Source organism: Klebsiella sp. CN_Kp088 (assembly GCF_040064335.1).
Taxonomy (GTDB): Bacteria; Pseudomonadota; Gammaproteobacteria; order Enterobacterales; family Enterobacteriaceae; genus Klebsiella; species Klebsiella aerogenes.
The window spans coordinates 56951-114621 of the sequence record NZ_JBEAIQ010000030.1; the positions used below are offsets into that span (position 1 = coordinate 56951).

The 57671-nt window shown below is 55.6% G+C and carries 53 protein-coding genes (2 of these 53 running past the window's edge); 24 read left to right on the forward strand and 29 right to left on the reverse strand.

Annotation, left to right across the window (positions count from 1 at the left end; genetic code table 11):
- Positions 1-2452, reverse strand: the 5' portion of a protein-coding gene (gene uvrA, locus ABLV08_RS19400; protein ID WP_213193508.1) for an excinuclease ABC subunit UvrA. The gene continues 374 nt to the left of window position 1, outside the view; the window shows 2452 of its 2826 coding nt (coding positions 1-2452); its start codon is at positions 2450-2452; the stop codon falls past the left edge of the window.
- 254 nt (positions 2453-2706) lie between these two features.
- Between uvrA and ssb1 the strand changes: the two genes are divergently transcribed.
- On the forward strand, positions 2707-3231 hold the full coding sequence (ssb1, locus tag ABLV08_RS19405; protein WP_015368746.1) for a single-stranded DNA-binding protein SSB1: 525 nt from the start codon (positions 2707-2709) through the stop codon (positions 3229-3231).
- A gap of 79 nt (positions 3232-3310) precedes the next feature.
- Here the strand turns inward: ssb1 and ABLV08_RS19410 are convergent, their stop codons facing one another.
- A complete protein-coding gene (locus tag ABLV08_RS19410; protein ID WP_348856198.1) occupies positions 3311-4891 on the reverse strand; it encodes a lytic transglycosylase F in 1581 nt (526 codons plus the stop codon).
- Positions 4892-5341: 450 nt separating this feature from the next.
- Between ABLV08_RS19410 and iraM the strand changes: the two genes are divergently transcribed.
- Positions 5342-5701 (forward strand): anti-adapter protein IraM, encoded by a 360-nt coding sequence (gene iraM, locus ABLV08_RS19415; RefSeq protein WP_015704054.1) that lies wholly within the window; start codon positions 5342-5344, stop codon positions 5699-5701.
- Between the two features lie 67 nt (positions 5702-5768).
- Here iraM and ABLV08_RS19420 read toward each other — a convergent pair whose 3' ends face one another.
- The gene (locus ABLV08_RS19420) at positions 5769-6050 is read right to left on the reverse strand and encodes a YjcB family protein (protein WP_015704055.1); all 282 of its coding nucleotides are present in this window, start codon (positions 6048-6050) and stop codon (positions 5769-5771) included.
- A 551-nt stretch (positions 6051-6601) separates the two neighbouring features.
- Between ABLV08_RS19420 and ABLV08_RS19425 the strand changes: the two genes are divergently transcribed.
- Positions 6602-8206, forward strand: coding sequence for an EAL domain-containing protein (locus ABLV08_RS19425; RefSeq protein ID WP_213198581.1), 1605 nt, complete (start codon positions 6602-6604; stop codon positions 8204-8206).
- Here ABLV08_RS19425 and soxS read toward each other — a convergent pair.
- The gene (gene soxS / locus ABLV08_RS19430) at positions 8191-8520 is read right to left on the reverse strand and encodes a superoxide response transcriptional regulator SoxS (RefSeq protein ID WP_015368734.1); all 330 of its coding nucleotides are present in this window, start codon (positions 8518-8520) and stop codon (positions 8191-8193) included. The two genes, ABLV08_RS19425 and soxS, sit on opposite strands and share 16 nt — an antisense overlap.
- Positions 8521-8605: 85 nt before the next feature.
- On the opposite strand from soxS, the gene soxR reads away from it, so the two are divergent.
- From soxR to ABLV08_RS19450, 4 genes are all read left to right on the forward strand, one after another.
- Complete coding sequence (soxR, locus tag ABLV08_RS19435; RefSeq protein WP_015368733.1) at positions 8606-9064, forward strand: redox-sensitive transcriptional activator SoxR; 459 nt, start codon at positions 8606-8608, stop codon at positions 9062-9064.
- A 274-nt stretch (positions 9065-9338) separates the two neighbouring features.
- Positions 9339-10007 (forward strand): glutathione S-transferase, encoded by a 669-nt coding sequence (locus ABLV08_RS19440; RefSeq protein WP_045367765.1) that lies wholly within the window; start codon positions 9339-9341, stop codon positions 10005-10007.
- Positions 10008-10379: 372 nt separating this feature from the next.
- Positions 10380-11729 carry an NCS2 family permease gene (locus tag ABLV08_RS19445; RefSeq protein ID WP_015704058.1) on the forward strand — a complete coding sequence of 450 codons (1350 nt, stop codon included), beginning with the start codon at positions 10380-10382 and terminating at the stop codon, positions 11727-11729.
- A gap of 147 nt (positions 11730-11876) precedes the next feature.
- Positions 11877-13523 carry a Na+/H+ antiporter gene (locus ABLV08_RS19450; protein WP_015368729.1) on the forward strand — a complete coding sequence of 549 codons (1647 nt, stop codon included), beginning with the start codon at positions 11877-11879 and terminating at the stop codon, positions 13521-13523.
- A 129-nt stretch (positions 13524-13652) separates the two neighbouring features.
- Here the strand turns inward: ABLV08_RS19450 and ABLV08_RS19455 are convergent, their stop codons facing one another.
- A complete protein-coding gene (locus tag ABLV08_RS19455) occupies positions 13653-14534 on the reverse strand; it encodes a LysR family transcriptional regulator (protein WP_348856172.1) in 882 nt (293 codons plus the stop codon).
- A 103-nt stretch (positions 14535-14637) separates the two neighbouring features.
- Here ABLV08_RS19455 and ABLV08_RS19460 point away from each other — a divergent pair, with 103 nt between their 5' ends.
- From ABLV08_RS19460 to ABLV08_RS19490, 7 genes are all read left to right on the forward strand, one after another.
- The gene (locus tag ABLV08_RS19460; RefSeq protein ID WP_015368727.1) at positions 14638-15048 is read left to right on the forward strand and encodes a CidA/LrgA family protein; all 411 of its coding nucleotides are present in this window, start codon (positions 14638-14640) and stop codon (positions 15046-15048) included.
- Entirely contained in the window at positions 15041-15730 is a 690-nt protein-coding gene (locus tag ABLV08_RS19465; RefSeq protein ID WP_015704061.1) for an LrgB family protein, read from the forward strand. Before ABLV08_RS19460 ends, ABLV08_RS19465 begins: the two co-directional genes overlap by 8 nt.
- A 438-nt stretch (positions 15731-16168) precedes the next feature.
- Positions 16169-16729, forward strand: a complete 561-nt coding sequence (locus ABLV08_RS19470; RefSeq protein ID WP_162182317.1) for a fimbrial protein — start codon at positions 16169-16171, stop codon at positions 16727-16729.
- 57 nt (positions 16730-16786) lie between these two features.
- Positions 16787-17476, forward strand: coding sequence for a fimbrial assembly chaperone (locus ABLV08_RS19475; protein ID WP_348856173.1), 690 nt, complete (start codon positions 16787-16789; stop codon positions 17474-17476).
- Positions 17430-20015, forward strand: coding sequence for a fimbria/pilus outer membrane usher protein (locus ABLV08_RS19480; RefSeq protein ID WP_348856175.1), 2586 nt, complete (start codon positions 17430-17432; stop codon positions 20013-20015). The genes ABLV08_RS19475 and ABLV08_RS19480 overlap by 47 nt, the downstream gene beginning before the upstream one ends.
- A 34-nt stretch (positions 20016-20049) precedes the next feature.
- Positions 20050-20619, forward strand: coding sequence for a fimbrial protein (locus ABLV08_RS19485; protein ID WP_015704065.1), 570 nt, complete (start codon positions 20050-20052; stop codon positions 20617-20619).
- Between the two features lie 21 nt (positions 20620-20640).
- Positions 20641-21732, forward strand: a complete 1092-nt coding sequence (locus ABLV08_RS19490) for a type 1 fimbrial protein (protein WP_045389477.1) — start codon at positions 20641-20643, stop codon at positions 21730-21732.
- 41 nt (positions 21733-21773) lie between these two features.
- On the opposite strand, the gene actP is transcribed toward ABLV08_RS19490, so the two are convergent.
- From actP to acs, 3 genes are all read right to left on the reverse strand, one after another.
- Complete coding sequence (gene actP / locus ABLV08_RS19495; protein ID WP_348856177.1) at positions 21774-23423, reverse strand: cation/acetate symporter ActP; 1650 nt, start codon at positions 23421-23423, stop codon at positions 21774-21776.
- Positions 23420-23734 (reverse strand): DUF485 domain-containing protein, encoded by a 315-nt coding sequence (locus tag ABLV08_RS19500; RefSeq protein WP_015704068.1) that lies wholly within the window; start codon positions 23732-23734, stop codon positions 23420-23422. The genes actP and ABLV08_RS19500 overlap by 4 nt, the downstream gene beginning before the upstream one ends.
- A 188-nt stretch (positions 23735-23922) precedes the next feature.
- A complete protein-coding gene (acs, locus tag ABLV08_RS19505) occupies positions 23923-25881 on the reverse strand; it encodes an acetate--CoA ligase (protein WP_032709622.1) in 1959 nt (652 codons plus the stop codon).
- 414 nt (positions 25882-26295) lie between these two features.
- Between acs and gltP the strand changes: the two genes are divergently transcribed.
- Complete coding sequence (gltP, locus tag ABLV08_RS19510; RefSeq protein ID WP_015368716.1) at positions 26296-27606, forward strand: glutamate/aspartate:proton symporter GltP; 1311 nt, start codon at positions 26296-26298, stop codon at positions 27604-27606.
- Between the two features lie 35 nt (positions 27607-27641).
- Here gltP and ABLV08_RS19515 read toward each other — a convergent pair whose 3' ends face one another.
- Positions 27642-28325 carry a tetratricopeptide repeat protein gene (locus ABLV08_RS19515; protein ID WP_026612428.1) on the reverse strand — a complete coding sequence of 228 codons (684 nt, stop codon included), beginning with the start codon at positions 28323-28325 and terminating at the stop codon, positions 27642-27644.
- A 199-nt stretch (positions 28326-28524) separates the two neighbouring features.
- Entirely contained in the window at positions 28525-30672 is a 2148-nt protein-coding gene (fdhF, locus tag ABLV08_RS19520) for a formate dehydrogenase subunit alpha (protein ID WP_348856178.1), read from the reverse strand.
- Between the two features lie 272 nt (positions 30673-30944).
- Here fdhF and ABLV08_RS19525 point away from each other — a divergent pair, with 272 nt between their 5' ends.
- Entirely contained in the window at positions 30945-31679 is a 735-nt protein-coding gene (locus ABLV08_RS19525; RefSeq protein ID WP_015704071.1) for a response regulator transcription factor, read from the forward strand.
- A 32-nt stretch (positions 31680-31711) separates the two neighbouring features.
- Here the strand turns inward: ABLV08_RS19525 and ABLV08_RS19530 are convergent, their stop codons facing one another.
- The 3 genes from ABLV08_RS19530 to ABLV08_RS19540 are packed head-to-tail and all read right to left on the reverse strand — an operon-like array spanning position 31712 to position 35199.
- Positions 31712-32653, reverse strand: a complete 942-nt coding sequence (locus ABLV08_RS19530; protein WP_015368709.1) for an ABC transporter substrate-binding protein — start codon at positions 32651-32653, stop codon at positions 31712-31714.
- Positions 32654-32683: 30 nt separating this feature from the next.
- Positions 32684-33682: a putative carbohydrate ABC transporter permease gene (locus ABLV08_RS19535; RefSeq protein ID WP_015368708.1), complete on the reverse strand. Its 999-nt coding sequence runs from the start codon at positions 33680-33682 to the stop codon at positions 32684-32686.
- The gene (locus ABLV08_RS19540; RefSeq protein ID WP_032713455.1) at positions 33679-35199 is read right to left on the reverse strand and encodes a sugar ABC transporter ATP-binding protein; all 1521 of its coding nucleotides are present in this window, start codon (positions 35197-35199) and stop codon (positions 33679-33681) included. Before ABLV08_RS19540 ends, ABLV08_RS19535 begins: the two co-directional genes overlap by 4 nt.
- Before the next feature lie 189 nt (positions 35200-35388).
- On the opposite strand from ABLV08_RS19540, the gene ABLV08_RS19545 reads away from it, so the two are divergent.
- Together ABLV08_RS19545 and yjdP are read left to right on the forward strand one after the other, a co-directional pair.
- Positions 35389-37674 carry an ATP-binding protein gene (locus tag ABLV08_RS19545; protein WP_348856180.1) on the forward strand — a complete coding sequence of 762 codons (2286 nt, stop codon included), beginning with the start codon at positions 35389-35391 and terminating at the stop codon, positions 37672-37674.
- A 70-nt stretch (positions 37675-37744) separates the two neighbouring features.
- Positions 37745-38098 carry a DDRRRQL repeat protein YjdP gene (gene yjdP / locus ABLV08_RS19550; RefSeq protein ID WP_047740157.1) on the forward strand — a complete coding sequence of 118 codons (354 nt, stop codon included), beginning with the start codon at positions 37745-37747 and terminating at the stop codon, positions 38096-38098.
- A gap of 22 nt (positions 38099-38120) precedes the next feature.
- Here yjdP and phnP read toward each other — a convergent pair whose 3' ends face one another.
- The 12 genes from phnP to ABLV08_RS19610 form a co-directional block, all read right to left on the reverse strand.
- Positions 38121-38879 carry a phosphonate metabolism protein PhnP gene (gene phnP, locus ABLV08_RS19555; RefSeq protein ID WP_348856181.1) on the reverse strand — a complete coding sequence of 253 codons (759 nt, stop codon included), beginning with the start codon at positions 38877-38879 and terminating at the stop codon, positions 38121-38123.
- A 15-nt stretch (positions 38880-38894) separates the two neighbouring features.
- Entirely contained in the window at positions 38895-39458 is a 564-nt protein-coding gene (gene phnN / locus ABLV08_RS19560) for a ribose 1,5-bisphosphokinase (protein WP_015368703.1), read from the reverse strand.
- Positions 39458-40594 carry an alpha-D-ribose 1-methylphosphonate 5-triphosphate diphosphatase gene (gene phnM, locus ABLV08_RS19565; protein ID WP_045362689.1) on the reverse strand — a complete coding sequence of 379 codons (1137 nt, stop codon included), beginning with the start codon at positions 40592-40594 and terminating at the stop codon, positions 39458-39460. Before phnM ends, phnN begins: the two co-directional genes overlap by 1 nt.
- Positions 40591-41271, reverse strand: coding sequence for a phosphonate C-P lyase system protein PhnL (phnL, locus tag ABLV08_RS19570; RefSeq protein WP_045362692.1), 681 nt, complete (start codon positions 41269-41271; stop codon positions 40591-40593). Before phnL ends, phnM begins: the two co-directional genes overlap by 4 nt.
- Before the next feature lie 107 nt (positions 41272-41378).
- Positions 41379-42137 carry a phosphonate C-P lyase system protein PhnK gene (gene phnK, locus ABLV08_RS19575; protein ID WP_015368700.1) on the reverse strand — a complete coding sequence of 253 codons (759 nt, stop codon included), beginning with the start codon at positions 42135-42137 and terminating at the stop codon, positions 41379-41381.
- The gene (locus ABLV08_RS19580) at positions 42134-42982 is read right to left on the reverse strand and encodes an alpha-D-ribose 1-methylphosphonate 5-phosphate C-P-lyase PhnJ (RefSeq protein ID WP_015368699.1); all 849 of its coding nucleotides are present in this window, start codon (positions 42980-42982) and stop codon (positions 42134-42136) included. The genes phnK and ABLV08_RS19580 overlap by 4 nt, the downstream gene beginning before the upstream one ends.
- Positions 42975-44039: a carbon-phosphorus lyase complex subunit PhnI gene (locus ABLV08_RS19585; protein ID WP_348856183.1), complete on the reverse strand. Its 1065-nt coding sequence runs from the start codon at positions 44037-44039 to the stop codon at positions 42975-42977. The genes ABLV08_RS19580 and ABLV08_RS19585 overlap by 8 nt, the downstream gene beginning before the upstream one ends.
- Positions 44040-44624, reverse strand: coding sequence for a phosphonate C-P lyase system protein PhnH (phnH, locus tag ABLV08_RS19590; RefSeq protein ID WP_348856184.1), 585 nt, complete (start codon positions 44622-44624; stop codon positions 44040-44042). It abuts the gene before it with no gap.
- The gene (gene phnG / locus ABLV08_RS19595) at positions 44621-45073 is read right to left on the reverse strand and encodes a phosphonate C-P lyase system protein PhnG (protein ID WP_015368696.1); all 453 of its coding nucleotides are present in this window, start codon (positions 45071-45073) and stop codon (positions 44621-44623) included. Before phnG ends, phnH begins: the two co-directional genes overlap by 4 nt.
- On the reverse strand, positions 45074-45799 hold the full coding sequence (phnF, locus tag ABLV08_RS19600) for a phosphonate metabolism transcriptional regulator PhnF (RefSeq protein WP_348856185.1): 726 nt from the start codon (positions 45797-45799) through the stop codon (positions 45074-45076).
- Positions 45800-45955: 156 nt separating this feature from the next.
- Positions 45956-46390 carry a VOC family metalloprotein YjdN gene (yjdN, locus tag ABLV08_RS19605; protein WP_015704080.1) on the reverse strand — a complete coding sequence of 145 codons (435 nt, stop codon included), beginning with the start codon at positions 46388-46390 and terminating at the stop codon, positions 45956-45958.
- Positions 46391-46674: 284 nt separating this feature from the next.
- Positions 46675-47010, reverse strand: a complete 336-nt coding sequence (locus ABLV08_RS19610) for a zinc ribbon domain-containing protein YjdM (protein WP_015368693.1) — start codon at positions 47008-47010, stop codon at positions 46675-46677.
- Positions 47011-47544: 534 nt separating this feature from the next.
- On the opposite strand from ABLV08_RS19610, the gene proP reads away from it, so the two are divergent.
- Entirely contained in the window at positions 47545-49047 is a 1503-nt protein-coding gene (gene proP / locus ABLV08_RS19615) for a glycine betaine/L-proline transporter ProP (RefSeq protein ID WP_015368691.1), read from the forward strand.
- Positions 49048-49097: 50 nt separating this feature from the next.
- Here the strand turns inward: proP and melR are convergent, their stop codons facing one another.
- Positions 49098-50036, reverse strand: a complete 939-nt coding sequence (melR, locus tag ABLV08_RS19620; RefSeq protein WP_032715623.1) for a transcriptional regulator MelR — start codon at positions 50034-50036, stop codon at positions 49098-49100.
- 239 nt (positions 50037-50275) lie between these two features.
- On the opposite strand from melR, the gene ABLV08_RS19625 reads away from it, so the two are divergent.
- The 4 genes from ABLV08_RS19625 to ABLV08_RS19640 all read left to right on the forward strand — a co-directional run bounded on the left by ABLV08_RS19625 (position 50276) and on the right by ABLV08_RS19640 (position 54748).
- Entirely contained in the window at positions 50276-51628 is a 1353-nt protein-coding gene (locus tag ABLV08_RS19625; protein WP_032709635.1) for an alpha-glucosidase/alpha-galactosidase, read from the forward strand.
- 92 nt (positions 51629-51720) lie between these two features.
- Positions 51721-53136, forward strand: coding sequence for a melibiose:sodium transporter MelB (gene melB, locus ABLV08_RS19630; RefSeq protein WP_020079846.1), 1416 nt, complete (start codon positions 51721-51723; stop codon positions 53134-53136).
- Positions 53137-53410: 274 nt separating this feature from the next.
- A complete protein-coding gene (locus tag ABLV08_RS19635; RefSeq protein ID WP_015368687.1) occupies positions 53411-54367 on the forward strand; it encodes a plasmid stability protein StbA in 957 nt (318 codons plus the stop codon).
- 9 nt (positions 54368-54376) lie between these two features.
- Positions 54377-54748 (forward strand): plasmid partitioning/stability family protein, encoded by a 372-nt coding sequence (locus ABLV08_RS19640; RefSeq protein WP_032713469.1) that lies wholly within the window; start codon positions 54377-54379, stop codon positions 54746-54748.
- Between the two features lie 192 nt (positions 54749-54940).
- Here the strand turns inward: ABLV08_RS19640 and cbpM are convergent, their stop codons facing one another.
- The 3 genes from cbpM to ABLV08_RS19655 all read right to left on the reverse strand — a co-directional run bounded on the left by cbpM (position 54941) and on the right by ABLV08_RS19655 (position 56988).
- On the reverse strand, positions 54941-55246 hold the full coding sequence (gene cbpM / locus ABLV08_RS19645; protein WP_015368685.1) for a chaperone modulator CbpM: 306 nt from the start codon (positions 55244-55246) through the stop codon (positions 54941-54943).
- A complete protein-coding gene (gene cbpA, locus ABLV08_RS19650) occupies positions 55246-56163 on the reverse strand; it encodes a curved DNA-binding protein (RefSeq protein WP_348856187.1) in 918 nt (305 codons plus the stop codon). Before cbpA ends, cbpM begins: the two co-directional genes overlap by 1 nt.
- 141 nt (positions 56164-56304) lie before the next feature.
- Positions 56305-56988 (reverse strand): TerC family protein, encoded by a 684-nt coding sequence (locus ABLV08_RS19655; RefSeq protein ID WP_020079844.1) that lies wholly within the window; start codon positions 56986-56988, stop codon positions 56305-56307.
- Between the two features lie 218 nt (positions 56989-57206).
- Here ABLV08_RS19655 and ABLV08_RS19660 point away from each other — a divergent pair, with 218 nt between their 5' ends.
- Positions 57207-57671, forward strand: the 5' portion of a protein-coding gene (locus ABLV08_RS19660; RefSeq protein WP_015704089.1) for a DsbA family protein. It continues 327 nt past the right edge of the window; 465 of the gene's 792 nt are visible here — the first part of the coding sequence; the start codon lies at positions 57207-57209; the stop codon falls past the right edge of the window.

Here is a 57671-nt window from a genome sequence, read left to right on the forward strand (position 1 = left end):
GACCAACATCCATCAGGGTTTGCAGCTTACGCGCCAGCGCCGGCACGGCATCAAAGAATTCGCGCGCTTCTTCGATGGTCATATCCAGCACTTCGTGGATAGTTTTGCCTTTGTACTTAATTTCCAGCGTTTCGCGGTTATAGCGTTTGCCTTTGCACTGGTCACACGGCACGTAGATATCCGGCAGGAAGTGCATCTCAACCTTGATCACTCCGTCGCCCTGGCAGGCTTCGCAGCGGCCGCCGCGGACGTTAAAACTGAAGCGGCCCGGCGTATAGCCGCGTGAACGTGATTCCGGAACACCGGCGAACAGTTCGCGCACCGGCGTAAACACGCCGGTATAGGTTGCCGGGTTTGAACGTGGCGTACGGCCAATCGGGCTCTGGTCGATATCGATGACTTTATCGAAGTGCTCCAGCCCCTGAACATCGCGATACGGCGCAGGCTCGGCAATCGTCGCGCCGTTCAACTGGCGCTGGGCGATGGGGAACAGGGTATCGTTAATCAGCGTTGATTTACCGGAACCGGAAACGCCGGTAATGCAGGTAAACAGGCCGACAGGCAACGTCAGCGTCACATCCTTGAGGTTATTGCCCCGTGCGCCGGTCAGTTTCAGCACTTTTTCCGGATCGGCGGCGACGCGCTGTTTCGGCACTTCGATTTTGCGTTTACCGCTCATGTACTGCCCGGTGAGCGATTCTGGTACCGCCATAATGGCGTCCAGCGGCCCTTCGGCCACCACCTGGCCGCCGTGAACCCCAGCGCCGGGACCGATGTCGATGACGTGGTCGGCGGCGCGAATGGCGTCTTCGTCATGTTCAACGACAATGACCGTGTTGCCCAGATTACGCAGGTGGATAAGCGTACCGAGCAGGCGTTCGTTATCACGCTGGTGCAGGCCGATGGAGGGCTCATCCAGCACGTACATCACGCCAACCAGCCCCGCGCCAATCTGGCTCGCCAGACGAATACGCTGCGCTTCACCGCCGGAGAGCGTCTCCGCCGAACGAGAGAGCGTCAGGTAGTTCAGACCGACGTTGACGAGGAATTTCAGACGATCGCCAATCTCTTTCAGCACTTTCTCAGCGATTTGCGCCCGCTGCCCGGACAGCTTCAGGTTGTTGAAGAAGTCCATCGCGTGGCCGATGCTCATATCGGAAATGGTCGGCAGCGGCGTGTTCTCCACAAACACGTGACGCGCTTCGCGGCGCAGACGCGTACCCTCGCAGCTGGCGCACGGACGGTTGCTGATGAATTTCGCCAGCTCTTCGCGCACCGCGCTGGATTCCGTCTCTTTGTAACGGCGCTCCATGTTGTGCAGCACGCCTTCGAACGGGTGACGGCGTACTGACGTGTCGCCGCGGTCGTTCATGTATTTGAATTCAATATTCTCTTTACCTGAACCGTACAGCACGACTTTCTGCACATTAGCGCTGAGAGTGCCCCAGGGCGCTTCGACATCAAACTTATAGTGATCCGCCAGCGACTTCAGCATCTGGAAGTAGTAGAAGTTGCGGCGATCCCAGCCGCGGATGGCGCCGCCAGCCAGCGAGAGCTCCGGGTTCTGAACTACGCGGTCGGGATCGAAATACTGTTGAACGCCAAGGCCGTCGCAGGTTGGACAGGCCCCTGCCGGGTTGTTGAAGGAGAACAGACGCGGCTCCAGTTCGCGCATGCTATAGCCGCAAATCGGGCAAGCGAAGTTCGCCGAGAACAGCAGTTCTTCCGCTTTACTGTCATCCATGTTGGAAACAATGGCGGTGCCGCCTGAGAGCTCCAGCGCGGTTTCGAAAGACTCCGCCAGACGCTGCGCCAGATCGTCACGTACTTTGAAGCGATCGATAACCACTTCGATCGTGTGTTTCTTTTGCAGCTCTAACTTCGGCGGATCCGAAAGATCGCAGACTTCGCCATCGATCCGCGCGCGAATGTAGCCCTGGCTGGCAAGGTTTTCCAGCGTTTTGGTGTGCTCGCCCTTACGCTCTTTAATAATGGGCGCCAGCAGCATCAGGCGCTGACCTTCCGGCTGTGAGAGCACGTTATCGACCATCTGGCTGACGGTTTGCGCGGCCAGCGGGACGTCGTGGTCCGGGCAACGCGGTTCGCCGACGCGGGCGTACAGCAGTCGCAGATAGTCGTGGATTTCAGTAATGGTGCCTACCGTCGAACGCGGGTTGTGGGAGGTCGATTTCTGTTCGATAGAAATCGCCGGCGACAGCCCTTCGATATGATCGACGTCCGGTTTCTCCATCAGCGACAGGAACTGTCGCGCATAGGCGGAGAGCGATTCGACGTAGCGACGCTGGCCTTCGGCGTACAGGGTGTCGAAAGCGAGTGAGGATTTGCCAGACCCAGAAAGCCCGGTGACGACAATGAGTTTGTCGCGCGGGATGACGAGGTTGATGTTTTTGAGATTATGGGTGCGGGCGCCCCGAACTTCGATCTTATCCATTCACCTTTCCCGGTAGGTAGATACACGGATTGCCTGGTTTGTTTGAAGGACAAACGGCAGAAACGGCTAATTATGACACAACTTAACCTGTCTGGATATACAGTATTGGAATGGCGCTGCAGTAAGAGGGTGAAAAATTGCATAGCGGCGGGATGTTTTCTGGAATTGGCTTCGCAGCTATCAAATTGCCCCTTTGTGGTGTTAGAATTCCCGGTTTACACTTATACAAAACGTATTATTCAGGAGATTCGATCATGGCCAGCAGAGGCGTAAACAAGGTGATTCTCGTCGGTAATCTGGGGCAGGACCCGGAAGTACGCTACATGCCAAGTGGCGGCGCTGTCGCCAACTTCACGCTGGCAACTTCCGAATCCTGGCGCGATAAGCAAACCGGCGAAATGAAAGAGCAGACTGAATGGCACCGCGTTGTGCTGTTCGGCAAACTGGCGGAAGTCGCTGGCGAATACCTGCGTAAAGGTTCTCAGGTTTATATCGAAGGCCAGCTGCGCACCCGTAAATGGACCGATCAGTCCGGTCAGGACAAGTACACCACTGAAATCGTGGTAAACGTCGGCGGCACCATGCAGATGCTGGGCGGCCGTCAGGGCGGCGGCGCACCGGCAGGCGGCGGCCAGCAGCAGGGCGGTTGGGGTCAGCCTCAGCAGCCGCAGGGCGGCAACCAGTTCAGCGGCGGCGCGCAGTCTCGTCCGCAGCAGCAGGCCCCGGCAGCGCCATCTAACGAACCGCCGATGGACTTCGACGACGATATCCCGTTCTAAGGTTTTCCTTATTACCTACTGCCTATGCAGTAAACCAACAAAAAGCCCCGAGTGTTCGGGGCTTTTTCGTTTCAGGCTCTCAGGTTGCCGGGGCTGAAGCTTCAGGAGCGGTTGACGGAACTGTGTCGGGCTGCGGCTTACCCGTTCCAGGCTCGGGTAGCGGCGCGGCAGTCGCTTTTTGTTTACGGGCGATATCATCCATAATCAGCCGATACGCAATGTAGTATTTATAGATGTTGCTGACATAGGTCACCGTCTCAGCGCCGATCTTCTCTGCTGCGAGATTCTCGACGTTGCCAAACCAGATATTTGGGTCAAAGCCGCGTTTTTGGGTTTCCGTACGTAGACGCGCGATGCGTGCCGGGCCGGCATTGTAAGAAGCAAACGAAAACAGCGCCTTATCAAGCGGCGTCATCGGTTGGTCGCCATAGTAATGATCGATCATCCAGCGCATATACTTAACGCCGGCATGAATGTTGGGGTCGATTTTTTTGATATCGCCAACCTTCAATTCCTTGCCGGTCGCGGGCATGACCTGCATTACGCCGATTGCGCCGACGTGGCTGCGTACCGATTGATTGAGCCGCGATTCCTGATATCCCTGGGCGGCCATCAGCAGCCAGTCGACATCATAGCGTTCGCCATATTTTCTAAAAATTTCCACCATCTGCAAAAACTTAGCGCGTTCTCTGTTGGCTGTGGCGTTTTTAACGTAGGTCGCGCTTTTCAGGTAGCGCAGCAGAATGGTGTTGCCCAACGTACTTCCCTGACGATTGTGCTTCACGAAGTTATTCAGTTCCGCGAGAAGCTGTGGGTTATCTTTGCGCACAGCCCAGGCGATGCTGCCGCCATCCCGCAGCACAATGTTTTCATGCACCTGAATTTTTGGAAACACCTGTTTCCAGAAAAGCGCCTTATGGCGATCCACTACGATCAGGGGAATCAGGCCGGCATTGAGCATTTCGAGAAGATCCTCATCTTCGAGCGCCTCTGGCGCTTCCTGCAGAATAACCGGCGGCAGCGACGCTTTAGCGAAGCGGGCGTTAAGCTCCTGTAAACTTTCGTAATAGCTGGAGGAGCGGCGGACAAACACGGTTTTACCGGAAAGCTGCTCCAGGTTTTTCACGTCGGGCGATGATGGCCCCGATACCAACAGTTCTTTGACATCGCTATAGAGCGGGGTGGTAAAGGCGACCTGCTCCTGACGCGACGAGGTAATCGTGAGATTGGCGGCGGCGATATCCCCCTTGCCTTCATTTAGCGCTTTGAACAGGTTATCCCGCGTGACCGGGATGAAAACGATCCGCACTTTGAGGTGTTTCTGCTTCAGCTTCTTCTCTTTTGCGAGCTGATTATTGAGATCTTTTTCTAAAGCGATGAAAAGATCGTGGGCAGCGCCGCGTTGGGTACCTTTGTCGATAAAAAAGAATGTCTTGCTGTAAGTCGTTAGCACTCGGATCGCCCGTCGGTTGATCATGTCGGGAAGATCGCCTTTTTGCGGCTGCATGATGTGATCCATATTGATAGCCAGTTCAGCTTTATCATTTTGCAACGGCGGCGGTTTTTCCGTCGAAGATACCGGGGCTGAGACGGCAAACAGTAAGGCGAGAAGGCAGGCGGAAAGCGTCGCCAGGCGACGCTGAAAACCGAAGATGTTCATGATGCGACACTCTGCAGGGAGATGATTATATTTTAGACAATGCATACGCTCTCCCGCGTCTTTTTCTGCCTACTTCCATTGCGTCGGTACGGCGGAAGAGGTATTACCGTTTCCGCTATAATACAAAAGAAGGAGGTACGGCCCTCCCTGTAGAATATTTTTTATTTGTGATCGCTAATCACTTATTTAACCTGATGGACTATCAAAATGATATTTTTGTCTGTTATTTAAAATCTATTGTAAGGTTATTTATAGACTCTGCATGGTTATGTTTTTTTAGTATTAATACATAATTCGTAGAAAGCCCGGATTAGCTTACTTCATGAGTGGTATGACCGATGTGTACCAGCCTCGTTCTATATCACACTATTAATAAGCTACCTTGCAGATAACGACCAGGAGTGCTATCACTAAATTCCCCGTCACAGATTTTACTTACAAGGATGGAAGATGAAATGGACTATTCTTAACACCCTTATCTGCCCGCATACCGGCGTTGCGTTCTCGTCAATATCGGGGCTGCGGTTTCTGAAGTTTATTATCTGGTATGAAGCCGATCTTTTATTGCTTCCCGGTGAAACAATGAAACTTTTTTCCTCTAAAGTTTTAATTAATGATCAATATCATTCATTAAAAATTTATAACATTACGCGTTATGACGATAAACAGTGGGAAACGTTAAGAGAGCGGCCAATCTGCCCGTACAATTTTGAAGCCGCGGAACCAGAATCTTGTCTTTATCAATCATATTGTGCAGTTAAGCGCTGCCCAAACGAGCGTCTACGGCCGCAGTTATGCGAACAATATTAGCCGGGGGCACGGGGAAGGCCCTCACTGTTGCTGAAAATAAAAAAGCTTCCCGTAGGAAGCTTTTTTATCAGGTCATCATCATTGGCCATTCTGGTGGCGTCTGACTCATGACTTCAACCATGACGTCTTTAATGTTGCCCCAGATTTTGGCGACATCCACCATGGTGATGCCTAACAAGCCGGTAGCAAACCAACAGGCGGCAGCGAGGCCCAGACAGCTACAAATAATCGCTAAACCGGCATAGTCGCTTTTACGTAATTGAATATTCAGCGAGCTGGCCAGGAACATCAATACTGCGCTCACCAGGGGCCAGCGCAAAAGAACGACACTGGTAGTAATGGAAGCCATTAACTTATCCTATCTCTCAATGAAAGTCGGGGGCCTTAGACAACCTGGCGCGATTATCAATTAATGAGACGCTCTGGCTATCTGGGGGCACTTCAGGGAGTGATGAAACGAAAGTTTTGTTTCATCAACTTGTGTGAACTATATCACATTTGCTGATTTATTCGCCAGACAAAAAATGACCTTTTTTGACATTTTAAAACCATAAGATAACTGTGGTTAATGCCGAGGGGATGTACGCCAGCTTGTCTGGCGTCTGTTTTTCGACGCTGCTAAGGGCTGGGCGTAGACTGCCGATAATTGTTCTACGGGTTTTGTTACTTATTACGAGTAATTGTACGGAGAAACCGAATTAGTAAGTGGCTAGTGTCTTAATTATTACGAGAATGTTTCTCGATCCATCTATAAGTAAGTATGATTCATCATTATTAGGTGTGAGGTTTTTACATAAACGTGTTCGTTGCTGAAATTCGCTGTTTTTTATAACAGTCGGTAATGCCTGGTTTTTGCCCTTATACCGTGATTGAGGCGTATCGCATGGATAAAAAGCGGAAATGAGTCGTAGCGCGCCGCATAAGGCGTTCAAAATATTCTTCACCATACTGGTGGTTGTGCTGCCGGTGGTGTTGGCGTTGTGGTTCGCGCAAATTAGAGCCCGGGAAGAAATCTCCGATAGATTGCAGTCGTTTTCGCAGCTGGCGTTGCAAAAAACGGAAATGGTCATTCATGAATCCGAGCAGGCGCGCGAAAAGGCCATGCAGTTTACAGGGGAATTGTGTTCCCCGCAGCATCAGCATTACATGTTGAATATTGTCCGCGGATTGCTGTATGTCGATGACTTGATTTACGCGAACGGTAACAAATTCATCTGTTCTACTGCAGTTCATCCCGAAGAGGGGTGGAGAATAGCCGCGGCGAATTACACCCGCCAGCCCGACGTCTCTATTTACTACTACCGCGATACGCCGTTTTATCCGGGCTATGATATGAATTATATGCAGCGCGGCCATTATGCCGTGGTGGTTAATCCTCTCTCTTATAGCTCGGTTATTTCCAGTGATAGAGACTTAGCCTACGGCGTCTTCGATACCAAAACGAACATGTTTTTCTCGGTGAGTAAAAACGTTGATGCCAGGGAACTACACCGCCTTATCCGCCACGAAGACGCTTTTTTTAATCAGGATGGCCGGGTTTATACCGTCGCTCATTCCTCGATTCGGCCGATTGCGGTCATCATGTCCACCTCGCGCGCCAGCTATTATACCAGCCTGTACGATCAGGTCACCTTGACCCTGCCGTTAGGGATCATCTGCAGCATATTGATTCTGATGGTATGGTCGCGCAGCCGTCAGCAGTATCATTCACCGCGTAATAAGCTCTTGCGGGCGTTAAGCCACCGCCAGCTATGTCTGCATTATCAACCCATTATCGACATTAAGAATAATCGCTGCGTCGGCGCCGAGGCGCTGCTACGCTGGCCGGGATTTGATGGTCCGGTCATGAGTCCGGCGGAGTTTATTCCATTGGCGGAAAACTCAGGCATGATTGCTCAGGTCACAGATTACGTAGTTGACGAGTTGTTCAACGATCTTGGCGAATATTTGTCCCGACACCCGCAGCTCTATATCGCGATTAATCTTTCGGCCTCGGATTTCCACTCCGCGAGGTTGATTGCACAGATCACTGAGAAAGCGCGCAGCTATGCAGTTTGCGTGAAGCAAATCAAAATTGAAGTCACCGAAAGGGGGTTTATCGATGTGCCGAAAACCACGCCGGTGATCCAGGCTTTCCGCGAAGCGGGCTATGAGATAGCTATTGATGATTTCGGTACCGGTTATTCCAACCTGCACAATCTCTATTCGCTCAACGTCGATATTCTGAAGATTGATAAATCTTTTATCGATACGCTGACGACTAATAGCACCAGCCACCTGATTGCCGAGCATATCATCGACATGGCGCGTAGCCTGCGTTTAAAAACCATCGCTGAAGGGGTAGAAACGCTGGATCAGGTGGATTGGTTGCTTAAGCGCGGCGTGCAGTTTTGTCAGGGTTGGCATTTTGCCAGGGCAATGCCGCCACAGGAGTTTATCCAGTGGCTGGCGAAATCCCCGATCTTACTGCGTCCGCCGCACGACGGTCGTCAGGCGGAAATCTGATGACGGTAGTCGCTGGGAGTGCGATCGAACTCCCGGCGGAACACCCGTGAGAACGTCTGTTGCGAGACGTATCCCAAATCCATCGCAATATCAAAAATAGGGCGTTGCGTGGTCCTTAGCGCCTCAGCGGCGAGCAGTAGCCGGCGCTGGCGAATGTAATCACCCAGCGTTTGGTGGGTGACGGTACGGAACATCCGCTGTAGATACCATTTCGAGTATCCCGATTTTTTAGCGACTACATCAATGTTAAGTGGTTGATCGATATGTTCATCAATCCATTCAATAAGCGTTTGGATAATATCCTGATGGGACATAAAGCGGCCTCTCTCAATTCTCGATTCGTCGTTTTGTCTGCTGGCGAGTATAATTCCTCAAGTTAACTTGAGGTAAAGCGCTTTTATGGAAAAGAAACCAACCCGTATCAAAATGCTGCTCTCCCCTGGGGAAGTGGCGAAACGAACCGGCGTCGCCGTCTCGGCGCTGCACTTTTATGAAAGCAAAGGGCTTATCCGCAGCCAGCGCAACGCGGGCAATCAGCGGCGATATCGCCGCGATGTGCTGCGTGCGGTCGCTATCATCAAGATTGCGCAACGTATTGGTATTCCGCTGGCGACCATCGGCGAGGCATTCGGCGTCCTGCCGGAAGGGCATAATCTGAGCGCCAAAGAGTGGAAACAGCTGTCGTCGCAATGGCGGGAGGAGCTGGATCGGCGTATTCACACCCTGACCGCGTTGCGCGACCAGCTCGACGGCTGCATCGGTTGCGGCTGTTTATCGCGCCGCGATTGTCCGTTACGCAACCCTGGAGATAAGTTGGGTGAAGAGGGGACCGGCGCACGCCTGCTGGAAGAGGATTAATGGTGATACCTGCAAAAAACTAAAGCGCCACAACAGGGCGCTTTAGTTGTTTTCCGGTCTTTGTCTTTCGCATTATCCCGCTGGCTCACGGGAGGGTTTCCCCCGACGTCGACTCCCCTCAGGTATTGCGCAATGTGTTGAAGGAGGTTCCGGATTGCGTCGACAATGTAATTGTGGCACAGCCTGCTGATTTTGCCTGTTGACGTTGCCGAAATTTTTCCGTCATTGGCCGCCTGTTTCTATAGTTAATTTGAACGAACAACAGGAGAGCGCCATGTTGACGGTCCATCACCTCAACCAATCCCGCTCGCAGCGCGTGCTGTGGGCGTTGGAAGAACTGCAATTGTCCTATCAGGTAGTCTGCTACCAGCGTGAAAAAAACATGCAGGCGCCAGCGGAACTGAAAAAAATTCACCCGTTGGGTAAATCGCCGGTGCTTGAGGATCAGGGCGTGGTGCTGGCGGAGTCCGGCGCGATTCTGGAATATCTGCAGGAGACCTACGATAGCGCTCAGCAGCTCAGACCGCTGGGGCGGGAAGAGAAACTGCAATATCGCTTCTGGCTCCATTATGCCGAGGGATCGTTAATGCCTTTGTTGTTGATGAAGCTTATCTTCGCCAGCCTCGGCAAGCCGCCGGTGCCGCTTGGCATGCGCACGTTGGGCGGGGCGTTGGGCAAAGGGGTGCAAAAAGCGTGGCTGGACAGACAGCTGGCGACCCACGCGGCGTATATAGAACAGCATCTTGCCCGTCAGCCGTGGTTTGCCGGCAGTGCGTTGAGTATGGCGGATATCCAGATGAGCTTCCCGGTGATGGCGTTACTGGCGCGTGGCGGTGTTGGAGACTTGCCGCATACCCGGCGCTGGCAGCAGCAGGTTGAGTCACGTCCGGCATGGATTAGCGCTATTGAGCGCGGCGGGCCGTTTACCCTACCTGGCGGTTAATGCGCCTGAAAGCGGATTAAAACATATAAAAATGTTAATGCTTTGCGCATTGACGATAACGTTTGCGCATCGTTTGACTATTTCCTGAGCTTTGGCGGCGAAATTTGGCAAAATACGACAAACTTCAGTTGAAAAGGGCCAGCTAAAGACAGGATAATCGTTTGCCTTTTTACTTTGCTCGTTTTTTCCCCTGCCGACAGGGGGAGCAAAGACATTCCATATACCGCATTGTATGCGCGGAGTTAAACGTTTGCTTTTTCTCAGCCTCCCTCCTGGCGCCGGGAAACAGCACAAGGAGATGGCGTTTAACTGGCAGTGGACGGTCCATCACGCATGCAAGCGAACGATCAAAATTTTCAGGGGAAGTTTTCTATGTCTACGCCTTCAGCGCGTACCGGCGGTTCTTTAGACGCCTGGTTTAAAATTTCAGCTCGCGGCAGTTCCGTACGTCAGGAAATTGTTGCCGGGTTAACGACCTTCCTGGCGATGGTGTACTCGGTCATTGTGGTGCCGGGAATGCTGGGGAAAGCGGGTTTTCCGCCGGCAGCGGTGTTCGTATCGACCTGCCTGGTAGCGGGCGTCGGTTCATTAGTCATGGGCCTGTGGGCCAACCTGCCGCTGGCTATCGGTTGCGCGATTTCGCTGACCGCATTTACCGCTTTTAGCCTGGTGCTGGGGCAGCACATCAGCATTCCAGTAGCATTAGGCGCCGTTTTCCTGATGGGGGTGTTGTTCACCATTATCTCCGCTACCGGTATTCGTAGCTGGATCCTGCGCAACCTGCCGCAGGGTGTGGCGCACGGCACCGGCATCGGTATCGGCCTGTTCCTGCTGCTGATTGCCGCCAACGGCGTCGGCCTGGTGATTAAAAACCCGCTGGACGGCCTGCCGGTTGCGCTGGGCAACTTCGACAGTTTCCCGGTGATGATGTCGCTGATTGGCCTGGCGGTCATTATCGGTCTGGAAAAACTGAAAGTGCCGGGCGGCATTCTGCTGACCATCATTGGTATTTCCATTATCGGCCTGATTTTCGATCCGAACGTCCACTTCTCCGGGATTTTCGCCATGCCGTCGCTGAGCGATGACAAAGGCAATTCGCTTATTGGCAGCCTTGATATCATCGGCGCGCTGAACCCGGTGGTGTTACCAAGCGTACTGGCGCTGGTCATGACTGCAGTATTCGATGCCACCGGCACCATTCGCGCGGTTGCCGGCCAGGCTAATCTGCTGGATAAAGACGGGCAGATCATCAACGGCGGTAAAGCGCTGACTACCGACTCCCTGAGCAGCGTGTTCTCCGGCGTGGTGGGCGCGGCTCCTGCGGCGGTGTATATCGAATCGGCGGCCGGTACGGCGGCGGGCGGTAAAACTGGCCTGACGGCCGTCACCGTTGGCGTGCTGTTCCTGCTGATCCTGTTCCTTTCTCCGCTCTCCTATCTGGTGCCGGCCTACGCGACCGCGCCAGCGCTGATGTACGTTGGCCTGCTGATGCTGAGCAACGTGGCGAAAATCGACTTCAATGACTTCGTTGATGCGATGGCGGGGCTGATTACCGCGGTGTTCATCGTGCTGACCTGCAACATCGTGACCGGCATCATGATCGGTTTCGCATCGTTGGTGATTGGCCGCGTGGTATCCGGCGAGTGGCGTAAACTCAATGCGGGCACCGTGATCATCGCGGCGGCGCTGGTTATCTTCTATGCCGGCGGCTGGGCGATTTAACTTTTCCTGCTAACGACGGGCGGCTTTGGCCGCCCGTTTAATTTTTAAGCCACATCCTGTTTCCTTTTGCGTTAATCTGAGTAGCGTATCATTTCGAGACATGACGCCTCAGATGTAAAAAAAGAAAACGCAGCAAACAGGGAACACATGGAAATATTCTTCACCATACTCATTATGACCCTTGTGGTCTCACTCTCCGGGGTGGTTACACGCGTACTGCCCTTTCAGGTTCCACTACCGTTAATGCAAATCGCCATCGGCGCGCTGTTAGCCTGGCCGACCTTTGGTTTGCACGTCGAGTTCGACCCTGAACTCTTCCTCGTTCTGTTTATTCCGCCGCTGCTATTTGCCGATGGCTGGAAAACGCCGACCCGCGAATTTATCGAGCACGGGCGGGAAATCTTCGGCCTGGCGCTGGCGCTGGTGGTGGTTACCGTGGTTGGTATCGGCTTCCTGATTTACTGGATTGTGCCGGGGATCCCGCTGGTTCCGGCGTTCGCCCTGGCGGCGGTGCTGTCGCCGACCGATGCCGTGGCGCTGTCCGGTATTGTTGGCGAAGGGCGGATACCGAAGAAAATCATGGGCATCCTGCAGGGCGAAGCGCTGATGAACGACGCCTCTGGCCTGGTGTCGTTAAAATTTGCCGTTGCCGTGGCGATGGGGACGATGGTGTTCACCATTGGCGGCGCAACCGTTGAGTTCCTGAAGGTGGCGATTGGCGGCATCCTGGCCGGTTTTGTGGTCAGCTGGTTGTATGGCCGCTCAATGCGTTTCCTCAGCCGCTGGGGCGGCGATGAACCGGCAACGCAAATTGTGCTGCTGTTCCTGCTGCCGTTCGCTTCCTACCTGATTGCCGAACATATCGGTTTCTCCGGAATCCTGGCGGCGGTGGCCGCGGGTATGACCATCACTCGTTCCGGGGTGATGCGTACCGCGCCGCTGGCTATGCGCCTGCGCGCCAACAGTACCTGGGCCATGCTGGAGTTCGTGTTTAACGGCATGGTGTTCCTGCTGTTGGGCCTGCAGCTGCCGGATATCCTGTCGAGCTCGCTGGTGGCGGCGGAAGCCGATCCGAACGTTGAAACCTGGATGCTGTTCACCGATATCGTGCTGATTTACGCCGCGCTGATGCTGGTGCGTTTCGGCTGGCTGTGGACGATGCGTAAGCTTAGCCAGCGCTTCCTGAAGAAGAAACCGATGGAGTTTGGCTCCTGGACCACCCGCGAGCTGCTGATCTCCTCCGTCGCCGGGGTGCGCGGGGCGATTACCCTCGCCGGTGTGCTATCGATTCCGCTACTGCTGCCGGACGGCAACGTCTTCCCGGCGCGTTACGAGCTTATTTTCCTTGCCGCCGGGGTGATTCTTTTCTCCCTGTTTGTCGGGGTGATCGCGTTGCCGATTCTGCTGCGGCGTATTGAGTCCACCGACCACGTACAGCAGCGCAAAGAAGAGCGTCTGGCGCGCGCCGCGACGGCGGATGTGGCGATTGTCGCGATTCAGAAAATGGAAGAACGCCTGGCGGCGGATACCAAAGAGAATATCGACAATCAGCTGCTGACCGAGGTGAGTTCGCGTGTCATCGGTAATTTGCGTCGCCGCGTAGATGGGCGTAACGATGTCGAAACCTCGATGCTGGAAGAGAGCCTTGAGCGCCGTTTCCGTCTGGCGGCGCTGCGTTCGGAACGCGGCGAGCTGTACCACCTGCGCGCGACGCGGCAAATCAGCAACGAGACGTTGCAGAAACTGCTGCACGATCTCGACCTGTTAGAAGCGCTGTTAATCGAAGATCAGTAACCTTCGCCCCGATAAGCGCGACGCTTATCGGGACTACTCGCGGTGCCGTTTTTTGTCGGGTAGCGGCTAACGCCTTACCCGAGCTACGGTATTTATGTAGCCCCGGTAAGCGTTAGCGCGACCGGGGAATTACTCCAGCCAGAACGTTTTACTGCACTCCAGCCACGCCTGGGCGCTGCGCGACATATACACCCCTTCCCGCCAGATCATCCCTAATTCCCAACGTAATTGGCTCTCCAGCGGGATCCAATAAAAATCCTCGGCGTCAAGACGCTGGCAAATCGGCTCCGGCAAAATCGCCACGCCAATGCCCGCCTGCACCATCGCCGCCAGAAAATCCCACTGGCCGCTGCGCACGGCGATACGCGGCTTCACGTCATGCTCAGCAAACAGTCGCATCAGTTGCTGGCTAAGGGCGAAATCTTCGTTGTAGATAACCAACGGATGCTGCGCCAGCTTTTGCGGCGAGATCGAGGTGATACCCTGCCACTGCGCCGTCTTCGGTACGAGGACGCAGAGCGGATAGCTAAAGAGCGACAGCGTGGTCAGACCGCTGGCCTCATCGACCGGTAGCGCGGTCATCGCCAGATCGAGTTCGCCGTTGCTAACCGCCTGCTGCACCGTCAACCCGCCGAACTCGGAAATTTTCAGCTCCACGCCGGGATAACGCAGGCGAAAGCGGCTGATGGGTTCGGCCATCAGCATGCCGACCATCGGCGGGATCCCCAGGCGCAGCACGCCTTTATTCAGATGGTTGATGTCGCTGAGCTCGGCTTTTAACTGGCTGAATTCGCCGAGTATCGCCTGCCCGCGTTCGAACACTACCCGGCCGGTATCGGTTAATAACAGCTTACGGCCATCACGGATAAGCAGGGTGCAATTGAGCTCGTCTTCCAGATTTTTGAGCATCTTGCTGATGGTGGGCTGCGTGACGAAGAGCTTCTCCGCTGCGCGGGTAAAGCTTTGCTGGCGGACGACTTCGACAAAATACCGCAACGTACGTATATCCATGATTATTCCCTGAGACTATACCTGTGATGATTTTAATTCATTTCTGTCCGCAAGGGCGGCTCTCTATACTGCACCCCTGACTTATTTTTAGGGAATTCCGCTCATGGCCTTCGCGCCAGCACGTGTTGCGCCTTTCGTGATGCAACGTCTTCAGGTACCGGTTCAGGTACTGCTCTATGCCGGGTTGTTTGTCTGCGCTGAATATCTGGTTAATTGGCTACATCTCCCGCTTCCTGCCAATCTTGTCGGCATGTTGATGCTTCTGATGCTTATCGTCTGCCGGGTGATACCGCTAAACTGGGTGCGTGCAGGCGCGCGCTGGCTACTGGCGGAGATGCTGCTGTTTTTCGTCCCGGCGGTGGTTGCCGTCGTTAACTATGCGCAACTGCTGATGATAGACGGCTGGCGCATCTTCCTCGTCATCGGGCTAAGCACCACCATGGTACTGGGCGCCACGGCCTGGGTAGTGGATAAGGTCTATCGCTACGAAGTGAGCAGGTTGAAAGATGAGTGATTTTACCCTGAGCGTGCTGTGCCTGGCGGTCACCCTCGGGCTCTATTTCGCCAATAAACGCCTCTATCGCCGCTTCCACAAACTGCCGTTGATGCCGCTGGTGCTCACACCGGTACTGTTGGTGCTGATCCTCGTCTTTGGTCATATTTCCTACCAGAGCTATATGGGCGAGTCGCACTGGCTATTGTGGCTATTAGGGCCGGCCACCATCGCCTTCGCCGTACCGGTCTATGACAACATGGCGATTATTAAGCGTCACTGGATGTCGTTGACCGCCGGTGTCGTGACGGCTTCGGTGGTGGCGGTGACCACTTCCGTCTGGCTGGCGCGTCTATTTACTCTTTCTGATGAGATCCAGCGAAGCCTGGCGGTACGCTCGGTGACCACTCCGTTTGCGCTGGCGGCAGCGAAACCGCTCGGCGGCCAACCGGATCTGGTGGCGTTATTTGTGGTGGTTACCGGAGTCTTCGGCATGGCGATTGGCGACGTGCTGTTCTTACGCCTGTCGATCAGCGCCGGAATGGCGAAAGGGGCTGGGTTCGGCGCAGCGTCGCACGGCGCCGGGACTGCCCGCTCCTACGAACTTGGCCAGCAGGAGGGCGTGGTCGCCAGCCTGGTAATGATGCTCTCCGGCGTGGTAATGGTTCTGGCGGCGCCGCTAGTACGCTGGGCAATATTTTAATATTCAGCAGTTTTACCTCAAAGTGCAGTAGGTAAGGCTGCTGATATTAGAATGATTTAAGAAACTACGTATATATAAGACGTTTGGCTTAATTGATATTTAAAGTGTTTAGGCTTTATTCCGAATCCATCAAAATGCATTAACTTTCTTTATGGCTGAAGGTGTATCTAATTGGTTGATGTTTATGGTTTTATATTGTGTGATGACAGATGATGAATCTCAGCTAATAAGTGATGTTAGCTCTTCTTATTGAAAAATATTTTCTGCACGATATTCTTTTTACGTGGGCTATTATTATTGAATGGATTCAATGAGTGACCACGTGATCAAATAAATTGCTCTTATCATTATTGGCATAGCAAATTTGTAATGCGAATATTGAATTCCATTCTCTAATAAACCTGCATGAAGCAATTGACGGATTGATTGTCATTTAAAATGGATATGGGAATTCATATGAAAATTAGTAAGAAATATGCGTTAAGCGCGCTGGCAATTTCTGCCTCCTGCATGCTGTCGACTTTTACACAAGCTGCATCGAATACTATTACTTTCAACGGTACCGTTTCTGATACCACCTGTACCGCAACAATTGATGGTGGAGTGACATCTATCGAAATGGGTACCACTTCAGTGGCGGACTTGAAAGCGAATACCTTTGGTGCGGCGAAGAATTTTTCATTTTCACTCGCTAACTGTCCTTCTACTGAAGAAGGGGGCAACGCTGTCGCCCGCATCACCTTCGGTGGCGAGGCAGATGCTGCGAACAGTGATTACTTCAAAAACCAGGCCACGAGTTCTGCTGCTTCCGGCGTTGCGGTCGCCATTTTTGATAACGAGGGTAATCTGCTGAAAAATAACGAAGAAGGTGCCGATGTCGATATTTCATCCGGGGCAGCAACTATTCCTTTTACTGTGAAAATGGTCAAGTCAGGCGCTTCTGATCCTACGAAAGGTACGGTAAATACGACAGTGACCTATAACGTGACTTACTATTAATTTATTTTATACGGAGAAAGGGGAGCTGGGTGTAGATTCCCCTTTATTTAGGGATATATGAGAAATTGTTTATTCTTTATTAGCTTATTGCTAACTTTTTCGAATGCACAAGCGAGCGTGGTGGTGGGCGCGACTCGTGTGATATTTGATGGCGCCAAAGAGAGTACGGTGGTTGGTGTTGATAATAAAGATAATACTACTAATACTGTTCAGTCCTGGCTTTCTGTCGTTGATACGTCATCGCCAGTAAAAGACGCTTTTATTATCACACCACCGCTATTTCGATTAAATTCGGGAGAGAAAGGATTTGTCCGGATCGTGCGCTCAGGGAAACCATTGCCAACAGATCGCGAGTCTATGCTCTGGTTAAATGTTAAAGGCATACCCGCGATGGACAATGTGCCAGATAAAAATACGGTGCAGTTTGCCATTAACTCTAAAATTAAACTTATTTATCGTCCAAAAGAACTACAGGGCCAAATACCAGAAAACTATGCGGATAAATTACAATGGCGCCGCGATAGCAATTTTTATAGTGTTATAAATTATTCACCATTGTATATGAACTTCTCACAAATAAAGATTAGCGGTCAGAATATATCTGGAATATGGTTCGTTGCACCATTTTCTACGTTAAAGATACCGGCAAAAGCTATTTTATCCTCTGCGGGAAGTAAAGAAATCACATGGAGCGTGATTAATGATTATGGCATGGCAGGGAAAAAATATTCCGCAATCATACAGTAGCATTGCTCTGTTTCAGATTCCAGGGTATATCGGAGTAGCATTTCTGCTATACGTTACTACCCTAAGTTCTGGCGCGCAAGCCGGAGAATACTTCAACCCTCATTTACTGGAAGTGACTGAAAGTAGTGCTACCGCTGTGGATTTATCCTGGTTATCTCAGGATACGATTCCTCCCGGTAGTTATAATCTGGATATTTATATTAATGATAAATATATATCTTCCGAGGTTGTTGAATTTAAAAAAAACACGGATAACCAGCAGATAAAGGTTCAACCCTGCATTGGCGTTGAGCTGTTAAGATCATGGTCGATTAGTACCGAGCGTTATCCGCAGTTAGCGGATATGGCAACGCATTGTGCCCGTCTTTCTGTTATTCCTGGACTTGAATACTCCGTATCGTTATCGCAGCAGCGCCTCGCACTTTCCGTGCCGCAGGCGGCTTTGCTTAATCGCCCTGGAGATTATGTTCCGGAAGAACAGTGGCAGCAAGGAATAAACGCGGGTTTGCTTAACTACAGTTTGTCGGGGCAATGGAATACACCGCGGCACGGCGGTAGCGCCACCGAAAGTCAGTTTGCGAGTTTGCAGCCTGGCATAAATTTAGGGCCGTGGCGTCTTCGCAACTATAGCACGTTTGATCATGGCGATGACGGCAGCCACTGGCAATCGGTTTATAGCTATCTTGCTCGCGATATTCATACCTTGAGAAGCCAATTCGTTCTGGGTAATACGTATACCTCATCAGGTATATATGACAGTATGAATTTTACTGGTCTGCAACTAAGCTCGGATAAGGAAATGCTGCCGGACAGTCTGCATGGTTTCGCGCCAACGATTAAAGGTATCGCGCGTACTACCGCCGAGGTCACCGTTTATCAGAATGGTTACAGTATCTATAAAACAACGGTTGCCCCCGGGGCCTTCGAGATTAAGGATCTTTATTCAACGGGGAGCGCAGGCGATCTCAACGTTAATATTAAAGAGTCCGATGGTAGTGAGCAAAATTTTATCGTGCCTTATGCGTCGCTTGCCATTTTGCAGCGAGAGGGGCAGTTGGACTATGCCTTTAGTAGCGGAAAAACGCGCGCGACCAGTTCTGGCGATAAAGAATATAATTTTATCCAGTCGACAGCGGCATACGGCGTTTCAAGCAATATTACGTTATATGCTGGATTGCAACAGGCTGAAGATAAATATACTAATATATTAATGGGTTCTGGTTTTAACTTAGGCAGTATTGGCGCGTTGTCGTTTGACGCTTCTCAGTCATTGGCAGATATTAAACAAAACGAAAACCGTTCTACGTTATCGCAAAAAAAAGGACAATCTTTACGTCTGCGCTTTAGTAAGAGCTTTATACGGACGGGAACTAATTTTTCGGTTGCGGGTTATCGCTATTCTACCGCGGGATATTACTCCTTTCAGGATTTTATCGATAATGCCTCAAATGACCGCGATTGTTGTACCTTAAATGGTCGGAAAAAAGGGCGCTTTGATGCCTCAATATCGCAATCACTATTTGGACACGGTTCTCTGTCGCTGTCTTTAGTCAATGAAACCTACTGGGATAGTTCGCGAATGGAGTCTCTGGGTATTGGCTATAGCGGGTCTGTGGGAAAAGTCTCGTATTTTATTAATTACTCATATAACCGAAACGTGCAAAGTAGCGAAAATAGTACCGAGACTAAACCTGACAGCGATACCCTTGTGTCTTTAACGCTGTCTCTGCCGCTCGGCGAGAGTCTCTCATCTAACTACAGCATGAGTTCTGGCCGTACCAGCGACACTACCCACAGCGTAGGACTGAACGGCATGATGCTGGCGGATCGATCGCTTAACTGGAATATTCAGCAAGGTTATAACGCCAGTAATAAAAGCACCTCCGGAAATATTGGCGTGGATTATCAGAGTTCCAGAGGAGATATTTCCGGCGGTTACGGCTATGACCATTATAGCAATCATTATAACTATTCATTACGCGGTGGCATGATCGCCCACGCCGGTGGACTCACGCTTTCCCGATTCCTCGGCGAGAGTTCCGCCCTGATTGCCACGCCCGGTGTGGGTGATGTGGCGGTACGCGGACAAACCAATGTCACTACCGATTCCACAGGTTACGCAATTGTGCCATATATTCGGCCGTACCATATTAATAACCTGTCATTGGATGAACAGCAGATTGCAGGTGCGGAGATCGATAATGTGGTGAAAAACGTGGTACCGACGCGCAACGCGATAGTAAGAGTGCAATACGATACTTATATTGGAGCGAAAGCGATGGTCACTTTAAAGACGCGGACCGGTGTCGCGCCGTTCGGCGCCATTGTGACTTTAGAAAAACAGCCGCAACGGCGCCAGGATATTCGCAGCAATATTGTTGGTGATGACGGGCAGGTTTATATGACAGGGCTTCAGCAAAAAGGAACCATGCTGGTGAAATGGGGTGAAGGAGACAATGAACAATGCCGCGCAAACTATGATTTGACGGGTAGAGGAAAAAAACAGGAGATTATTTTTTATCAAACACTGTGTCATTAATTTATGCAATTGCTCAAAGCAATGGGGTTTTATAATGGGTGATGTTAAAAATATTGGCGGTATCTTGATTTGTTTATTAGGTTATTTAATCTGTGGGTTGTTTGTTATTTCGCCACCAGTTTTCGCCTATGAGGATTCAAGTACGCTCAATTTTAATGTTTCCGGAAACATTGAGGAGCCATCCTGTAACGTTGAAATAAAACCCTCTACCACCATTGATCTAGGCACGGTGTCGTATCAAACGCTTACCGGCAAAGCGGGTTCTAGTGGGGAAAGCACGCCGGTTAAGCTTGAGTTTAGTAACTGCTCCGCGGGAATCTCTACGGTCACCTTATCCTTCAGTGGCTCCTATTTTGATGATGCCCATGCTTCAATTTATAAAAACTATCAAACCGGTAGTGATGGGGCCAGCGGTGTCGGAATGCAACTGCTTAGCCAGGCGGATAACCAGCCATTAGGGCCGAACGATCGGTATGTTTATACGTTTGATGATAGTGCTGGCTCTCATACATTTAACATGATCGCCAGAATGTATTCACCCTACGGAAAAATTAGTGCTGGCATTGTGGGATTTACCGCGACCTTTGATGTCACCTATAAATAACTATTACATGCAGGAGGATGCATGAAAAAATTTATCTGGCTAGCTCTGTTCCTGTTTACTGAGTTTAGCTGGGGGTGTGGCGGGATAAATTACGGTGATATATCCATGACTAATTTACCTGAGAAGATTTTAGTTAGTGCCGGGAATTACTCAGCCGGAACAGTATTATATGACTCAGGAAAAATAACTCATTCGTCAACCGCTCTAACTAATTGTGAAGGAGATATCTACGCTCTCTTTCAGTGGGCCTCAAATAATGCAGGTAGTTTGCTCGGGGATAATATCTATACCACCTCGTTACAAGGCGTTGGATTGAGAGTCAAAGTCTGGCTAAACATTACCGGGGAATATGACGGCGATAGTGGTGATTTCAGTAGTGACTATCAGACGCATTTTATTGGTGATGCTAATTACTATCTTGGTAAACCTTCCGGGCTACTGGATTATTATGCTTCAACCAGTTATTCACCCGCTTACCAGCTGCAGTTAGTGGCGACAGGCGGTCCAATAGCGACAAATAGTAAACTGTCTTTGACCGATCCGATCGCTACGGTTTCTGCGAAAGATAGCACAGGCACTATCGTGATTTCGCAACTGCATATTAGCGGCACCACCACGATTCAACTGACCCCGATGGGCTGTGTAACCAATAGCTCGGGGCTGAACTTCGAGATGGGTACGGTCAGCGCTTCGGCGTTTAATTCAGCGACGAAAGTGGGCTCAGCTCGGCAGTCGGTCACGCTCTCCTGCGAACCGGGCACTAACGTCTCGATGCGGGTGACGGCGGCACAAGCGGGCGGTGATAATCCTGATAACACGGTGATGGCGCTGACAGCAGATAGCAATGTCGCCACCGGTGTTGGCGTCCAGCTCAATCTGAATGGCGAGGCGCTACCGTTGAATACGGATATCAGTTTGTATTCTTCAAGCCGCACGACGGTGACCAATAGCGACGCGGATGCCGGTTATACCGTCTTTACCAACCCTGATAGCCCCGGCGGTGCTACCGCTTTGCAGACATTATCGTTTTCTGCCAACTATTATAAGACGGGGGCTGAGGTGACGGCGGGGCCGGCAAATGCGAGCGGGGTGATAACCTTTACCTATAACTAAAACACAGCCTCTTCCTCAAGGCGAGGAAGAGGCTGATACACTTAGTGCGCCTGACCGCGTTCGATACCGATACCGGTTTGCGAACGGATAAACTGAGCGCGGAACTGCTCGCGCTCGCGCATCCCTTCGGCGGAGTTATCGGTAATCGAGAACAGCCAGATGCCGATGAAAGCGATGGCGATGGAGAACAGCGCCGGGTATTCGTATGGGAAGATGGCTTTCTCGTGTCCGAGGATCTGCACCCAAATGGTTGGGCCGAGGATCATTAAAATCACCGCAGTGAGCAGGCCGAGCCAGCCGCCGATCATCGCGCCGCGGGTGGTCAGCTTCGACCAGTACATCGACAGCAGGATAATCGGGAAGTTACAGCTGGCAGCGATAGAGAACGCCAGGCCGACCATGAAGGCGATATTTTGGTTTTTGAACAAAATCCCCAGCAGAATCGCTACCACGCCCAGGATCAGCACGGTAATTTTCGACACTTTCAGTTCTTCACGTTCGGTCGCCCCTTTCTTGAACACGTTGGCATACAGGTCATGAGAGACCGCCGATGCCCCCGCCAGCGTCAGCCCGGCGACTACCGCCAGGATCGTGGCGAAAGCCACCGCCGAGATAAAGCCAAGGAACAGATTACCGCCGACGGCATCCGCCAGATGCACCGCCGCCATATTATTGCCGCCGATAAGCTGACCGGCGGCGTCTTTAAACGCCGGATTCGCTCCCACCAGCATGATGGCACCGAAGCCGATGATAAAGGTAAGAATATAAAAGTAGCCCATGAAACCGGTGGCGTAGAACACGCTCTTACGCGCTTCTTTGGCGTCGCTCACGGTGAAGAAACGCATCAGAATATGCGGCAGACCCGCGGTACCGAACATCAGGCCGAGACCGAGCGATAGCGCCGAGATGGGGTCTTTCACCAGCCCGCCGGGGCTCATGATCGCCGCCCCTTTCGGATGCACCGCCATCGCTTCGGCGAACAGATTATTGAAGCTGAAGCCGACGTGCTTCATCACCATAAAGGCCATAAAGCTGGCGCCGAACAGCAGCAGGACCGCTTTGATAATCTGCACCCAGGTGGTGGCAAGCATGCCGCCGAACAGTACGTACAGCACCATCAGCACGCCGACCAGCACCACCGCAACGTGGTAGTTGAGGCCGAACAGCAACTGGATGAGCTTACCGGCGCCAACCATCTGCGCAATCAGATACAGCGCCACCACCACCAGCGAACCGCAGGCGGAGAGGGTGCGGATCGGCCCCTGCTTTAGGCGGTAAGATGCTACGTCGGCAAAGGTGTAACGGCCGAGGTTACGCAGGCGTTCGGCGATCAGAAACAGAATAATCGGCCAGCCGACGAGGAAGCCGAGCGAATAGATCAGTCCATCGTAGCCGGAGGTGTAGACCAGCGCCGAAATGCCGAGGAACGAGGCCGCGGACATAAAGTCGCCGGAAATCGCCAGCCCGTTCTGGAAGCCGGTAATATTGCCGCCAGCGGTGTAGTAATCGCTGCGCGAACGTACGCGTTTTGACGCCCAGTAAGTGATGTACAGCGTCAGGGCGACGAAAATCACGAACATGATAATCGCCTGCCAGTTGGTCGGCTGACGCTGCACCGCGCCGGTAATGGCATCGGCGGCGTTAGCGGCGAAAGGGAGCGTGGCGGCAAGCGCCGTCAGGACTTTTTTCATGATGCTTGCACCTCGCTGATCACGCTTTTGGTCAACTTGTCGTATTCGCCGTTTGCCCGCCAGACGTAAATCCCGGTCAGGACGAAGGACACAATAATGACGCCGATACCAATAGGGATGCCGCGGGTCACGCTGGTGCCTTCATGCAGAGGCGTCCCCAGCCAGCCGGGCGCGAAGGCGATAAGCAAAATAAAGCCTACGTAAATGACCAACATAATGACTGACAGAATGGCGGCAAACCGTTGCCGTGATGCAACTAACTCCCTGAAATGCGCACTATTTTCTATCCGCTGACAAATTTGTTCATTCATCTTCGCGTCTCCAGAGGTAACCCTTATGTCATCCATCGGCTATCCGTCGGCAACAGTGACTCGCCCGACGCTATTGCGTCGAGTCGTCGCTGATTTACCGCTTTCCTGCTGAATAGAATCCTTGGGGGGAGTTTATGTTTTTAACCTCTCCCTCCTAAGAGGGAGAGGGGGTAGGGAATAGGTTAAGGTTATGACGGCATCGCAATGGCCTGCTTCTCTTCGAGCAGTTTGTCCACTACGCCCGGATCGGCCAGCGTCGAGGTATCCCCGAGATTACTGGTATCGCCAGCGGCAATCTTACGCAGAATACGGCGCATGATTTTGCCGGAGCGGGTTTTCGGCAACGAGTCAGTCCAGTGCAGTACATCCGGCGTCGCCAGCGGGCCAATCTCTTTGCGTACCCAGTTACGTACTTCGGCATACAGCTCCGGCGTCGGCTCTTCGCCGTGATTCAGCGTCACGTAGGCGTAGATGGCCTGGCCTTTGATGTTATGCGGAATACCGACCACCGCCGCTTCGGCGATTTTCGGATGTGAAACCAGCGCGGATTCAATTTCCGCGGTGCCCAGACGGTGGCCGGAGACGTTCAGTACGTCATCGACGCGACCGGTGATCCAGTAATAACCATCTTCGTCGCGACGTGCGCCGTCGCCGCTAAAGTACATATTTTTAAAGGTTGAGAAGTAAGTCTGCTCGAAGCGTTCATGATCGCCAAACAGGGTACGCGCCTGGCCAGGCCAGGAGTCGGCGATCGCCAGGTTGCCCTCGGTCGCGCCTTCCAACGGCGTCCCTTCGTTGTCCACCAGTACCGGCTGGACGCCGAAGAATGGACGCGTGGCGGAACCGGCCTTCAGTTCGGTGGCGCCCGGCAGCGGGGTGATCATGAAGCCGCCGGTTTCGGTCTGCCACCAGGTGTCCATCACCGGGCATTTTTCGTTGCCGATCTTCTTCCAGTACCACTCCCAGGCTTCCGGGTTAATCGGCTCGCCGACCGAGCCAAGGATGCGCAGTGAGGAACGATCGGTACCTTCGATAGCTTTGTCGCCCTCCGCCATCAGCGCGCGGATCGCCGTCGGCGCGGTGTACAGAATATTGACCTGATGTTTATCCACTACCTGGCACATGCGCGCCGGGGTCGGCCAGTTTGGCACGCCTTCAAACATCAGCGTGGTGGCGCCGCAGGCCAGCGGGCCGTACAGCAGGTAGCTGTGACCGGTGACCCAGCCCACATCGGCGGTGCACCAGTAGATATCGCCCGGATGATAATCAAAGACGTATTTGAAGGTAGTCGCCGCATACACCAGGTAGCCGCCGGTAGTGTGCAGCACGCCTTTCGGCTTGCCGGTCGAGCCGGAGGTATAGAGGATGAACAGCGGGTCTTCGGCGTTCATTTCCACCGCTTCATGTTGGTCATCCGCTTTTTCAATCAGATCGCTCCACCACAGGTCGCGACCTTCCTGCCAGTCGATTTTGCCGCCGGTGCGTTTGAGGACCACCACATGCTCGATGCTGGTGACGTGCGGGTTTTTCAGCGCATCATCGACGTTTTTCTTCAGCGGGATGGCGCGACCGGCGCGTAACCCCTCGTCAGAGGTGATCACCAGGCGAGCGCTGGAGTCGATAATGCGTCCGGCAACCGCTTCCGGCGAAAAGCCGCCGAAGATAACCGAATGGATAGCGCCGATGCGCGCGCAGGCCAGCATGGCCACGGCGGCTTCCGGCACCATCGGCATATAGATTGCAACGACATCGCCTTTTTTAATGCCCAGATCGAGCAATACGTTGGCAAAACGGCAAACATCGCGATGAAGCTGGCGATAAGTGATATTTTTGCTCTGGCTGGCGTCGTCGCCTTCCCAGATGATAGCGGTCTGGTCGCCGCGCTCGTGCAGATGACGGTCGAGACAGTTGGCCGCGAGGTTCAGGGTGCCATCTTCATACCATTTGATGGAGATGTTTCCCGGCGCGAAAGAGGTATTTTTCACCTGTGTGTAAGGTTTGATCCAATCGAGGATTTTACCCTGCTCGCCCCAGAAGGCATCTGGGTTGCTGATGGATTGTTGGTAGTTCACCTGGTACTGTTGCGGATTCATCAGGCAATGTTCCGCAATCTCTGCGGGAATAGGGTGTTTATGTATTTGGCTCATGGCTTTTTTTCTCCTTTAACTTGTTAAATATATGTCAAATAACCGTTAAGAATAGGGGCTTTATGAGCTTTGTTTACTATTTGGGGGGCAGATCACGCATTGATTAAACTGAATGAAATTCAACCAAATGAAACTTTGAAGTGAAATAATTCATTTGCTGTATTTATAGAAACTGAATGTGTTAAATATTTTTTATAACAAATACTTATGCAATGTAATGCGCTGAAATGAGCGGATTTATGCAGAAAACCAGAGGAAAGCGCTGTTCTTAAAGGCTTGCGCAGCATGCCGTGCAAATGATACTGATATTGCGCGTTAAATAACCCCATAAAGCAACGCAACACAATTCATACCCCTTTCAGTGGGTGCCATTACCTCCCGGAATGGTGCCTTTCATTGAGGAAGTCAGTAGTGATGAAAAAAACAAAAGTCAGCCTGGCCTGGCAGATTTTGCTAGCCCTGGTGCTTGGCATACTTCTGGGCAGCTACCTGCATTACCACGCCGAAAGCCGTGATTGGTTAATCTCTAACCTCCTGACCCCGGCAGGCGATATCTTTATCCACCTGATCAAAATGATTGTCGTCCCGATTGTCATCTCGACGCTGGTGGTGGGCATTGCGGGTGTAGGCGACGCCAAGCAACTGGGCCGCATCGGCGCTAAGACCATCATCTATTTTGAAGTGATCACCACGGTGGCGATTGTGCTGGGGATCACCTTGGCGAACGTCTTCCAACCGGGCAGCGGCATTGATATGTCGCAGCTGGCGGCGGTCGATATCTCGAAATATCAGAACACCACCGCAGAGGTGCAGAGCCACGCTCATGGCCTGATGGGGACTATCCTGTCGCTGGTGCCGACCAATATCGTCGCCTCGATGGCGAAAGGCGATATGCTGCCGATTATCTTCTTCTCGGTGCTGTTCGGTCTGGGCCTCTCTTCATTGCCGGCGACCCATCGCGAACCGCTGGTCACCGTTTTCCGTTCTATCTCTGAAACCATGTTCAAAGTGACGCACATGGTAATGCGCTATGCGCCGGTCGGGGTCTTTGCCCTGATCTCGGTGACCGTCGCCACCTTCGGCTTCGCTTCGCTGTGGCCGCTGGCTAAGCTGGTTATCCTGGTTTACTTCGCGATTCTGTTCTTCGCGCTGGTGGTGCTGGGTATCGTGGCGCGGGTATGCGGGCTGAGCATCTGGATCCTGATTCGTATCCTTAAAGACGAGCTGATTCTGGCCTACTCAACGGCGAGCTCCGAGAGCGTGCTGCCGCGTATCATTGAGAAAATGGAAGCCTACGGCGCGCCGGCCTCAATCACCAGTTTCGTGGTGCCGACCGGCTACTCCTTTAACCTCGATGGTTCGACGCTATATCAGAGCATCGCGGCGATCTTCATCGCCCAACTGTACGGTATCGACCTTTCCCTGTGGCAGGAAATCACTCTCGTGCTGACGCTGATGGTGACCTCGAAAGGCATCGCGGGTGTACCGGGCGTCTCCTTCGTGGTGCTGCTGGCGACCCTGGGTAGCGTGGGGATCCCGCTGGAAGGGCTGGCGTTTATTGCCGGCGTCGACCGTATCCTCGATATGGCGCGTACCGCGCTGAACGTGGTCGGCAACGCGCTGGCGGTGCTGGTTATCGCCAAGTGGGAACATAAGTTTGATCGCAAGAAAGCGCTGGCGTATGAACGCGAAGTGCTGGGCAAGTTTGATAAAACCGCCCAATAAGATGTCAGAGCCCGGCCATTCGCGCCGGGCTTTTTTTAGCCTTTGGTTATCCTGTCGAACTCTTCACATCCGGTATCAAACCCCTCCTGACAGCTGACGTTAAGCCAGTGCAGCGCTTTTTGCGGGTTTGGTTCGATAAAACCTTTCTCTCCCTGCTGGAACATCATCCCTGCCCAGTATTCGGCATAGCCGGTGCGTGAAAGCGCCGAGCTGCCTTTGAAGTATTGCGCGGCCTTGAGGTCATCTTCCGGCGGCAGCACGCCGCTGGCGTAGATAAGCCCCAGCAGCATCTGCGCATCGACGGCGGAGTCGCTCTCTTCATCTTTGGCCGCATCCTGCAGCAACCTGATGGCGTGCGCATAATCGGTAGGGCCTGCCTGCTGATTGACCAGTACGCGGGCGAGGATAATCTCGCCGGCCTTGCTGCCGGCCTGCACGGATTTTTCCGCTAGCTGTCGGGCCTGTTGATAGTCGGCCTGCTGCGGGTTACGGATTTTAAGCTGAGCCAGCAGCGCCATCGCGTCGCCATCGCCCTGCGCCGCCGCTTTCTGCGCCCAGTATTCAGCCTGTTGATAGTTGCCGGAGCTAACCCAGGTGTCCGCCAGATAAAACTGCGCGCGTGGGTCGCCAGCTTCGGCCTGCTGTTGGTATTGGCTGCCCGGATCCGCAGCGTCTGCGGCGAAGCTTGTCAGCGCCAGCAGTAAATAGAGGTATTTCATTTTTTTATTATCAGTAAGGGAGACCCCCGCAGTATAAAGGGCGGCGGAAAAGAAGAAAATGGCGGGAATTAGCGGGGTGAATACCCGGAGAAGGCGCAACGTGCCGCCTCCGGGCTACGGTTCGGTATTTGGTTGGTAGCCCCGGTAAGCGTAAGCGCCACCGGGGAAGGGCCCGGATATCGGGTAAGGCCGCCGAACCTTAACCCATCGCGCTTTCGCGCAGGCGGGCTTTCAGCTTGTTGTACTCCTCGATCACGTACTGTTCCGCCGCGCGCTGATCGGCAATCCGCTCAACGTTAACCGCGCAGTACTTGTACTCCGGCGTTTTGGTTATCGGACTCAGGTTCTCCGACACCAGCTCGTTACAGGCGCCGATCCACCACTGGTAGGTCATGTACACCGCGCCTTTATTCGGCCGATCGCTGACCTGCGCGCGGGTGATGATGCGGCCCTTACGCGAATTGACCCACACCAGCGCTTCATCTTCGATGCCTAACCGTTCGGCGTCGGCGGTGTTGATTTGCGCATAGCCCGGTTCATCCGCCAGCGCTGCCAGCGCCGCGCAGTTGCCGGTCATCGAACGGCAGGAGTAGTGGCCGACCTCGCGCACCGTTGAGAGCACCATCGGATACTCGTCGGTGAGCTTATCGATCGGCGCGACCCAGTCGCAGGTGAAGAACTGCGCCAGCCCGTTCGGGGTATCGAACTTCTCTTTAAACAGATACGACGTCCCCTGGTCGGCGTCGGACTCATCGCGGCATGGCCACATGACATAGCCGAGCTCGCCCATTTTCTCATAGGTGGCGCCGTAGAAGTCCGGGCACAGATGCCGCAACTCATCCCAGATCTCCTGGGTGTTGTTGTAGTGCATCGGATAGCCCATCCGGGTGGCGATTTCGCTGATAATCTGCCAGTCGGTTTTCAGGTCCCACTTCGGCTCCACCGCTTTAAAGAAACGCTGGAAGCCGCGGTCCGCTGCGGTATACACGCCTTCGTGCTCGCCCCACGAGGTGGACGGCAGGATGACGTCGGCCGCGGCGGCGGTTTTGGTCATGAAAATATCCTGGACGATAACCAGTTCCAGCTGTTCAAACGCCTTGCGCACCGCGGAAAGCTCGGCATCGGTCTGCAGCGGATCCTCGCCCATAATGTACGCCGCGCGGACTTCACCGTGTTCGGCGCGGTGCGGCAGCTCGCTGATGCGATAGCCGGTATGTTCCGGCAGGCTGCCGACGCCCCAGGCTCTGGCGAACTTCTCGCGGTTTTCCGGGAACTTAACGTACTGGTAGCCCGGATAGGTATCCGGCAGCGCGCCCATATCGCAGGCGCCCTGGACGTTGTTCTGCCCGCGTACCGGGTTGACGCCGACGCTCGGCTTGCCGAGGTTGCCGGTAAGGATCGCGAGGCTGGTCAGCGAGCGCACGGTCTCCACGCCCTGGTAGAACTGGGTGACGCCCATGCCCCACAGGATGGCGGCGGATTTGGCGCTGGCGTACATCCGGGCGCAGGCGCGGATCTCCTGAGCGCTGACGCCGGTTATCTCTTCCACCGACTCCGGCGTATAACCTTCGACGATTTTGCGATACTCCTCGAAGCCTTCGGAACGGCTGGCGACGAAGGATTTATCGTACAGATCCTCTTCAATAATGACGTGGCCAATGGCGTTGAGCAGCGCGATATTCGAGCCGTTCTTCAGCGCGATGTGCATGTCGGCGATGCGCGCGGTTTCAATCTTGCGCGGGTCGCAGACGATGATTTTCGCCCCGTTGCGTTTGGCGTTAATGACGTGATTCGCCACGATAGGGTGGGAATCCGCCGGGTTGTAACCGAAGATAAACACCAGGTCGGTGTTATCAATCTCCGTGATGGCATTACTCATGGCGCCGTTACCGACCGACTGGTGCAGACCTGCAACCGAAGGGCCGTGTCAGACGCGAGCGCAGCAGTCGACGTTATTGGTGCCAATAACGGCGCGCGCGAATTTTTGCATCACGTAGTTGGTTTCATTACCGGTCCCGCGGGAGGAGCCGGTGGTCTGGATCGCGTCCGGGCCATATTTTTCTTTAATGGCGCCAAGGCGGGTGGCGACGTAATCGAGCGCCTCATCCCAGGAGACGGCTTCCAGTTTGCCGCCACGCTGGCGACGGATCATGGGGGTTTTGAGACGCGGGGTCAGGATCTGGGTATCGTTAATGAAGTCCCAGCCATAATAGCCTTTCAGACACAGGGTTCCCTGATTGGTTTTCCCCTGCGCCGCCTCAGCCCGGACGATTTTGCCGTTATCGACCACCAGGTTGATTTTGCAACCTGATGCGCAATACGGGCAAACCGTGACGACTTTTTTCATCGGTTTTGCTCCAGTTAATCAATTAGCGCTGACGCGCAATCGACCGTCACTATGCATCTTCTATGCCATGTTTTCATTGTGGGTATTGACGGATAGTACGCGGCTTTTTTGGGCGAAATGCTGACGAAAAACAGGTCATCGTCAGTTTTGACGTGACGAAAAGCCAGGAGATGTGACGCCGATTATAAAAACGGCAGCGAAAAATGGATTTGTCGTCGCCCGCTTGCACAATCGACCAGACTGACACTATTCCCGCCAGGCAGAGGTAAACCATGAAACCGGTCATTTTAGTGATTGATGATGACGTCGCGATTTGCGAGCTGCTGAGCGACGTGCTCGGCGCCCACGCGTTTGAGGTGGTGGCCTGCCAGAACGGCGGCGAAGCGCTGGCGACGGTCGCCCGGCGCGCAGATATCGCGCTGGTGCTGCTGGATATGATCTTGCCGGATACCAATGGATTGCTGGTGTTACAACAGCTGCAGCGCACGCGGCCTGAGCTACCGGTGATAATGCTTTCCGGGCTGGGAAGCGAATCGGATGTGGTGGTCGGGCTGGAAATGGGCGCCGACGATTACATCGCCAAACCGTTTAATGCGCGGGTAGTGGTGGCGCGCGTAAAGGCGGTGCTGCGGCGCAGCGGGGCGATCGGCGCGGAAAGCCTCGTGCCGGGCGGGGAGCATGGGCTGTTGTTTAACGGCTGGCGGCTGGATACCCGCCGCTGTGAGCTGTTTAATCCCCAACAGCAGAGCGTGGCGTTAACCCAGGGGGAGTATGGATTGTTGCTGGCGCTGGCGCAAAACGCCCGCCGGGTTCTGAACCGTGAACAGCTGCTGGCGCTGACCCATAATGAGAGCATGGAGGTATTCGACCGCACGATCGATGTGCTGATCATGCGCCTGCGGCGTAAAGTTGAGGTCAATCCGCATCAGCCCACTTTGATTAAAACCCTGCGCGGGTTGGGCTACGTCTTCGCCGCTGACGTTATCCATAACGACAAAGCGGCGTAGGGCGAAAAGAGACCCGGCGCCGCTTTGCCGCGTTATTTCACCGTCCAGCCCTTGTAGCTGCTGACGTTATTTTTATCGATCATTTTCACCGGGATCAGCACCGGCGCGGCTGGCGCGGGCTTGCCCTGCAGAATGTCATAACCAATTTCTACCGCCTTCGCCGCCATGACCTGCGGGTCCTGCGCTGGCGTGGCGACGAACAGGGAATTCTTACGCTTCAGCGCCTCTTCGCCGTCCGGGCTGCCATCGACGCCCACGATAAAGAACTCATTACGTTGCGCCTGTTTCGCCGCCAGATCGGCGCCAATCGCCGTCGGATCGTTAATCGCGAACACGCCGTCAATCTTCGGATTCGCCGCCAGCAGCGACGTCATCACCTCCAGCCCGCCTTCGCGGCTGCCTTTCGCGTTCTGGTTGGCAGAGAGGATTTTGATATCCGGATGTTTTTTGAATTCGGTTTCGCAGCCTTCGACGCGGTTCTGCACCGCGGAAACCGGCGGCCCGTTGATAATCACCACGTTGCCTTTGTTGTTCAGGCGATCGCTAATGTATTTACAGGCCATCGCGCCGGCCTGGGTATTATCGGAGGTGATGGTGGCATCGGCGCCTTCGGCGGCGACGTCAACCGCCACAACCACGATCCCGGCCTCTTTCGCCCGCTTCACCGCCGGGCCGATACCTTTTGAATCAGCGGCGTTGAGGATGATCATATCGACTTTGGCGGCGATAAAGTTATCGATCTGCGCCACCTGCTGCCCCAGGTCGTAGCCGCTCGACACCAGCGTGACCTTCACTTTATCCCCCGCCAGCTTGCGCGCTTCCAGCTCGGCCCCCTTGGTGATTTGCACGAAGAACGGGTTGGCGAGGTCGCCCACCGTCACGCCTATCGCTTGTAGATCTTTGGCCGACGCAAAAGGGGAGGCGGCCAGCAGCGCGCCGGCACACAGCGCGGTCACTATCGGTTTTAAACGCATTCGCTTTTCCTCGCAGATAAGATGTTGTTGTTATGCACTTTGATGGTGTCGGGTACGGTATTTGTCGATCAGCACCGCTATGATGATCACCGCCCCTTTGATCACCAATTGCCAGAAGTAGGAGACGCCCATCAGCGTCATGCCGTTGTTGAGGGTGGCGATAATCAGCGCCCCCACCAGCGTACCGGTGATGGTGCCTATACCGCCGACGAAACTGGTGCCGCCGAGGATCACCGCGGCAATGGCGTCCAGCTCATAACCGACGCCGAGGTTGCCGTTGGCGCTGTACAGCCGCGAGGCGCTCATCACCCCGCCGAGCCCGGAAAGCAGCCCGCTCATGCCGTAGACGAACAGCAGCACCAGCCAGACTTTAATCCCCGTCAGCCGCGCCGCCTGCATGTTGCCGCCAACGGCGTAGATATGAATACCGAGGGTGGTGCGGCGCAGGATAAACCAGCACACCGCCACGACCGCCAGCGCTATCACCACCAGCCACGGCACCGGGCCGAGATAGTTATTGCCGATCCATTCAAAACTAATATCGGAGTTAATCACCGTGGTGCCGTCGGCCAGCAGATAGGCGGCGCCGCGCAGCGCGGTGTAGGTGCCAAGGGTGACAATAAACGGCGGTAACCCGGCGAAGGCCACCAGCGCGCCGTTGAACAGCCCGAGCAGCAGGCCGAGCATCAGCGCCGCCGGAATCGACAGCATCGCGAATGGCGGGATGAGCGATACCACCATCGCCGCAACCGCGGTGGTGCCGAGAATTGACCCCACCGACAGATCGATACCGCCGGTAAGAATAATAAAGGTCATCCCCGCCGCCAGCACGATGTTGATGGAGGACTGGCGGGTAATATTCAGCAGGTTGCTTTCGGTAAAGAAGTTCGGCGCGACGAAGCCGAACACCGCGACGATCAGGATTAAAATCGGCAGGATGCCGACGGTTTGCATCAGGTCGCCCATCAGCATTTTTTTTGCCGAGGCGGATTTCGCCGCCGGCGCGGAGGTCTCTTTCGGTATGCTCATGCTTGTCCTGCCTTTAGGTGAGAATCGTTCACGCCGGTCGCCAGCGTCATAATACTTTCCTGACTGATCTCGCCAACCTGCAACTCGCCGGCGATAGCGCCTTCGCGCATCACGTATACCCGGTCGCTCATGCCTACGATTTCCGGCAATTCGCTGGAGATCATTAAAATGGCGACGCCCTGGCGGGCCATCTGATTCATGATGCGGTAAATCTCGCTTTTGGCGCCGACGTCAACGCCGCGGGTCGGTTCATCCAGGATGAGAATGCGCGGGCCGATCGCCACCCAGCGTGAAATCAGCAGCTTTTGCTGATTGCCGCCGGAAAGCCCGCCGGCGCGCACCTGAGCATGCGGGACGCGGATGTTCAGCAGCTGGATGGCGTCATCGGAGATGGTTTGCGCCTTCTTACGGTCGAGCATTCCCCAGTTGGCGTCGCGCTCAAGCGTCGCCATGGTGATGTTCTCCTGCGCCGCCAGTTCGAGAAACAGCCCCTGTTCTTTACGGTTTTCGGTCAGAAAGCCGATCCCGAGGTCGATCGCTTCGCGCGGCGAGTGAATAACCACCGGCTCGCCGTCGATTTCAATGACGCCGCCCGTCGCTTTGCGGACGCCGAAAATCAGTTGCGCCAGCTCGGAACGCCCGGCGCCGACCAGCCCGGCGAGGCCAACGATTTCCCCGGCGTGCACCACCAAACTGCTGGGATGCACTTTGCCGCCGTCGCTGAGATCCTGCACCCGCAGGCGCGGCTGGCCGCGCGGGATATCGCGCTCTTTATTGAACAGATCGCTAAGCGGACGGCCAACCATCATGCGCACTAATTCGGGGGCGCTAAGGTGGTCGCGGGTGAGGCTGCCGACATACTGGCCATCGCGCAGCACGCTGACCCGGTCGGAGAGTTCATACACTTCGGCCATGCGGTGGCTGATATAGATGATTGCCATCCCTTCATCGCGCAGGCGTAAAATCAGCTCAAACAGGCGCTGAGTTTCTCGCGAGGAGAGGGCGGCGGTAGGTTCATCCATCACCAGAATGCGGCTGTTGCGATGCAGCGCGCGGGCGATTTCCACCTGCTGCTGTTCGGCGATAGTCAGCTTCATCACCCGGTCGCTGGCTTTGAACTGCGCGCCGAGCCGGTCGATAACCGCCTGCGCCTGGGACTCCATCTCTTTGCGTTGTACCAGACCGCCGCGGGAAAGCTCGCTGCCGAGGAAAATGTTTTCCGCGACGGTGAGATTCGGCGCCAGCTGCATCTCCTGATAGATAAGCGTAATCCCTGCCGCCAGCGCATCTTTCGGGCCTCTGATCGTCTGCGGTTGTCCGTCGATCAGGATCTCGCCGCTGGAGGCGGTATAGGCGCCGGCGAGGATCTTCATCAACGTGCTTTTTCCCGCGCCGTTTTCGCCCATCAGCGCGTGGATCTCGCCGGGCCAGACCGTCAGATCCACCCCTTTCAGCGCATAAAATTTGCCGAAAACTTTGGCGATGTTGCGCATGGATAGCACCGGTGTTCCCTGCATGCCTGCTCTCCTGGCTGCGTTGTCGATGTCGGCACTTCATCACCGCAACGTAAATGAGTGATGTCATCGGCCATTCATAATTGTCATATTTTTGAATAGTTAATGCAGATCACAATTACGCCGAGAAATTTTCTTCACCTTCGGCGATAGTCCGGGAATGATGGGAGAAAACGCCTGACCGGAGCCGCCATGTCTTCTCGCCATCCGTACTTTTTCGTTAGCGCCCGCGGTCGCCTGCTGTCATTTAACTTGTTGATGGTGGCGGTGACGTTAATGGTCGCCGGAGTGGCGATTTTCGGTTTTCGCCATGCCAGTCAGTTGCAGGAGCAGGTGCAGCTGCAAACGCTTAGCGACATGAGCGGCAGTATGAATCTGGCGCGTGATACCGCGAACGTCGCCACCGCGGCGGTGCGGCTGTCGCAGGTGGTTGGCGCGCTGGAGTATAAAAGCGAAGCGCAACGGCTGCTGGAAACCCAACAGGCGCTGAAGCATTCGTTGGGTCAGTTGGCCTCGGCGCCGTTGGCCCGGCAGGAACTGGCGCTGGTAGCGAGCATTATTCGTCGTAGCAACGAGCTGCAGCAGAGCGTCGCCGGCATGCTGGAACGCGGGCAACGCCGCCATCTGCAGCGCAATGAACTGCTGAGCGCGCTGTATCAAAACCAGAGCTATTTGCGCCATTTGCAGGATCTCAACGATCGGGATGGTAAACCGGAGATCGATCCTCAGCGTTTAAACGAGATGGACCGGTTGATCGTCGCCGCGATACACACTGCGACGCCGCGCTCGATCGTCCTGCAGCTCGATGACATCAGACGCTTTTTACCGCGCAACGATAGCGATTCTGCGCTGGCCTTTATCCTGCCGGATTTCAACGCCGAACTGGCGCGGCTGGCGCCGCTATCGGCGCAGCTTGAAGAGAGCGATCTGGCGATCGGCTGGTATATGTTTCATATCAAAGCGCTGGTTGCGCTGCTTAATGGCGATATTAATCAATATGTTGCCAGAGTCGCTCAAGCTTCGGAGGCGCGAGCGGCGCAAAGCCACCAGCAGTTGCGCTCCATCAGCACGTTTATCCTGCTGGCCGCGCTGCTGGCGCTGGCGATCACCGGGTGCGCTGGCTGGTATATCTATCGTAATCTTGGCCTCAATCTGAACGCGATATCCGGGGCGATGTCGCGGCTGGCGCACGGCGAGCAGAACGTGACGGTGCCGGCCCTGCAACGGCGTGATGAGCTTGGCGAACTGGCGCGCGCCTTTAACGTTTTCGCCCGTAATACCGCTTCCCTTGAACACACCACCCGCCTGCTGCGGGAGAAAACCACCCAGATGGAGATTGACCGCCTTGAGCGACAGGGGCTGGAGGAGGCGCTGCTGCATAGCCAAAAAATGAAAGCCGTCGGCCAGCTTACCGGCGGCCTGGCCCACGATTTTAACAACCTGCTGGCGGTGATTATCGGCAGCCTCGAACTGGTACAGCCGGATGAGCGCGATGCGCCGCGGATATCGCGGGCGCTGAAGGCTGCCGAACGCGGCGCCTTACTTACTCAGCGGTTGCTGGCCTTTTCGCGTAAACAGGCGCTGAACCCGCAGGCGGTGGCGCTGCAGCCGTTGCTGGAGAATGTCTGCGAACTGATGCGTCATTCGCTCCCCGCATCGTTGCGTCTCGAAATAGAAGCGCAGTCGCCTGCCTGGCCGGCGTGGATCGATGTCGGACAACTGGAAAACGCGATTATCAACCTGGTGATGAACGCCCGCGACGCTATGGAGGGGCGGTCAGGCGTTATCGCGCTACGAACCTGGAACCAGCGGGTCACCCGTAGCGGTGGACGGCGTCAGGATATGGTGGCGCTGGAGGTGATTGACCACGGCTGCGGCATGTCGCAGGAGATAAAAGCGCAGGTTTTCGAGCCCTTCTTTACCACCAAACAGACCGGTAGCGGCAGCGGTCTTGGGCTGTCGATGGTGTACGGTTTTGTGCGCCAGTCGGGCGGGCGCGTGGCGATTGAAAGCGCGCCGGGGCAGGGCACCACCGTTCGTTTGCAGCTACCGCGAGCCACGGCAGCGGCGGAGGATGAACGAACGCCGTTGGTTAGCGAACCGATGGTGAGCGGCGAGCGGCTGGCGCTGGTGCTGGAGGATGAAGCCGATGTGCGCCAGACGCTATGCGAGCAGCTGCATCAGCTGGGTTGGCTGACGTTGGAGGCGCAAAACGGCGAGCAGGCGCTGCAGATGCTGGCGGCCTCCGGGGATATCGCGTTGTTGATTAGCGATTTAATGCTTCCTGGGGGGCTGAGCGGCGCCGAGGTCATTCACGAAGCGCAACGCCGCTTCCCGGCGGTGGCGCTGCTATTGATTAGCGGCCAGGATTTGCGCCCGGCGCATAATCCGGCGTTGCCTGAGGTTGAACGACTGCGCAAGCCTTTCACCCGCACGCAGCTGGCGCAGGCGTTGCGTGCGGCGATGGCGCGGATTTGAGATTCCTCCGCTACACGCGGCAAATAGGGTTGATTAAGGTACCACCAGTACCCTGATGAGACTGGCCACGATGAAACGTTACGCAACCGCTCTGTTTTTTTGCACGCTGGCGCTGAGCAGCCAACTGGCCCATGCCGATATTATTGACGACGCTATTGGCAATATTCAGCAAGCCATCAACGATGCCTACAATCCGGACAGCAGCCGTTCCGACGACGACGACGGGCGCTATGACGACGGACGCTACGATGACGGCAGCTATCAGGGCAGCCGCCAGCAGCGTAGGGATAACCAGCAGCAATATAACGATCGCCAGCGCCAGCTTGACGACCGCCGTCGCCAGCTGGATGAACGCCAGCGCCAGCTTGATAGCGATCGTCGCCAGCTGGAGAGCGACCAGCGCCGCCTCGACGACGATTATTGAGTTTCCTTGGCCACAATGCCGGCTAATCCAGCACGATCTCCATGCCGTCGTATCCCGCCTCGAACCCTTTCGGCAGCGGGTTAGTCATCATCCACTGGTCGAACTGATGGCTGATATGGGTGAGGATCACCCGCGGGCAGCCAAGTACCTGGTTCAGCGCGCGCACGGTATTCAAGTCGCTGTGGTTGCGCGGCGTCTCTGTTCTTGGCTCGTGGCTGCAATCGATGACAATCACCTGCGGCTGATTATTAAGTAAAAACTTCAGCGTCTTCTCCGGCAGCCCGGCGGTATCCGCAAGCCAGGCCACCCGGCTGTGCGCCGACTCCAGCAGATAGCCGTAGGTTAGCTTCGAGTGGATTAACGGCAGCGGCGTGACCTGTAGCCCCTGTAATTCAAATACCGTGAAGGGGATAACGGTGTGGCTAAAATCGAGGATGCCGGGATGTTTAAACAGATCGTCGCAGCCGATGTCATCCGGCGGGCCGTACACCGCAATCGGATCGCCCACCCCCCAGCGCAGGGGGAACAGCCCCTGCACGTGATCCATATGGTAATGCGTCAATAAAATCTGCTGGAAGCTGCCAGCGGGCTGGCGTTCCGCCAGATCCGCCAGCCCGGCGTCGAGCAGCGTGACCGCATGGTTAAAGCGCACCACCGCGCTGCAGGGGCGGCGGCGATAGCGTGCATCGACGCGGGCGCGCTGGCAGGCGGCGCAGTCGCAGCCGAAGACCGGCACCTGCTGGGCGCCGCCGGTGCCGGTCAGGCGGATCGTCAGGCTCATCGTATTACCTTACCCTCAGGCATGCTGATTCTCTTCACGTCCGGCGTGCTGGCGCAACAGCTGGAAGAAACGCTCTACCGATTGCCCGAGGCTGCCGTCGTTATTCAACGTCAGGCAATCGGCCGGTTTATAGCGCGCGGCGCGTTGCAGGCGTTGGGCGATTTCCACGGCATTTTCCCGACCGCGCTGTTCAAGCCGCTGGCGCAACACCGTTGGCGAAACTTCGAGACAAATCGGTACCAGTACGTCATCGTAACGTTCCCGCGCCTGCGCCAGATGCGCGCGCGAGCCGTTGGCGACCACATCAAAACCGGCATGCAGCCAGAGGTCGATCTCTATGCCGACGCCATAGTAATTATTGTTGGCATGCCAGCTTAGCGCGAAAAGATTACGCTCGGCGCGGGTGAAAAACTCATGCTCGCTGAGCGCAATATGGTTCTCGCAGCCCACCAGGTGCGGGCGGGTGATGTAGCGATGCGCGACCAGCAGTTGCGGATGCTCACGCTGGCGCAGCGCGGCCAGCAGACTATCCTTTCCCGACCCCGAGGGGCCGACCAGCCAAATCAGTTTTCCAGGCATTAAAAGACCCTCTTTCCCTGACGCCAGACGTGATCGATATGGACGTGCTGGCCGCGGCGGTGCGCGAGCACCAGATCGGCGCGTTTGCCTTCGGCGATGACGCCGCGGTCATGCAGGCCCAGCGCCTGCGCAGGATGTTTGCTGACCAGACGGACAGCCTGCGCCAGCGTGAAAGCGTTGTCGTCGCTATCGGCGATGCGGAAAGCGGCATCAAGCAGGCTGGCGGGGTAGTAGTCGGAAGAGAGAATATCCAACAGGCCGCTGGCGGCCAGTTGATGCGCGGCGACATTGCCGGAATGCGAGCCGCCGCGCACGATATTCGGCGCCCCCATCAACACATTCATTCCGTGCTGGCGCGAAGCCTGCGCGGCGGCCAACGTGGTGGGAAATTCGGCAATCACGCTGCCAAGCTGGTGGGATTCGGCGACATGTTCATGAGTGGCGTCGTCGTGGCTGGCGAGAGCGATTTGGCGCTCCCGACACATTGCGGCGATAGCCTGGCGATTAGGCTGCGACCAGGCCGCCGCCAGCGCCATTTGCTCTTCTTCGAAGCGTTGCATCTGCTCGCTGCTGAGCTGATATTTGCCCTGATAATATTCGCGATATTTTTCGCGGTTGGCGAACTGGCGTTGACCCGGCGAGTGGTCCATCAGCGACACCAGGGTGACCGGCTCGCGGTCGACCAGCTTTTCAAACAGCGGCAGAGTGGTGTGGTGCGGCAGTTCACAGCGCAGATGCAGGCGGTGCTCGGCGCGGTTAAGCCCGCGTTTTTGCGTCTCTTCCACCGCGTTGATCATCTTTTCCAGATTCTCAAGGCGGTCGCCGCCGTCGCGCACGTCGCCAATCGCCACGGCGTCGAGTACGGTGGTGATGCCGCTGGCGACCATCAAAGCATCGTGGCTGCTCATCGCCGAGTGTGCAGGCCAGTCAACCTTTGGCCGCGGGGTGAAAAATTTATCCAGGTTATCGGTATGGAGTTCGATAAGCCCCGGCAGCAGCCAGCCTCCTTCGCCATCGAGGGCACCGGGCAGCCGGCTCTGGCTTTCGGCAAAGGCGTAAATTCGTCCCTCCTGCACTTCCAGCGAACCGTCGATGGTTTCGTCTTCCAGTACCAGCTTTACGTTATTGATTATCATACTGTGATACCCATTGGGTGCAGGCGGTCGGCGACCTGGCCGCGTACCGTTTCATCATGGAAAATACCGACGATAGCTGCGCCGCGCGCTTTAGCCTGCTGGATCAGCGCCACCACCGCAGCGCTGTTGTTGGCATCCAGCGAGGCGGTGGGTTCATCGAGGAGTAAAATCGGATAGTCGACCGCAAAACCGCGGGCGATGTTGACCCGCTGCTGTTCGCCGCCGGAAAAGGTGGACGGCGCCAGATGCCACAGACGCTCCGGCACGTTGAGCTGGGTCAGCAGGCGGGCGGCTTTAGCGGCGCTCTCTTCGCGCGGCGTACCGAGGTCGAGCAGTGGCTGCATGACGACTTCCAGTGCGGATATCCGCGGGATCACCCGCAGAAACTGGCTAACCCAACCGATAGTGGTTTTACGCACTTCCAGCACCTTGCGCGGCGTGGCGGTCACCAGATCTACCCATTCGTCGCCGTGGCGGATATGAATATGACCGCTGTCCGGCAGATAGTTAGCGTACAGCGAGCGCAGCAGCGTCGATTTGCCGCTGCCGGAATGGCCGTGCAGCACCACGCACTCCCCGGCGTTAACGGTGAGCGAAGCGTCGGCGAGCACCGGCAGGCGTACGCCGTGCTGTTGGTGCAGAACAAAGGTTTTATGGATGTTTTCAACGCGGATCATTTTAGCCCTCTCGGGGTTGGAGTACCGGGTGGCGCTTCGCTTACCCGGCCTACTAATAACGCACCTGTAGGCCGGATAAGGCGCAGCCGCCATCCGGCAAAACAGCATCAATTCTGCAACACCGACGACACCAGCAGCTGGGTGTAAGGATGGTGCGGATCGTCGAGCACCCGGTCGGTTAAGCCACTTTCCACCACCTGTCCTTGTTTCATCACCAGCAGGCGGTTCGCCAGAAGGCGGGCGACGCCGAGATCGTGGGTGACTATCACCGCCGCCAGACCCAGCTCCACCACCAACCCGCGCAGGAGATCGAGCAGGCGCGCCTGTACCGAGACGTCCAGCCCGCCGGTGGGTTCATCCATAAACACCAGTTTCGGCTGCGTCACGAGATTGCGGGCGATTTGCAAGCGCTGCTGCATGCCACCGGAAAAGGTGGTCGGCAGGTCGTCGATGCGGGAAGGCGGGATCTCCACCTCCTGCAGCCAGCGTTCGGCGGTGGCTCGAATGTCGCCGTAGTGGCGAGCGCCGGTCGCCATCAGCCGTTCGCCGATGTTGCCGCCCGCCGAGACCTGGCGACGCAGGCCGTCCATTGGGTGCTGATGCACGACGCCCCATTCGGTGCGCAGCAGGCGGCGGCGTTCGGCTTCGCTCATGGCGTACAGGGAGCGCTGTTGATACCGCACTTCACCCTGTTGTGGCGCCAGACGAGCGGAAATCGCTTTCAGCAGCGTGGTTTTACCGGAGCCGGATTCGCCGACGATGCCGAGCACTTCGCCCGGCCACAGCTCGAAAGAGACATCGCTAAAACCTTTTCCCGGCGCATAGAGATGGGTCAGGTGATTAACTGTAAGTAACGGCTGGCTCATTTTTTCTGCGCCTCGCTCTGTTGGCGGCAATAGTCGGTATCGGAGCAGACAAACATCCGCTGGCCGCTGTCATCCAGCACCACTTCGTCAAGATAGCTGTGACGCGAACCGCAAATGGCGCAGGGTTCATCCCACTCCTGCACGCTAAACGGGTGATCGTCGAAATCGAGGCTTTCGACTGCGGTATAGGGCGGCACCGCGTAGATACGTTTTTCGCGCCCGGCGCCGAACAGCTGCAGCGCCGGCATCATGTGCATTTTGGGGTTATCGAATTTCGGGATCGGCGAAGGGTCCATCACGTAGCGGCCGTTCACCTTCACCGGATAGGCGTAGGTGGTGGCGATATGGCCGAAGCGGGCGATATCCTCATACAGCTTCACCTGCATTACGCCGTACTCTTCCAGCGCGTGCATGGTGCGGGTTTCGGTTTCACGCGGTTCGATAAAGCGCAGCGGCTCCGGGATCGGCACCTGATAGATCAGGATCTGATCTTCCACCAGCGGCGTTTCCGGGATCCGGTGGCGGGTCTGGATCAGGGTGGCGTCTTCGGTGCGTTCGGTGGTGGCGACGCCGGTTACGCGTTTAAAGAACTGGCGGATCGACACCGCGTTGGTGGTGTCATCGGCGCCCTGATCGATGACCTTCAGTACGTCGTTCTCGCCGATAACGCTGGCGGTCAGTTGGATCCCGCCGGTACCCCAACCGTAGGGCATCGGCATTTCGCGGCCGCCGAAGGGCACCTGATAGCCGGGAATGGCCACCGCTTTCAGTATCGCCCGGCGGATCATGCGCTTGGTTTGCTCATCAAGATAAGCAAAGTTATAGCCAGTCAGTGGGTTAGCCACGTTCGTTCTCCCGTTGCAGGCGTTTCAACAGCGCCAGTTCGGCCTGGAAATCGACATAGTGCGGCAGTTTCAGATGCGAGACGAAACCGGCGGCTTCAACGTTATCGGCGTGCGCCAGCACGAACTCTTCGTCCTGGGCCGGTCCGCTTATCTCTTCGCCGTATTCCGGCGCCTGAAGGGCACGGTCGACCAGCGCCATGGCCATCGCTTTACGCTCGCTCATGCCAAACGTCAGGCCGTAGCCGCGGGTGAAGTGCGGCGGCTCATCCTCTGGATCGACAAAGCCGTTGACCATTTCGCATTCGGTCAGCAGCAGCTCGCCAATATTGACGCTAAAACCCAGCTCTTCCGGCACGATTTCCACCTGCACGTAGCCGCTGCGGATCTCGCCGGCAAACGGGTGGTTGCGGCCATAGCCGCGCTGGGTCGAGTAGGCCAGCGCCAGCAGATAGCCTTCATCGCCGCGTACCAGCTGCTGCAGCCGCGAGGAGCGCGAGCAGGGATAGACCGGCGGGGTACGGGTGATATCGTCAGGCGCTGCGCCGCAGTCCGCTTCAGCTTTGGCCAGCCTCTGCTGCGCCAGCAGGTTGAAGACGTGCGGCGTCGGCTGCGTTTCGCTACCGGCTTTCTGCACCGACGGCGGTTCGCCGTTGGCCAGCAGGGTAAAATCGAGCAGGCGGTGGGTATAGTCGTAAGTGGGGCCCAGCAGCTGGCCTCCGGGGATATCTTTGTAGACCGCGGAGATGCGGCGCTCGAGGCGCATCCCGGCGGTATCAACCGGTTCGCTGACCGCCAGCCGCGGCAGGGTGGTGCGGTAGGCGCGCAGCAGGAAAATGGCTTCGACGTTATCGCCGCTGGCCTGCTTCAGCGCCAGCGCCGCCAGTTCGCGGTCGGCGATGCCGCCTTCGGTCATCACCCGGTCCACCGCCAGGCTGAGCTGTTCGCTTATCTGCTCGACGCTCAGTTCGGGAAGCCGTCCATCGCCCCGTCGTTTCTGCTCTTGCAAAGCGTGAGCGGCGCTAATCGCCTTCTCGCCGCCTTTGACGGCAACATACATTTAGCACACCTCCACGTGGGTGGTACGCGGGATAGCCAGCAGGCGCTCGCCGCAGGTCAGGATCAGGTCAATGCCCAGTGGGAACGGGAGCGGGCGTTCGGTTAATTCGTCGATGATGCAGTCCGGGAGCTGGGGGGCGATCATTCGCTCCTCGGCAATGCCCGCGCCGGTCAGGCGCAGCATGCGTCCGCCGCTCAGGCTGGCTAGTTGAACAATCAGCGTGACGCCGGTTTCCGGCGCCGCCACGGTACCAGCGGAAAGGACATTAAGCTGTTCGGCGCTGATGGTGTCGCAGGCGACGGCAAATACCGCCTGCTGCGGCTGTTCCACCAGCGTCGCGCCGGTATGAAAGCGCAGATTTTGGCTGACCAGATCGTTATGCAGCGCGGCGGCCATCCACACCGGGGTGTCGTGATCGGCCAGGGTCAGCAGCAAGCTGGTGGAGGCGATATTCAATGGCTGCCAGCCGTGCTGAAGCTGCTGCAGGGAGACAATCACTCCCGGCTCGCTCATTGCTTTCAGCAGGCGGCGGAAACTGTGTTGGGCATCCTGCACCGGTAGGGTAAAGGCGGTTTGTAATGTCATGCGTTATCTCCGCGAACCAGAGTAAAGAAGTCGACCCGGCTGGCGTTGACTTCGGCGCGGCGGGCGTCGAGGCGCGCGCTGCGTTGTGCTTCCAGCGGGGTAATGAGGGTTTCCATTAAGGTGTGAAAATAGTGAGGCGATTGCAGCAGGCCATCGATCGCCGCGCAGCGTTCGGCGTGGGGGCGGTCGCGGCCCAGAATCCAGCTGTAGCCGAGGGTGCCATCGGCCAGGCGTACGGCGGCGCGGGTCAGAGTGGCGTCACCGGCAAAGAAACGATCGCCGATGCCGCCCATACGCGCCTGGAGCTGTACCAGCCCGGTTTCCGGGGCGCGAATTAATTCATACTCCGGCGCCAGCCGCAGCGATTGCATGCGCGCCAGAAGGTCCTGCGGTTCACTGTGGGCCAGCACGGACATCCAACGCTGGCGGGTGGCGGTATCGAAGTGCATTCAGTGCTCCATGGTGAATTCAATCATGTCGGCGCGGGTCAGGCTGACGGAGTACTCCGTCGTGACAGTCTCGCCCTCGCGGCTATTGAGCGTGCGTACGCACAGCAGCGGCGCCATATTGGGGATTTCCAGCAGCTTGCTCTCTTTCGCCTGCGCGCGGCGGGCGCTGATTTTGGTGCGTACGCGGGTCAGTTCGATGGCGAGTTGGTCGCGCAGCAGGTCGTGTAGCGAGCCATGGGTGAAGGTTTGCAGCACCGGCCAGAAGCGCGGGTCGGCGAAGTAGTGGTCAATCAAACACAACGCCACGCCGTTAACCCGGCGCAGGGTGCGCAGATGAATGACGGTTTCGCCTTCGGCGATGCCAAAGGCTTCGGCAACGTGGCTGCTGGCCGGGCGCAGCACCGACAGCAGTTTCTCGCTGGTCGGGTGGCTGCCTTGTTCCAGCAGATTCTGGCTAAAACGCGCCTGGGCGTTGAGCGGGTAGTCGATGGGGCGCATCAATACCAGTACGCCGACGCCCTGGCGGCGCTGGACCCATCCGCGTTCCACCAGCTGATCGATGGCGCGGCGTAGGGTGTGGCGGTTAACTTCAAAGCGCGCCGCCAGCTGTTGTTCCGCAGGCAAATAGTCGCCGCAGCGATAGTGATGGCGCAGCTCCTGTTCAAGCCTGGCGGCAATTTCCTGATACCGGGTGGGGTAACTGGTCGGATGTCTGGATAAGTACATGGTTATCGAGCCTCACTAAGTACCTTGGGGTTCCCCGTTGAGCGTGGGCCGATACTGACGCGTTTTTGTTACATTCCTGTTAAGTCACGATGACCGCAGGATGAAGAGTTAATGCCGGTGAGATGACAGGGCGGAGAAGCCGCCCTGGAGAGAAGATTAGGGTTGTTTGACGACGTTAACCATCCACGGCACGCCGAAGCGATCGACCACTTTGCCGAAACCGTGGGCCCAGAAGGTCTCCTGCCATGCCATTTCGATGCGCCCGCCATCGGCCAGCGCCTCAAACCAGTGTTTGCCTTCAGCAATATCTTTCGGCTCCAGCACGAGGACGAATCCCGCGTAATGTTCCATGTCGCTACTGGGGCTATCGCTCAACATCAAAATACTGTCGGCGACCTGCAGGCTGGCGTGGGCAATGCAGTCGGCGGCTAGATGTTGCCCGGAGGCGCAACCATCTTCGGCATCCTGGGCGCTCTGCGGCATTTCGCCGTAGGTGATTTGGTGGATAAGCTGCGCCCCCAGCGCCTGCTGATAGAAGGCGATGGCAGCAGCGCAGTTGCCGCTAAAAGCAATGTAAGGACTCAGGGACATAACCATGACCTCAGATAACCAATGACCCATAAAGCGTAGTTGGTGACGGGCAAAAGAAGCCAGGCGGCAAAGCGGGGTGAATTTTTCTGAAAATGCGTCGCCGCGTGGCGGGAAGGCAGAGACGAAATGAGAATTGATCGCGCGGTTTAGCTGGAAGGTTCCGGGAATAATTTTGGCGAAATGCGCGATATAATTTCACTACTATCCGCCGCTGATATTCGTACGCGCCGGCGAGGTTGCCGCCAGCGCCGGAAAAATAATGGTGCTGGCGTAAAAAAAATTAATTAGTTCTTTTTGACGAATTCAGATTTCAGCTTCATCGGGCCAAAACCGTCAATTTTGCAGTCGATGTTGTGATCGCCTTCGACCAGACGGATATTCTTCACTTTGGTGCCGATTTTCAGCATTGAAGAACTGCCTTTTACCTTCAGATCTTTCACCACGGTCACGCTGTCGCCATCGGCAAGTAAGTTGCCGTTAGCGTCTTTTACAATCAGCGCGTCGGCATCGTCGGCCGGCTCGGCATTGTTCCACTCGTGGGCGCATTCCGGGCAAATGTACATGCCGTTATCTTCATATGTGTATTCAGAATGGCATTTTGGGCAGTGTGGAAGTTGCATGGCGTTCCTCGTGATTACTGGGAAAAACAGGACGTTGGTCCGTTAAACAGCGGCTGTGAGCCGAAAGTGCGGCTGATTATAGCGCAATCCCGCACTTTTGTCGGGTATTTTTTCCAGGAAATAACGCAGGGTAATTATTTTGGCTTTGCGGAGAATATGCTGAAAAACAGACGTTAATAAAGTCCAGAAATAAACATCGGTGGTGAAACAGAGATTGAACTTATTCATTTTATTTGGCTCTGTAATTAAGCTGGGCGAATTTTTCGTGAAGTTGATCCCAAATTTAAACGCTGGTAGGGTAAAAAGGGATGTAAGTAAATTCGTCACTGCTTATTTGGTAAGTGAATTATTAATTTAAGGCCAGAGCAGGCGTCAACAGGTTCGGTTGTACACTCTGTCAGAAAGACAGTGCAGGCAAACCTGCTACGCTTGAAATGTGGAGCACAGCACTTCGCCGCTCCCAACGTACGTCGCGAATGACCTCGTCATTTGGCGAGGAGTCGTGCGCTCAAGGCGATAGCACAGAGGAAAAGTATGCTTAAAAGGAAAAAAATAAAGCCGATTACGCTTAGGGATGTCACTATCATCGATGATAGCAAGCTGCGAAAAGCCATCACCGCGGCCTCGCTCGGTAATGCGATGGAGTGGTTCGATTTCGGTGTGTATGGTTTTGTGGCTTATGCCCTCGGTAAAGTCTTCTTCCCCGATGCCGATCCCAGCGTGCAGATGATTGCCGCGCTCGGTACTTTTTCGGTTCCTTTCTTGATTCGTCCGCTCGGCGGCCTGTTCTTCGGGATGCTCGGCGATAAATACGGTCGACAAAAAATCTTAGCGATCACCATCGTTATCATGTCGATAAGTACATTCTGTATCGGTCTTATTCCGTCGTATGCCACCATTGGTATCTGGGCGCCGATTCTGCTGCTGTTGTGTAAAATGGCGCAGGGCTTCTCGGTAGGCGGCGAATATACCGGGGCGTCGATCTTCGTGGCCGAATACTCGCCTGACCGTAAACGCGGGTTTATGGGCAGTTGGCTGGACTTCGGTTCGATTGCCGGCTTCGTAATGGGCGCAGGCGTGGTGGTACTGATTTCCAGCGTCGTGGGCGAAGAGAACTTCCTCGACTGGGGCTGGCGTATTCCGTTCTTCCTGGCGCTGCCGCTGGGGATTATCGGCCTGTACCTGCGTCACGCGTTAGAAGAGACGCCGGCGTTCCAGCAGCACGTGGATACCCTTGAACAGGGCGACCGCGAAGGCCTGCAGGAGGGTCCGAAAGTCTCCTTTAAAGAGATTGCCACCAAACACTGGCGCAGCCTGCTGACCTGTATTGGCCTGGTGATTTCCACTAACGTGACCTACTACATGCTGTTGACCTACATGCCGAGCTACCTGTCGCACAACCTGCACTACTCGGAAGATCACGGCGTACTGATTATTATCGCCATCATGGTCGGCATGTTGTTTGTCCAGCCGGTTATCGGCATGCTGAGTGACCGTTTTGGCCGTCGTCCGTTTATCCTGGTGGGTAGCGTTGCGCTGTTCACGCTGTCTATCCCGGCCTTTATCATGATTAACAGTAACGTGATTGGCCTGATCTTCGCCGGTCTGCTGCTGCTGGCGGTGGTGCTGAACTGCTTTATCGGCGTGATGGCCTCATCGCTGCCGGCGATGTTCCCGACCCACATCCGCTTCAGCGCTCTGGCCAGCGCCTTTAACATCTCGGTGCTGATCGCCGGTCTGACGCCGACGCTGGCGGCATGGCTGGTGGAAACCACCCAGAACCTGATGATGCCGGCTTACTATCTGATGGTGATTGCGGTGATTGGCCTGATTACCGGCCTGTCGATGAAAGAGACCGCTAACCGTCCGCTGAAAGGGGCGACGCCGGCGGCGTCCGATATCCAGGAAGCGAAAGAAATTCTGGGCGAGCACTACGATAACATCGAACATAAAATCGAAGATATCGATCAGGAAATCGCCGACCTGCAGGAAAAACGCGCCCGTCTGGTACAGCAGCATCCACGTATCAACGACTAACCGTTTTAAGCTGTGAAAAATGCCGCCGTGGGAGACCCCGGCGGCATTTTTTATGGCTGCGGCGACGCGAGGCTGTGGCGGCGCTGCTGGCTCAATTTACGGTACTGCTGCGGCGGCATGCCGACATAGCGGGTAAAGGTACTGTAGAAGCGGCTGCTGGAGCGGAACCCGGCGGTGAGGGCGATATCAAGAATGGTCTTATCGGTATCGCTCAGCAGCGCGCGCACGTGATTGATGCGCATGGCGGTAATGTACTGCTTCATGGTCTGCTGCATCACCCGCTGAAAAACGCCCATCGCGTAGTTCGGGTTGAGTTTAACGTGCTCGGCGACGGCATCGACGGTCAGCGCCTGGTCATAATGGGCGGCGATAAATTCCAGCATCTGGCTGACATAAAACTGCGCGTGGCGCGAGACGCTGTTCTTGTGCGTGCGCGAGGTCTTATTAACCAGAATCGGCTGCCAGCCGGCGAGGCTCAGCCGCTTGAGCATCAGGGCGATTTCATCGATCGCCAACTGGCGAATCTGTTCATTCTCGTGATTCAACTCCTGCTGCCAACGGCGCACTTCAAAAGCGCTTAACTGCTGGGCGGCGAGAGATTTAATCACCATCCCGTGGGTGACGTGGTTTATCAGTTCGCGATCCAGCGGCCACGACAGAAACAGATGCATCGGCAGGTTGAATATCGCCATCTGCTGGCAGTCGCCGGGGCGGGTCAACTGATGCGGCGTACAGGCCCAAAACAGGGTGATATAGCCTTTCTCAATGCGCACCACTTCATTGTTAATCAAATACTCCACGTCGCCGTCGAACGGCACGTTGACCTCTACCTGGCCGTGCCAGTGGCTGGTGGCCATGGCGTGCGGGGGGCGCAGTTCGATATCCATGCGCTGATACTCGGAATAGAGCGCCAGCGGGCTGCGGCTCTGCTTTTCATCGCTGCTGCACATGTGCGGGTCGGGGGGCAGGGAAGTGAAGCGGTGTTCCATCATGGGCGGATTCCTGGATCGTCAGAGTGGCTGCGTTTTTAGCCTGAACTGATTACAGCTTAGCGGAATCATCGGCCCGTTTTCTCTCCTTTTAAGCCGATCTATTCCCAAAAACTCAGATTTTGTGGCGTTCAATGGCCGATCTGAGTTTCCGGGAATGCTCCGGTGGGAACGGGGCAGCGCAGCGGCGAGCGGCATGCCACTCTGAAAGTGTTCAATGACCTGATGGAGAGAGCGCGATGTCCGCCCCAAAAATTACCTTTATCGGCGCCGGTTCGACGGTGTTTGTTAAAAATATTCTCGGTGATGTTTTCCAGCGCCCGGCGTTGAAATCGGCGCATATCGCGCTGATGGATATCGACGAAACCCGGCTGGAAGAGTCGCATACCGTGGTGCGAAAGCTGATGGATTCCGTCGGTGCGAATGGCGAAATTAGCTGCCATCGCGATCGTAAAACCGCCTTGCGCGACGCCGATTTTGTCGTCGTCGCCTTCCAGATTGGCGGCTATGAACCCTGTACTGTCACCGATTTCGAAGTCTGTAAACGCCACGGCCTTGAGCAGACCATTGCCGATACGCTGGGACCGGGAGGCATTATGCGCGCGCTGCGCACTATCCCGCACCTGTGGGCTATCTGCGACGACATGACCGAGGTTTGCCCAAACGCCACCATGCTTAACTACGTTAATCCGATGGCGATGAACACCTGGGCGATGTACGCCCGCTATCCGCATATCAAGCAGGTGGGTCTGTGCCACTCGGTGCAAGGCACAGCAGAAGAGCTGGCGCGCGATCTTAACCTCGACCCGGCGGATTTACGCTACCGCTGCGCGGGGATTAACCATATGGCGTTCTATCTGTCGCTGGAGAAAAAGCTCGCGGACGGCAGCTACGTCAGTATCTATCCCGACCTGCTGCAGGCCTACGCCGAAGGGCGGGCGCCGAAACCGAACCTGCATGGCAATCCGCGCTGCGAAAACATCGTCCGCTATGAGATGTTCAAAAAGCTGGGCTACTTTGTCACCGAATCGTCGGAGCATTTCGCCGAATACACGCCATGGTTTATCAAGCCGGGACGCGACGATCTTATCGCCCGCTATAAAGTACCGCTGGATGAGTACCCTAAACGCTGCGTCGAGCAGCTGGCCAACTGGCATAAAGAGCTGGAGAGCTATAAAAGCGGCGAGCGGATCGAGGTTAAACCTTCGCGCGAGTATGCCAGCACCATCATGAACGCTATCTGGACCGGCGAGCCAAGCGTGGTGTACGGCAACGTGCGCAACGATAATCTTATCGACAACCTGCCTCAGGGCTGCTGCGTGGAAGTTGCCTGCCTGGTGGATGCCAACGGCATCCAGCCGACGAAAGTGGGCGCGCTGCCGGCGCATCTGGCGGCGCTGATGCAGACCAACATCAACGTGCAGACGCTGCTGACGCAGGCGATCCTCAACGAAGACCGGGATTACGTTTATTACGCCACGATGATGGATCCGCACACCGCTGCGGTGCTGGGGATCGAAGAGATCTACGCGCTGGTGGATGATCTGATCGCCAGCCACGGCGACTGGCTGCCGGCCTGGCTGCACCGCTAATCTTCTCATGCCGCCGGGGGATCTGGCCCGGCGGCGCCTGCCATGCTCTATCAAACGCTAAAGGAGGCGCTGGCGACAGCGACCTGTACCCTATGAGTATTTCAATGACAACAAAGCTCAGCTACGGATTTGGTGCTTTTGGTAAAGATTTCGCTATCGGTATCGTTTACATGTATCTGATGTATTACTACACCGATATTGTTGGCCTATCGGTTGGGGTGGTTGGCACCTTGTTTCTGGTGGCGAGGATCCTTGATGCGATAGCCGATCCGATCATGGGCTGGATCGTCAACTGCACGCGATCGCGATGGGGGAAATTCAAGCCGTGGATCCTGATCGGAACTATCACCAACTCGGTGGTGTTGTATATGCTGTTCAGCGCCCATCACTTCAGCGGCGGAGCGCTACTGGCGTGGGTGTGGCTGACCTATCTGCTGTGGGGCTTCACCTATACCATCATGGATGTGCCGTTCTGGTCGCTGGTGCCGACCATTACCCTTGATAAACGCGAACGTGAACAGCTGGTGCCTTACCCGCGCTTTTTCGCCAGCCTTGCCGGGTTTGTGACGGCCGGGGTCACACTGCCGTTTGTCAGCGCCGTCGGCGGCGCCGATCGCGGCTTCGGTTTCCAGATGTTTACCCTGGTGCTGATTGCCTTTTTCGTAATTTCCACCCTCGTTACCTTGCGCAACGTCCATGAGGTTTACTCGTCGGATAGCGGCATGAGCGAGGATTCCAGCCATCTTTCACTGCGTCAGATGGTGGCGCTCATCTATAAAAACGATCAGCTGGCCTGCCTGTTGGGCATGGCGCTGGCCTATAACACGGCGGCGAATATCATTGCCGGCTTCGCGATTTATTACTTTACCTACGTCATTGGCAGCGCGGAGATGTTCCCGTATTACATGTCCTACGCGGGGGCGGCGAATTTACTGACGCTGATCTTGTTCCCTCGACTGGTAAAAGGGCTGTCGCGGCGCATTCTGTGGGCGGGGGCATCGATCATGCCGGTGCTAGGCTGTGGCGTGCTGTTGATGATGGCGCTGAGCGGCGTTTACAACATCGCACTGATTTCGCTGGCCGGGGTGCTGTTGAATATCGGCACTGCGCTGTTCTGGGTGCTGCAGGTCATTATGGTGGCCGATACCGTCGACTACGGCGAATATACGATGAATATCCGCTGCGAAAGCATCGCCTACTCGGTGCAGACGCTGGTGGTCAAAGCTGGTTCGGCGTTTGCGGCCTGGTTTATCGCCATCGTGCTGGGTATCATTGGCTACGTGCCGAATGTTGTGCAGTCGTCCCACACGCTGCTGGGGATGCAGGCGATTATGATTGCGCTGCCGACGCTCTTTTTTGCCCTGACGCTGTTTCTCTATTTCCGTTATTACAAGCTGAATGGCGATATGTTGCGACGTATTCAGATTCACCTGCTGGATAAATATCGTCGGGTACCGGAAAATGTCGTCGAGCCGGAACGGCCGATTGTGGTACCCAATCAGGTGTAAAAAGCGTGCGCAAACCGCTGGCGAAAGAGGGGAGGGATGCTCTCTTTTTGCACAAAAATAGCGTTTAAAATAGACAGAAATGAAAATTTTTAGTTCTCTGTTTTGTCTCTATAAATTCTCTATTTGAACTCAATGGGTTAATCGAAATCTCCATTGTTTCTCAAATAAAACTCGGAATTGTCTCTTTTTCGTGCTCTTGCGCTGCTTTTTAACTCTTGCTACTCTTTTTGGGTCTTATATTTTCTCTTCTTTGTCTCAGTGATGGAGCAATGCGATGCGCATTTTTATCGATGATGGTTCAACCAATATCAAAATGCTGTGGGAGCAAGATGGCGAAACTTTCACCCATATCAGCCCCAATAGTTTTAAACGAGGCTGGTCTGCCACCTTCGGCGCCGGGAAGCCATTTAACTACACCGTGGATGATGAAAAGTACTCTTTCGACCTGATCACCCCCGATGCGTTACCCACCAACAATATTGATTGGCAATACAGCCCGTTGAACTCCATCGCTGTCCACCATGCGCTGTTGACCAGCGGTCTGGAACCGCAGGATGTCGAGATTGTGGTCACCCTGCCGCTGACCGAATTTTATGATGAAGATGCGCAATATCGTCTTGATAACATTGAGCGTAAGAAAAAGAGCCTACTTCGCGAAGTTAAACTGAATAAAGGCGTGGTGTTCAATATCACCAAAGTCACCGTGCGTCCGGAATCCATTCCGGCGGGTATCAGCCTGTGTGATGAGCTGAAACCGTCGCATTCGGTGCTGATTGTCGACCTCGGCGGCACCACGCTGGATATTTCGATGGTGGCCGGGCAAATGACCTCGGTTTCGCGCATTTACGGCGACCCGAAGCTGGGCGTGTCGCTGGTGACCGACGCCGTTAAGCTGGCGCTGGCGCGGGCGAATACCGATACCTCCAGTTATAACGTTGATCAGATAATCATCAACCGCCACGACGAAGAGTATTTGACCGATAACATCAACGATCCGGATGCGGTATCTGAGGTGAAAAAGGTTATCTCCAATAGCATCGAACGGCTGACGACTCGCGTTCTGACGGCGATTGATAGTTTTAAAGGCTATTCGCACGCCATCGTGATTGGCGGCGGCGCGCCGCTGGTTGCCGATGCGATTCGCGAACGTATGGGTCTGCGCGAAGATCGCTTTGTGGTGGCCGATGAGCCGCAGTTCGCCCTCGTGCGTGGTCTGAAAATTATTGGTTAAGGAGCGTCTATGACTCTGGATCGCAGAAAGGTTCTGATATACCTGCGCCCGGATATCAGCGCCAGCGAGCGCTTTGCGGACGCGAAAATTGAGGCCCATCACCGCGGCGATCGCGGGGATATGTCGCGTACGGCGCTGTTGGCGGGGTTAGCGTTGGGTGAAGTTGATAGCCGGCTGCCGTCAATGCTGGCGGCGCTGCTGGCGGAAGATACGCCACCGGAGACGCTGCGCAGAATGCTGGCCTCGTTTCTTGAGATTCAGCCAGCCTCTTCCGCTCCGGCATCCTCGCCAGCGGCCGCGCCGGTTAAGGCGCCCGAGCCGCCTGCACCGGTGAGCGAGAGCGTCTCCGCGCGTAATCTCGCCGGCTCGCTGCCGGATTAGGCGCTTATCCCGGCTTTCGCTACGCTCAGCCGGGCTACGGTTTGCGCCGTGAGCGAGCTGTAGCCCGGGTAAGGCGGAACGCCGCGACCCGGGAAATTTCCCGGCTTACGCTACGCTCAGCCGGGCTACCGTTTGCGCTGTGAGCGAGCTGTAGCCCTGGTAAGGCGGAACGCCGCGACCCGGGAATTCCGCTTAGCTATGGGTCAAAAAGCGGGCCAGACGCTGCTGCAGTAGTCGATTTTCGCGGGTGAGTCGCGCATTTTCATCCAGCAGCGTCAACGCCACCGCAATCCCCGGCCAGTCCAGCTCCAGCTCGTTACGCAGGCGCACTGCGCGATGCACAATCGTCACCGCGCTGTCGTCAAACAGCCAGGTTTCAGCCTGCGGCTGGTGCGGCTCAATCATCCCTAAGCCGACGATTTCCGTCAGCTCCTCTTCCGACACCCCGGTGCGCAGGCACAACTCGGTGATGGTAAACGTCACTGTTACTTTAGCCATCAGGCTTTCCCCCATGTCTTACGCGGATCGAAGCTGGCTTCGCTTTCGGCGAGCTGCTGCCAGAGCTCACGCGCTTTTTCATCTGGTTTTGGCGGCATAACGATTTTGATGACGGCGAATAAATCGCCGGTGTGGGTTTTGCTCACCAACCCTTTGCCCTTGATACGCAGCCGTTGTCCCGCCTGACTACCCGCTGGAATTGTCAGCAGAATGCTCTCTTTTAACGTCGGTACGGTGACTTTCGCCCCCAGCGCGGCTTCCCACGGCGCCAGCGGCAGTACGATCTCCAGGTTATGACCGTTGATGTCGAACAGCGGATGCGGCGCGATATGAATCACCAGCCACAGATCGCCATTCGGGCCGCCGTTTTCGCCCGGTGTCCCCTGGCCTTTCAGGCGAATACGCTGGCCATCGCTGACCCCCGCCGGAATTTTCACATTCAGGGTTTTCGGTGTTTCACTCTCAACCATGCCGAAGACGTTATAGATCGGCAGCTTGTAGCTGATGGTACGAGTCTGTTCGGTGAGGGTTTCTTCGAGGAACACCGCCACTTCGATTTCGACATCGTGGCCGCGCTCGGCGCGCTGGCGGCGGGCGTGATGCGCCTGCTGGCCGAACATCGAGGAGAAGATATCGTCGAAGTCCTGCTGGCTGTAGCTTTGTTCGTGGGCGTGCTGCTGGCGGTTGAACTGCGGATCGTTGCGGTGCTGCCAAAGTTGATCATATTCGGCGCGACGCTGATCGTCTTTGAGAACTTCCCATGCTTCGGCGAGATCTTTGAATTTTGCTTCGGCATCGGGTTCTTTGCTGACGTCGGGGTGATATTTACGAGCCAAACGGCGATAGGCGGTCTTGATGGTTTTCAGATCGTCCGTTGGCTTAACCCCCAGAATGGTATAATAATCCTTTAATTCCATGGTGTTATCTCATTTATGCTCAAAAATCTGGTCACAGAATCCCTGGATCAGGCGGCTCTATTAAGCGTAGGGCAAATGAGAAAGGGTGGCGGAGAAAAGTGGCGAAAACTTGACGCCGTCGGGGGTGACGGCGTTCAGTGATTATTCTGGGGTACCGGAGCGGTAGTTGCGCCGCCATCCTTCCAGCAGCACCAACGCCGCGCCAATGGCCCCGGCAACAAAATGTAGATAATTCGGGGAATGGGGGAACAACTGAACAAAGGTCGGGTCGGTTACCATCATTGAACCGGCAATCCAGCCAATCAGCGCGCCGCCCAGTAATACGACCGAGGGAAAGCGAGTCAGGATTGCCAACACCAGCTTACTACCGGCGACAATAATCGGAATGCTGATTAATACCCCTAGCGCCACCAGTAACAGATGGCCTTTACCGGCGGCGGCCACGGCCAGTACGTTATCCAGCGACATGATGACATCGGCGACGGTGATGGTGACGGCGGTGCGCCATAGGCTGCTTGAGCTGCTGATATCGTTCTCTTCTTCCTCGTTGGCGACCAGCTTAATGCCAATCCACAGTAGCAGTAGCGCGCCGACGATTTTAAGCCACGGCAACGACAGTAAATAGAGTGCCACCGCCAGCAGCGCGACCCTGGCGATAATCGCGCCGAGAGTACCGATAACAATGGCTTTGGTGCGCAGATGCGCCGGCAGCTTGCGGCAGGCCATGGCGATGACCACCGCGTTATCGCCGCCTAATAACAAATCGATGGCGATGATTTGTAGCAAAATGACGGCGAAGTCCCACTGACTCAATATTTCGTTCATGCCTGGCTCGTATTGCAAATAATGTCGATCAAAAAAGATGGGCGCAGGGTACTCCCGTTCTTCGCCCCTGACCACCCTTCAAGCCGTAGGGGGAATCGGGGCGTCTGACAAATAAAGTTACGAATCAATGCATAGACTGACAATGATTCGCCGCCAAAGGATGATATTTTGTCCGATTAGGCTCACCTGCCGTCTACTTTTCGTAAGGACTTTTCAATATGTCTGGCATCAAGAATCTACTTATTCTCGCCCTGGCGGGCGCTTCCCTGCTGCCGGCGCTGGCCAGCGCCGCTGACGCGCCGGCCGCGACTTTCACCGCGGAGCAGGAAGCGCGTATTGGCAAAATCGCCGCTGACTACCTGGTCGCTCATCCGGAAGTGCTATTGCAGGCCAGCCAAAAGCTGCAGCAAATTCAGGCGGAACAGCAGGCCAGCGCCGCTACCCAGGCGGTAATCAAGAATGCCGACAAGCTGACGCAGGATAAGGCCACGCCAACCTACGGCCCGGCTAACGGTAAAGTTACCGTTATCGAGTTCTTCGATTATCAATGCATCTACTGTAGCCGCCTCGCGCCGGTTATGGAGCAGGTAATTAAAGACCATCCGCAAACCCGCTTTGCTTTCAAAGAGTGGCCGATTTTCGGCAGCCGCTGGGCAACCTCGCTGGACGCGGCGAAAACCGGC

Bases quoted from the DNA above. Each gene is read 5' to 3' on its own strand.
- ssb1 (WP_015368746.1), top strand. From the start codon at position 2,707: ATGGCCAGCAGAGGCGTAAACAAGGTGATTCTCGTCGGTAATCTGGGG.
- ABLV08_RS19410 (WP_348856198.1), bottom strand. From the start codon at position 4,891: ATGAACATCTTCGGTTTTCAGCGTCGCCTGGCGACGCTTTCCGCCTGC.
- iraM (WP_015704054.1), top strand. From the start codon at position 5,342: ATGAAATGGACTATTCTTAACACCCTTATCTGCCCGCATACCGGCGTT.
- ABLV08_RS19420 (WP_015704055.1), bottom strand. From the start codon at position 6,050: ATGGCTTCCATTACTACCAGTGTCGTTCTTTTGCGCTGGCCCCTGGTG.
- ABLV08_RS19425 (WP_213198581.1), top strand. From the start codon at position 6,602: ATGAGTCGTAGCGCGCCGCATAAGGCGTTCAAAATATTCTTCACCATA.
- soxS (WP_015368734.1), bottom strand. From the start codon at position 8,520: ATGTCCCATCAGGATATTATCCAAACGCTTATTGAATGGATTGATGAA.
- soxR (WP_015368733.1), top strand. From the start codon at position 8,606: ATGGAAAAGAAACCAACCCGTATCAAAATGCTGCTCTCCCCTGGGGAA.
- ABLV08_RS19440 (WP_045367765.1), top strand. From the start codon at position 9,339: ATGTTGACGGTCCATCACCTCAACCAATCCCGCTCGCAGCGCGTGCTG.
- ABLV08_RS19445 (WP_015704058.1), top strand. From the start codon at position 10,380: ATGTCTACGCCTTCAGCGCGTACCGGCGGTTCTTTAGACGCCTGGTTT.
- ABLV08_RS19450 (WP_015368729.1), top strand. From the start codon at position 11,877: ATGGAAATATTCTTCACCATACTCATTATGACCCTTGTGGTCTCACTC.
- ABLV08_RS19455 (WP_348856172.1), bottom strand. From the start codon at position 14,534: ATGGATATACGTACGTTGCGGTATTTTGTCGAAGTCGTCCGCCAGCAA.
- ABLV08_RS19460 (WP_015368727.1), top strand. From the start codon at position 14,638: ATGGCCTTCGCGCCAGCACGTGTTGCGCCTTTCGTGATGCAACGTCTT.
- ABLV08_RS19465 (WP_015704061.1), top strand. From the start codon at position 15,041: ATGAGTGATTTTACCCTGAGCGTGCTGTGCCTGGCGGTCACCCTCGGG.
- ABLV08_RS19470 (WP_162182317.1), top strand. From the start codon at position 16,169: ATGGATATGGGAATTCATATGAAAATTAGTAAGAAATATGCGTTAAGC.
- ABLV08_RS19475 (WP_348856173.1), top strand. From the start codon at position 16,787: ATGAGAAATTGTTTATTCTTTATTAGCTTATTGCTAACTTTTTCGAAT.
- ABLV08_RS19480 (WP_348856175.1), top strand. From the start codon at position 17,430: ATGATTATGGCATGGCAGGGAAAAAATATTCCGCAATCATACAGTAGC.
- ABLV08_RS19485 (WP_015704065.1), top strand. From the start codon at position 20,050: ATGGGTGATGTTAAAAATATTGGCGGTATCTTGATTTGTTTATTAGGT.
- ABLV08_RS19490 (WP_045389477.1), top strand. From the start codon at position 20,641: ATGAAAAAATTTATCTGGCTAGCTCTGTTCCTGTTTACTGAGTTTAGC.
- actP (WP_348856177.1), bottom strand. From the start codon at position 23,423: ATGAAAAAAGTCCTGACGGCGCTTGCCGCCACGCTCCCTTTCGCCGCT.
- ABLV08_RS19500 (WP_015704068.1), bottom strand. From the start codon at position 23,734: ATGAATGAACAAATTTGTCAGCGGATAGAAAATAGTGCGCATTTCAGG.
- acs (WP_032709622.1), bottom strand. From the start codon at position 25,881: ATGAGCCAAATACATAAACACCCTATTCCCGCAGAGATTGCGGAACAT.
- gltP (WP_015368716.1), top strand. From the start codon at position 26,296: ATGAAAAAAACAAAAGTCAGCCTGGCCTGGCAGATTTTGCTAGCCCTG.
- ABLV08_RS19515 (WP_026612428.1), bottom strand. From the start codon at position 28,325: ATGAAATACCTCTATTTACTGCTGGCGCTGACAAGCTTCGCCGCAGAC.
- ABLV08_RS19525 (WP_015704071.1), top strand. From the start codon at position 30,945: ATGAAACCGGTCATTTTAGTGATTGATGATGACGTCGCGATTTGCGAG.
- ABLV08_RS19530 (WP_015368709.1), bottom strand. From the start codon at position 32,653: ATGCGTTTAAAACCGATAGTGACCGCGCTGTGTGCCGGCGCGCTGCTG.
- ABLV08_RS19535 (WP_015368708.1), bottom strand. From the start codon at position 33,682: ATGAGCATACCGAAAGAGACCTCCGCGCCGGCGGCGAAATCCGCCTCG.
- ABLV08_RS19540 (WP_032713455.1), bottom strand. From the start codon at position 35,199: ATGCAGGGAACACCGGTGCTATCCATGCGCAACATCGCCAAAGTTTTC.
- ABLV08_RS19545 (WP_348856180.1), top strand. From the start codon at position 35,389: ATGTCTTCTCGCCATCCGTACTTTTTCGTTAGCGCCCGCGGTCGCCTG.
- yjdP (WP_047740157.1), top strand. From the start codon at position 37,745: ATGAAACGTTACGCAACCGCTCTGTTTTTTTGCACGCTGGCGCTGAGC.
- phnP (WP_348856181.1), bottom strand. From the start codon at position 38,879: ATGAGCCTGACGATCCGCCTGACCGGCACCGGCGGCGCCCAGCAGGTG.
- phnN (WP_015368703.1), bottom strand. From the start codon at position 39,458: ATGCCTGGAAAACTGATTTGGCTGGTCGGCCCCTCGGGGTCGGGAAAG.
- phnM (WP_045362689.1), bottom strand. From the start codon at position 40,594: ATGATAATCAATAACGTAAAGCTGGTACTGGAAGACGAAACCATCGAC.
- phnL (WP_045362692.1), bottom strand. From the start codon at position 41,271: ATGATCCGCGTTGAAAACATCCATAAAACCTTTGTTCTGCACCAACAG.
- phnK (WP_015368700.1), bottom strand. From the start codon at position 42,137: ATGAGCCAGCCGTTACTTACAGTTAATCACCTGACCCATCTCTATGCG.
- ABLV08_RS19585 (WP_348856183.1), bottom strand. From the start codon at position 44,039: ATGTATGTTGCCGTCAAAGGCGGCGAGAAGGCGATTAGCGCCGCTCAC.
- phnH (WP_348856184.1), bottom strand. From the start codon at position 44,624: ATGACATTACAAACCGCCTTTACCCTACCGGTGCAGGATGCCCAACAC.
- phnG (WP_015368696.1), bottom strand. From the start codon at position 45,073: ATGCACTTCGATACCGCCACCCGCCAGCGTTGGATGTCCGTGCTGGCC.
- phnF (WP_348856185.1), bottom strand. From the start codon at position 45,799: ATGTACTTATCCAGACATCCGACCAGTTACCCCACCCGGTATCAGGAA.
- yjdN (WP_015704080.1), bottom strand. From the start codon at position 46,390: ATGTCCCTGAGTCCTTACATTGCTTTTAGCGGCAACTGCGCTGCTGCC.
- ABLV08_RS19610 (WP_015368693.1), bottom strand. From the start codon at position 47,010: ATGCAACTTCCACACTGCCCAAAATGCCATTCTGAATACACATATGAA.
- proP (WP_015368691.1), top strand. From the start codon at position 47,545: ATGCTTAAAAGGAAAAAAATAAAGCCGATTACGCTTAGGGATGTCACT.
- melR (WP_032715623.1), bottom strand. From the start codon at position 50,036: ATGGAACACCGCTTCACTTCCCTGCCCCCCGACCCGCACATGTGCAGC.
- ABLV08_RS19625 (WP_032709635.1), top strand. From the start codon at position 50,276: ATGTCCGCCCCAAAAATTACCTTTATCGGCGCCGGTTCGACGGTGTTT.
- melB (WP_020079846.1), top strand. From the start codon at position 51,721: ATGAGTATTTCAATGACAACAAAGCTCAGCTACGGATTTGGTGCTTTT.
- ABLV08_RS19635 (WP_015368687.1), top strand. From the start codon at position 53,411: ATGCGCATTTTTATCGATGATGGTTCAACCAATATCAAAATGCTGTGG.
- ABLV08_RS19640 (WP_032713469.1), top strand. From the start codon at position 54,377: ATGACTCTGGATCGCAGAAAGGTTCTGATATACCTGCGCCCGGATATC.
- cbpM (WP_015368685.1), bottom strand. From the start codon at position 55,246: ATGGCTAAAGTAACAGTGACGTTTACCATCACCGAGTTGTGCCTGCGC.
- cbpA (WP_348856187.1), bottom strand. From the start codon at position 56,163: ATGGAATTAAAGGATTATTATACCATTCTGGGGGTTAAGCCAACGGAC.
- ABLV08_RS19655 (WP_020079844.1), bottom strand. From the start codon at position 56,988: ATGAACGAAATATTGAGTCAGTGGGACTTCGCCGTCATTTTGCTACAA.